Origin of the sequence: Polaromonas sp. A23, assembly GCF_002001015.1 — a bacterium.
GTDB lineage: Bacteria > Pseudomonadota > Gammaproteobacteria > Burkholderiales > Burkholderiaceae_C > Polaromonas.
This window is the reverse complement of record NZ_MUNO01000041.1, coordinates 1-57,671: the sequence shown is the minus strand read 5'-3', so window position 1 is coordinate 57,671 and position 57,671 is coordinate 1. Positions and strand designations below refer to the sequence as shown.

Genomic DNA, 57,671 nt, shown 5'->3' with positions numbered 1-57,671 from the left:
GAGTGCGCCTGTGCTGAGGTTGCTGCCGGTCAGTGCAATGCTGCCGACTGCACCGCCGGCTCCTGTGCCGGTCGCCCCACCCGTCGATGCAGTGATGGTGCTCGTGCCCAGTGTGCCCGCGCCGGTGATGGACACCACCCCTGCCGCGCCGCCCGCCTGGTTGGTGCCGTTGGCCGCGCTGCCGCTGGCGGTGATGGCGCCGGTGATGCTTCGGTTCACACCGGTGATCGTGATGTTGCCCGCGTTGCTGCCCGCGCGTGTGCCTGCCGCCAGTACGGTGCCGCTGGTGTTTAGTGTGCCCGTCACCGTGACGCCCGCTTGAGACGCCAGTGTCACAGCGCCGCCATTGCCGCCCGCGCCGCCTGCTGTTGACAGCGCCGTTGTGGTGACGTTTCCTGTGGCCGCCGTGTTGCTCACGCTGATGGAGCCGGCCGTGCCGCCCGCACCTGTGCCGACCGCGTTGCCGGTGCTCGCCGTCAGTGTTGTGGTCTGTATGTTGCCTGCGCCGCTGTTGTTCACGCTGATCGTGCCGGCGTTGCCGCCGTTGGTGTTACCCGTGCCGCCGTTGCTCCCGCTGGCCGTGATGGCCGCCGTGGTGACGCCGCCTGCACCCGTGACGCTCACCGCTCCGCCGTTGCGCCCGGTAAGACCCGCCCCGGCCGTACCGCCGTTGGCCGTGATCGCGCCCCCAAGATTGACCACCCCCGTGCCCGTGATGCTCACCGCCCCTGCATTGCCGTTAGCTGCGCCTGTCGTGGTGAGGGTACCCGCCGCCGTGCTGGTCACACTGGCACCGGAGAGGGTGATGCCACCCGCCTGCGAACTGAGCGCCGCAGCCAGTGACAGAGTACCTGCGCCGCTGCTGTCGGCATCGGCCTTGAGATTGATGGCGCCCGTCCCAGTGACACCGATGGTTGCAAGGGCGCCGACGGTGATATTGTTGTTGGCTTCCAGCCGCACGCTGCCATTGGCGGCCATGGTCAGGGGGTTGTTGATGGCAATATCGCGCGTTGCCTGCAAAAACAGCTCGTTGAACCCGGTGACCGTCGATATCTGGACCGTGTAAGTGCCGGGATCAGGCGCAGTCGCAAAAGCCAGATCCGGCGTGTTGACCGCCTGGTTGGTCACCACCGACGGGCTTGATGCGGCTGTGCTGAGAATAATGTCCTGCGGATCAAACAGAACGTTGCCGCCCACACCCTGAGGCGCGGTAACGTCGATGTTGCCCCGCGTATCCAGGTATTGCTTACCGGAGACTTCTACGAAGCCGCCGTTGCCGCTGTTGCTGCCGCCGCGCGCGCTGATGCTGCCGGCGCTGCGCGTGTCGCCGTCAGCCCAAACGACCACCTTGCCGCCGTTGCCCTTGTCAAGCGCATCGGCACGGATTGTGGTGCCCGCGGCCACGTATGTGCGTGCGGCGTTTTGAACCGCGCTGTTTCCGCCCTGGTAGTCGCCGCCTACCAGCACGGTGCCGCCGCCCGCCTGACCAGACACGTCAATATGCGCACCCGTGCCGACCAACACCTTGTCGCCCAGCACCTGCACTGTGCCGCCGCTCTGACCCGCTGCGGTGCCGCTGGCGTCCAGCGTACCTGCAACATGCACCACGCCACTGCGACCACCGCTGAGCACAATCATGCCGTTGCGCTCCGTTGCGGAAGTCGCGCGTATCACGCCGGACTGGTTGATGACCGTGGCCATGGCGTCGCCCAATGCGCTGGCCAGCACGGCCACTTGACCACCCTGCGCCGTGATCACCCCGCTGTTGGCCGCAACAGCGTTGGCCGCTGCCGCATCCACGGAAAAGCGAACCAGCCCGGCACCGCTGGAATCAATCGAAACGCGCGAGCCCGCCACCAGCCCAACCGAACCCGCGTCGGCGTTAATCGCACCGGTATTGCTCACCAAAGGCGCAGCCAACAGGACGTAGCCGCCGCGCGCGGCGTTGATGGTCCCGCCATTGGTCACGCTGCCCGTGTTGCCATTGCCGCTGAAGGTATACCGGCCCGCAACAAAATCCTCGTTGCTGATGCCCAGCGTTGTGGCAACCAGGCTACCCACATTGACTTGGGCGCCCGGCGCGAACATCACCCCGGCAGGGTTGATCAGGAATACCTGGCCGTTGGCACTGAGTGAGCCGTAGATGGACGACGGATTGGCGCCAATCACCCGGTTGAGTGCGACGGAGGCCGCACTGGGCTGCACAAACTGCATGGACTGGCCGGCGCCGATATTGAAGCTTTGCCAGTTCAGTATGGCCTTCTCGCTCCCCTGCGTGACCACCATGGAATTTGCGCCGGGCGTGCTGACGGTTGCCTGCCCCGCGACCACATTGGCACCCTCGGGCAGTGCAGTTGCCAGCGTCGAGAAACCCGCCAGCATGGTGGCCAGCAAGCGCGACAACAGCCGCCCGACGCGCAGGCGGTAGGTGGCAGTCAACTTGCGTGACAGGCGAACCACCACCGTGCGCACAGCCCAGGCCCGGTAGCTTCCCTTCCGGCTGGTAGAGCTTTTCAGTGAGCTTGGCTGTGTCATGCTGCTAGAACCATTTCTGGGCAGAAACCCACGCGCGGGGCGAACGGTCGGGTTCGCCGGTGGAGGGGGCGGACTTGGTGGTCCGCCAGGCCAGGTAGGTGGTGATCAGGAAATTGTTGACCCGGCCCGCCAGCGCGCCTATGCCCACGGCGCCCAGGGAGACCCGGTTGGTGGCACCGGGCACCGCCGTATCGTCGTGGTTCACCCGGACGGTTCCGTAGTCGTAAAAGGCAGCCAGGCTGACCGGCTCGCCCGCCAAAGCAACGGGCGCCGGAAGCTGATATCGGTATTCAAGATTGAGGAGCAGTCCCGCATCGCCTATGCCCTCACCAACGGGGTAACTCCGAACACCGGTGGGCCCACCAAGCGCCATTTTTTCCGCAGACGCCAGGTTTTTGGACGCCATTTGCGCCTGAAGGTTTATATGAACGCTGGAAGGATTGTTGAAGAACTGCGCACGCTGGAATTCCAGGTTGAGTTTGCTGAAGCCTCCAGCCGTGCGAAGCCCGCCAGGACCCTGGTCAAAACCCAGGCTCAGGGCATCCATCCGGGCACGGCCCAGTGTTCCTGTCAGCGCATAGCTGCTTGCTGCCCCGGTACCGACGAGTTCATCCGTGAAATTGCCGAGCACGCCGGCGCGCGCGGTGAGGATGCGGCGCTCGCTTTCATTGACCGGCGTGGTGAGCTGGTCGCTGAATTTCTTGTGTTCCAGGCCGAGCAGGCCGTACAGATTGGTCTCGCGCGAGCGGGTCAGCGGCCGCGTCAACGCCAGGCCCAGGACGTCGGCCTTGCCGGTGGCGCCAAGCGCGGTGAAGGGCTCGCCGAGGGCATAGTCGGTCCGCGCGGCGCTCAAGGTCAAGCGGGTTCCGCCTGCATCCACAGGCAGGGCGTAGGCAAGGCGGTAAAGGTGGCTGCGTGATGCTTCGCTGAGTTGTGCGCGCGCGCTGAACACGTCACCTCGCCCCAGCAGGTTGCTCACGTTGACATTGCCCGACAGATGCCAAGCACCCGCTGCCCGCGCACCGAAGTTGTCCATGCCGACCGAGCCGTCCACCATCAAGCCCCGGGATTGCACTGAAACCATCACGTCAGCCTGTCCGGACTGCTGGCCAGGTTGGACCGTGGCGCTGGCCTCGATGCCTGCAAGGTCGCGCAAAAGCAGCACTGGTTTGTCGAGCAGGTATTCGCTGATCAGCGCGCCCGGCTGGAGATTGGCCGCCACAACGCGGCGCACGTAGGAAGCCGACCCGTTCTGGCCGTCCACCTGCACCTGGACCTTGCCGATGCGGGCTTCGACGACCGCGATGGTGATCGTTCCTCCCGCGGCCTGAAACACCTGCTCGGGCACATACGCTTCGGTGAGGAGATAACCTTGGGCACGGTAATACCGGCTGATGCGGCCCGCCGTTTCAATCAGGCCTGAAAGATCGGTCGGCTGGTTGAGGCGGTCCGCGACCAGGGCCGCCAGGACGCCATCCGAGAAAATGCTGTTGCCTTCGAATCGGAAGGCCGCCGGGGTCATGCGCACCGTCGCAGTTGCCGGCGGGCCCTGCCTGGCAAGTGGCAAGTTGATTTGCGGCGCCCCGGTTTGGGGCAACAAGGGAATCTGCCGCTGCGGCTCCTGCAGCGTTCCCGCGTCTGGCCGCCGAACGGGTTGGGCGGCCGCGGGAGCACCCGCCAAGCCAAGAAGCCCCGCGCAACAAGTCAGGATGGAAAGAGAACAGACGACACGTTTCACCAAGTATCCGATATTCAAAAATTTCTAAATCGCAACAAATTGTATTAATCATTATTGAGTCTTTAGTCAACAGCCTCAAGCCCGATGCTGGTCCAAATACTTATATTGCGTCGTAACAAACAGACAAGGTGTGTGTTTTCTCACAAGAATTTTGTGATTCATCACTCTGAAAATGAGGTGTGGCGAATGCCCCCAGTAGCTGGATAGAGGCCGCAAACGCATAAGGCGGTAGACCCTTTCCGGGAATTTGCCAGGAAAAACCGCCCGCCCTAACCATGCGCCGCATGCAAACACCAGATGCTATGTTATTTATAGCTGCCAGCGCCTGTTAAATAAGGGCTGGCGGCACTTTTCGCTACTTTCCGATGTATTGCAGCCTCCGCAACGCGGTCAAGCGACCTGTCTTTCCGGAAAAAACATGGAATTCACGGCCAGCGAATTCAGCAGTTAGTCCCCCTGATTCACTCGATCTCTCTGGACAACGACCGGATTGCCGGACAAGGGCGAAGGGAACCGGACGAATCAGGTCAGCAAGCTTTCGATGCCACACTCGCCACCGCGGCTCCAATCGTTGTTAACAACCGGCTATTTGCGCAAATTTTGTGCAAAACCCTTATACGCGACATCAAGCTTCTGCATCTGTGCAAAAAAGTCAAAGCCGCCGCACTGTTTTGCGTAGATTCCCTTACTAGGGTTTTCCCCTTGGACGGCCTACAATCGCTGACCTTACAAGAACTTGACGGCCCTGCCGGGCCGCCGCTCAGGAGACAACTTAATGCCAGTGCCAGCCGCCCCCGACAGCCAGGAAAAACGTGAAGAATTGCGCCGCGCTGCGCTGGAGTACCACGAGTTTCCAACCCCCGGAAAGATCGCGATTGCGGCCACCAAGCAACTGATCAACCAGCGTGACCTGGCGCTGGCCTATTCGCCCGGCGTGGCGGCGCCTTGCGAAGAAATTGTCAAGGACCCGAACGCTGCCTTCAAATACACCAGCCGCGGCAACCTCGTCGCGGTGATCACCAACGGCACTGCCGTACTGGGCTTGGGTGACATTGGCCCGCTGGCCTCCAAACCGGTCATGGAAGGCAAGGGCGTCCTGTTCAAGAAGTTTGCCGGCATTGATGTCTTTGACATTGAGATTGACGAGAAGGATCCGGTCAAGCTTGTGGACATCATTGCCTCGCTGGAGCCGACCTTCGGCGCGATCAATCTGGAAGACATCAAGGCACCCGATTGCTTCTATATAGAACGCGAATTGCGCAAACGCATGAAGGTTCCGGTATTTCACGATGACCAGCATGGCACTGCCATCACCGTGGGCGCCGCGATGCTGAACGCACTCAAGGTCGTCGGCAAGCATCCGACACAAGTCAAACTGGTGACCTCGGGTGCGGGCGCGGCAGCGCTGGCCTGCCTGGGCCTGCTTCTCAAGCTCGGCATTCCCCGTGAAAACATTTACGTGACCGATTTGGCCGGCGTGGTCTATGAGGGGCGCACCGAGCTGATGGATGAGGACAAAATCCAGTTTGCGCAAAAGACTTCAGCCCGTACGCTGAGCGACATCATCGAAGGCGCGGACATCTTTCTGGGACTGTCGGCCGGCGGGGTGCTCAAAAAAGACATGGTCAAAAGGATGGCAGCCAAGCCCATCATTTTTGCACTCGCCAACCCGAACCCCGAGATCACGCCGGAAGACGTGAAGACCGTGCGGGATGACGCCATCATGGCCACGGGCCGAACCGACTACCCGAACCAGGTCAACAACGTCCTGTGTTTTCCCTATATCTTCCGCGGCGCTCTTGACGCGGGCGCCTCCACCATCACCATGGAAATGGAAATTGCTGCCGTGCACGCCATTGCCGAGCTGGCGCAGGCCGAGCAAAGCGAAGTAGTCGCAGCCGCGTACACCGGCGAAAAGCTTGCATTCGGTCCGGAATACCTGATCCCCAAGCCTTTTGATCCGCGCTTGATGATAAAAATCGCGCCCGCCGTGGCGAAAGCAGCGGCAGACAGCGGAGTGGCCCTCAGGCCGATCACCGACATGGACGCGTACCGCGAAAAGCTGCAAAGCTTTGTCTACGCTTCCGGCACCACCATGAAGCCGATTTTTGCGGCTGCAAAAAAAGCCACCAAAAAGCGCGTCGCCTATGCCGAGGGTGAGGAAGAACGCGTATTGCGCGCCTGCCAGATCGTTGTTGATGAAGGTCTGGCACGCCCCACACTGATTGGCCGACCGGCCATCATCGCCCAGCGCATCGAAAAATTCGGCCTGCGCCTGAAAGAGGAGTTGGATTACGACATCGTCAACGTTGAACAGGACCACCGCTATCGCGACTTCTGGCAGACCTATCATCGGCTCACGGAACGTCAGGGCGTAACCGCGCAAATGGCCAAAATCGAGATGCGGCGCCGCCTGACATTGATTGCAGGCATGCTGCTGCACAAAGGCGACGTTGACGGCTTGATCTGCGGCACATGGGGTACCACCGCTCACCACCTGAATTACCTGGATCAGGTCATCGGCAAGCGCCCCGGTGTTTGTACCTACGCCTGCATGAACGGCCTGGTGTTGCCGGACCGGCAGGTTTTCCTGGTGGACACCCATGTGAACTACGATCCCACCGCCGAGCAACTGGCAGAGATCACCACCCTGGCGGCAGAGGAGATGATGCGGTTTGGCATCAAGCCCAAAGCTGCACTGCTGTCGCATTCGAACTTTGGGTCTTCCAATCTGCCGAGCGCCCTCAAGATGCGGCATACGCTGCAGCTGCTGCGTGACGAGGCACCGTGGCTGGAAGTGGATGGTGAGATGCACGGTGATGTAGCACTTGACGCCGCGGCCCGGGCAACAGTCATGCCCAACAGCACCCTCGCCGGCGAGGCCAACCTGCTGGTCCTGCCCAACATTGACGCGGCGAATATCACCTACAACCTGCTCAAGACCGCAGCGGGCGGAAACATCGCCATTGGCCCGGTGTTGCTCGGTGCCGCCAAGCCCATGCACATTCTCACGGCAAGCACAACCGTGCGCCGGATCGTCAATATGACTGCACTAACCGTGGCGGATGTCAACGCCTCCAGATAACCCTTTATTAGACAGTTAGTACTAACTTATAATTTTCTTTTTCGGGCCAAAGATTGCCTGAATTTTAAGCAGGCACTTGCGTTTTTCTGCAGGATGCGTCAAACTCTGTCTCTTGAAATTTAAGGGTTAACCCGGCAACTGCTAGAGAATTGGCGGCTGACCCCGGTTCAAGAAAGACAGTTTTTTCCATGTTGCGAAAAGGTCGGGCTGGGTGGCAGCTAGCTGCAGCAGTCGTTCTGGCTGCTTTGAGCACGGGGTTCAGCCCCATCAGCGTGCATGCCAAAGGGCCGGTTCCCGAGGCCGAAGTCGGCACGATTTCCGTTGCTACCCTGCCGGAGCAGGGACGCCACATGGTCAGGTTGATTTACCAGGGGGGGCCGTTCAAGTACGACAAGGACGGCTCGGTGTTTGGCAACAGGGAAAGGATACTTCCCGCCAAAAATCGCGGTTATTACCGCGAGTACACCGTCAAAACTCCAGGTGAACGCAGCCGGGGTGCCCGGCGCATCGTTTGTGGTGGTTTTGTACCCACCACGCCCGATGCTTGTTATTACACCGATGATCACTACGCGAGTTTTCGCAGAATTGCCCAATAGGATTCACCAGTGACCATCAAATTTGAGTTATTGACTTAAGAAAGAGACGCGGAGATGGACATGCCACTTCGTACTGTTAGACCCAACATCGTGCAATCCATACGCGCGTTCCGCGTGCAGGATCTGCAGGATGCCGCCACACAACTTGGCCATCATTTCCTGTATGCAAACCTGGGCAATGCCCAGAGCAAACAGGATGTGCTGGACATGATTGCGGCCCAGTACACATTCCCTGCGCACTTTGGTAAAAACTTTGATGCGCTTTACGACTGCATGACGGACCTGGTTCACAAATCCGGCCCGCAGCCAGGTTTTATCGTCTTGCTTGAGCAGATTCCTGCCAACGCCAAATTCGACAAAGAGGCGCGCGAACAGCTGCTGGACATCTTCAGGGATGCCGCAGATTACTGGGCGGATCGAAAGATTCCGTTCAGATGTTTCTATTCTTTTCTGTAGCCCGCTCCCCAGACATCGGCCAAGGGGATCGGGCGAATGAGGCCCAGCAAGCAAACAGCGCAGACGGTGAAGAGCCGATGCCTACCGACAAACTGCTAGACGTGTCGCCTTTGGCGCTGCGCATGAGCAGCCCGTTTAACGCGGGGTACTGGTTGGCCGCTGCCTGATCATTGACAAACTTGCTAAATAAAAAAGCCCGCTAATAGCGGGCTTTTTTATTCGCCAGGTCGGCGCGCTGGGCCGCTACACACGACTCATCAGCGCCTGGGTCAGCGTCACATACTCCGCCACAGGCACTTCTTCGGCCCGGCGCTGCAAATCAAATGATGGATGACTCTCCCGCTGCTCGAGCCATTTTCCAAGCGAATGACGCAACAACTTTCGCCGCTGGCTGAACGCCACCCGCACAACCTCGCTCAAAAGCCCCACATCCAGCTTTTCCGGTGTCTCTCGCGGCACCATGCGTACCACTGCACTGTCTACCCGGGGCGGAGGTTCAAAACTTTGCGGCGGCACGGCCAGGACGTTCTCCATCGCATAACGCCACTGCAGCATCACGCTGAGCCGGCCATAGTCACCGGTCGCAGGGTTGGCCACCATGCGGTCAATGACTTCTTTCTGAAGCATGAAGTGCTGGTCCTCAATGACATCCACCGCGTCCAGCAAATGAAACAGGATGGGCGTAGAGATGTTGTAGGGCAGATTGCCGACCACCCTGAGCTTGCCGGTTTTCCCTGAGGCCGCGTCTGGGGGACCTGCATGAACCTGTGAAGCCAGCTGCCGGAAATCCACTCGCAATACATCGGACTCGACCACCGTGAGTTGTGGGTGAGCTCGAAGCTGCTGCGCCAGATCGCGGTCCAGCTCAATCACCGTCAAATGCCCCAGCCGTTCGGCCAGCGGCTGGGTCAGGGCTGCAAGACCAGGCCCAATTTCCACCATGGCTTGCCCCGGCCGAGGCGCGATGGCCTGCACGATGTCTTCGATAATGGTTTGGTCAGTGAGGAAATGCTGTCCAAACCGCTTGCGCGGGATATGTTTCACGCTAGTCTGGAGGCGTAAATTGGACGGTCCCGAACTTCTCGTTCAAGCAGGGGCCGCGGGTCCGGCTCCGCCGGCCCGCAGGCGCAGCGGCCCCCTCGGGGGGGCAGGGCGCTACACGCAGTGAGCAACCGTGGGGGCCACATCACTGCGGCGGTTCCCGGTATTCCACATAGGCCCGGCCGCGTATTTCCTGCGCCCAGACGACATAAGCTTCTTCAAGCTTTTTCTCGCGCAACATGGCACGCACGGCCTCACGCTGCTCCTTTGGAGACAGGACGGTGGTGCGCCGCTCGAGCACCTGGATCAGATGGACACCAAACCTCGACACCACAGGATCGCCCACCTGGCCAGTTGCAAGGAGGTTCATGCGCTCTTCAAATTCGGGGACAAACTGCCCTTGCGCCGCCCAGCCGAGCTCGCCTCCGTCCTTTCCTGAGCCGTCCTGGCTATGCTGGCGAGCCAACGCTGCAAAATCGGCCTGCCCGGAAACAATTCGTCTCTTGAAGTCCTGCAATTGCGCCACGGCCGCAGCCTCGGTGAGTTGCCCTGAAGGCCGCAGCAGGATGTGACGTGCGCGGGTCTGCGTAACCGTGCTACCGGGCATGCCCGCACGTTTCTTCTCAATGACCTTCAGGATGTGAAAGCCTGCGCCGCTTCGAATAGGGCCAGCGATACCGCCAACATTCACGTTTTGCGTAGCATCAACGAAAAGTTGGGGATAACGCTCAGCCGGCCGCAAGCCCATCTGGCCATCGGCAGCCCCTCCCGGTGCGCTGGAGAACTCCTTCACCAGGGCAGCAAAGTCCGTCCCGCTGCGGGCACGATCAGCTGCCGTCTGCGCCCTTGCTTGCAGAGCGACAACCTGCTCCGGGGTTGCATTTTCGGGAACAGCCACGAGAATCTGGGCCAGGTTGAGCTCCTGTGCAGCGGCGCTGGTGCCTCGTGTTTGCTCGCGCAGGTAGTCGTCAATTTCCAGTTCACTAACCTTTGACTTGGATTCCAGTTCGCGGTCTCGCATGCGATTTAGGACCAGCTCATTGCGCAGGTCGGTACGGAACTGATCAAACATCAGCCCCTCGGCAGTCATCCGCCGGCGCAGCTCTTCGACCGACAACTGGTTTTGCTTGGCCACATTAAGCACCGCGTCATCCACTGCGCTGTCACTGACCACGACTCCTTGCTCCTTCGCCGTTTGCAGCTGCGCGCGTTCGACAATCATGCGTTCCAGCAGAAGCCGGGCCATTTCGTTTTTGGGAGGCAAAGGCGCTCCCTGCTGCGCCATCTGCTGTTCAGTGCGGACCATTCGCGCACGCACCTCATTGTTGGTGATGGGTTCGGAGTTGACCACAGCGACGATGTAGTCCGCCTGCCGCTGCACACTTGCAACGGGTGGCGCAAATGCACCCAGACCGGGGCCGCGCTGCTGGCCGGGCAGCCTGAGGGTCTGAGCCTGCGCAACAGGCATGATCAGCGCCATCACAAGTGACGCGGCAGCGGTGAGACGAAAGCAACGGTGTGGAGTAAGGCTGGTTTTAGTCATAGTTGGTAAAGCGGCTGGGCGTCACACTCTGCTCACGCAGGTACTGATAACGCGGAATATTGGCCTTCAAGGTTTTCAGGGGGTTGGAACCAATGCGCGAGAAACCGACAAACTCCAGCTGGAACAGCAGGCGTGTGCTGTTGGCTACCGTGCTTTGCTGGCTGCGTTCCAATACCACGCGTCCGATCCAGCAACAACCGTCGTATTCGAGGCCCAGCACCATGTCAACAAATTTTTTGTCCGGCACACTGTAGTTCAGGCGCCCCACGCTGTACCATCGGCCCGCACCCTGGCCGCGCCCGGCGCCCAAATCTTTGCCCTTGTCACCCCACAAGTCGTTGATCGGCCACTGCCAGCCGATATCGTACTGCTCGCTGACATTGCGCTGGCGACGATAGGCAGCACTGATCACGCGGTAATTGCTGGGGTTGTAACGCCCGCCTATGGTTGAACGTTCGGAGATGTTCGTTTTGGGGTTGTACTGAACGGTAGTGTCCAGAGCCCAAGCCTTTGTCAAATTCACCGTTGCGCCGAAAAGCATGTCGCTGAAGCGGTCATTTACCGGCGCCACGCCAGGCAAGGTCACCCGCTGTTCCTTGAAACGCAGGCGTTGGGCAACACCCACCCGGAGAGCTTCAGCGCCGGTCTCGGGGTCCAGCAGCCGGGAGGTGGCACCCAGGGTCAACAGATTGGAATCGGAAATGCGGTCGTTGCCAACAAAGGCATTTTCAGTAAACACCGTCGCGAAATTGAAATCGTTCGACCCTGAGTCGTAATTGGGCAAATAGCTCTGGTCGCGGTAAGGCGTGTGCACGTAAAAAGCGCGAGGCTCCAGGGTCTGCGTATAAGCCCGGCCGAAAAAATTGGCATCGCGTTCAAAGGTCAGACCACTGTCCAGGCTGAACGTTGGCACGGTGCGAGAAGCCGAGCGTAAACCATTGGCGATGGGAGCATCAAACTGGTAAGTGGTGGTATTGACCATCAGTTTGGGGGTGATGTAGCCCGCAGGACGGATCCAGGGCCGGCTGATCTGCGCCAACGCGAAAGCCCGGTTGGCGTTGGGCTGCCGGGTCAATGTGCGGTCGGACTCAAAACGGGTTGCGTCGGTGGTGACCGAATAGTCAAACCCCCCGAGGCCGCCCAGGGGCACGTTGCTGCGGACATAACTGGCAGTCAGTTGCGGCGCTCGATCATAAGGCGGCACGATAGGCGCACTCACGTCCTGCAAGGTCTGGTAGGTCAGGCTGCGCAAGGTGACCGAGAAGGGACCCCGACCCCAGTTCAGGCTCGCGTCGCTGGGTAGCAACCGTTGCGTCAGCACGCCCGAACGTGAAAAATCGCGCCAGTAGTTGTCGTCACTGACCCGGTTCAGGTTCAGATTAAGCCCCACGCTGCCAACAGCCTGCAGGCCTGTGCTGTACTGCCCGCTGTGCAGATAGTTGTAGGACCAGCGATCCCTGTTGCGCAAGCGATCACCGGGCATCAGGTTGGCACGCAACTCGCCTTTGTAGTTGCGTTCCAGGTAGCGGTACTCACCGCCCAGATCCACCCCGCGCTTGCTCATGAACGTCGGAGTGAGAGTGGCATCACGATTGGGTGCGATGTCAAAGTAGTAAGGAACAGTGAGGGCCATGCCGCTGACACTGTCTATGCCGATAGTGGGCGGCAACATGCCGGACTTGCGCTTGTCACTGAGCGGGAAGCTGAAGGTCGGCCCCGTCAGGATGGGCACGCCCATGAAACGCAATACGCCGCCTGAGGCCTCGCCAATATCGTCTTCCTTGTCAAACTTGATGGTGCTTGCCTTGACGATCCAGGCGGGCATCCAGCTTGGCCCTTCGCCACGCTCGCAGGTCGTGAAAGTTGCGTTGTGCGCGACCAAGCGCTTGTCATCAATGAAGTCCACCCGATCGGCCGCGCCATGGCCGCTGTTCTGCAGAAATTTATAGTCAGGGAGAAGGAAAAATCCCTCAAAGGTATCTAGCTTGAGGTCGAGCGTTGGCCCGTTGAACAGATTACCCGAGCTGTTGATCCGCACGTTCCCGCGCGCCTTGACAACGTCGGTCGGCTGATCGTACTCAAGCCTGTCAGCGCGTATCGCCGATCCACCACGACGCAGCTCGGCGTTGCCGTCGATGATGGTTTCCAGGTCGGGACGTCCTGACAGGCGATCGCCAAAAATAAACGTTGGCAGCTTGATGTCGGGCCCGCCAGGCGGCTCCTCGGCCAGCATGGAAGAGCCCCTGAGTACCGGCGAGCCGTCACTTGTCTGCAAACCCTGCACCACTTCCTGCTCCTGCGGTTTGCCCGGCGACGGCAGCTTGCTCTGCGCGTGGGCCGAGCCGGCATGCCCCAAGCCCAGCACGGTGCAGGACACAAGGCTGAGGACGGCATACGCGACCGGAGAGGGAATAAAAAGAGAGCGGGATGCGCGATGCATCGGAAGTATGAGATAAACCCGTTTATGACAGCAGGCCCGATTATCCTATGCCGACCTGCCCGTTTTTCCACCTTTTGATGTATCCATTCAGGGCAGGCCGAGAGAGCGCATGACCGATTCCCCTATTGATTCCCCTATTGTCTGGCAGGACGCCGCCCGCGCCCAAGCCTTTGCCGCCTGGCTGCAGGCTTGCATCCCCTCCCATGGCCTGCTGCCGCAAACCTTGCACCCAGCCTCGGCTGACGCGAGTTTCCGCCGTTATTTCAGGGTCCGTACAGAAGCGGGGGCCAGCTGCATCATCATGGATGCGCCGCCCGCGCAGGAAGACTGCCAACCTTTTGTAAAGGTCGCGGAGCTCATGGCCAACGCCGGGCTGAACGCACCCCGCGTACTCGCCTGGGACCAGGCGCAGGGCTTTATGTTGCTGAGCGACCTGGGCGCCAGAACCATGCTGGAGTTGATTGACGCACAGCCGGATGCCGAGCGGGAACAATGCGCCTACCCACTTTATCGGGAAGCCGTCGAAACGCTGATTCGCTGGCAACTCGCCTCGCGGGCCGATGTTCTCCCGCCCTACGACGAAGCCCTGCTGTCGCGGGAACTGGCCCTGTTTCCCGACTGGTACATGCAAAAACACCGCGGCATCGTGATCGACAGCACCCTGCAGGACAAGCTTGATGGCCTGTTCGCGCAGATCAAGGCCAGCAACCTGCAGTCGCTGGGCGGAGCGCGCGTCTATGTGCACCGCGACTTCATGCCCAGGAACTTGATGGTGGCAAACCAATTTTCCGACGGGCTGCCCCTAGGAAAATTAGCCCCCATGCAAGATGAAAGGGGCAGCGCAACGCCGAAGGCTCACGCAGTGACAAGCGTGGGGGCTCCATCTTTAGGGGTACTGGATTTCCAGGACGCCGTTTACGGCCCCATCACCTATGACATTGCCAGCCTGATGCGCGATGCCTTCGTCAGCTGGCCCGAAGACTTTGTACTTGAAATCACCGTGCGTTACTGGGAACAGGCGCGCAAGGCCGGCCTGCCCGTGGGCGATGATTTTGGCGAGTTTTATCGCGCAGTGGAATGGATGGGGCTGCAGCGCCACCTGAAAATCCTCGGCATCTTCGCGCGCCTGACGCTGCGCGACGGCAAGCCGAAATACCTCGCCGACACGCCGCGATTTATCAGCTACGCACGAAACACCTGCGCCCGTTACCGCCAACTCGGCCCGTTGATGGTGCTGCTCGACGAAATCGAGGGCAACGAAACCCGCGTGGGTTACACGTTTTGATGCTGTTTTTATGCATTAAATTGGCCGTTTGCCCTTTGTTTACGGGCGTCAATAGCTATATTTTTAATAGCGGCCTCTGCTTCGCGAAAGATCTACAGCCATGACCGCCCGCTTCTACACCGACCTGCCGCTGCGCAGCGGGGAAACGCTGGCCCTGCCGGACCGTGCCGCACGCCATGTTCAGGTGTTGCGGCTGCAACCGGGCGACATGATCACGCTTTTTAATGGCCAGGGCGGAGAGTTTGAAGCGGCGATTGAGCGCATGGGTCGCAGCGAGGTCGAAGTCACCATCGGTGCGCACCGCGCCATGGAGTGCGAAACAGACCGCGCCGTTCACCTTGTTCTGGGCATGCCAGCCAACGAGCGCATGGACTGGCTGGTCGAAAAAGCCAGCGAGCTCGGCGCCGCCAGCATCACCCCGCTGATGGCCGAGCGTTCGGTGCTCCGCCTCAAAGGCGAACGCGCCGAAAAAAAACTCGCCCACTGGCAGGGTGTGGCGATTGCCGCCTGCGAGCAGTGCGGCCGTAACCGTTTGCCGCTACTGCATGAAGTCGCTAGTTTCGGCGACTGGCTCCGCGCGTTGCCCGCGGCCACGGCAGAGGCACCCCGGCTGTTGTTGTCACTGCGGGCGGGTACGCAGCCGCTGGCGCAAGCCATGGCGTCATGGAGCGACACAACCCCCATGACGCTGCTTAGCGGCCCGGAAGGCGGACTGAGCGCAGCCGAAGAAGACGCTGCGATGGCCCAAGGCTTTGTTCCTGTCAACTTGGGGCCGCGCGTCCTGCGCGCCGAAACAGCGCCGCTCGCCTGCCTGGCCCTGCTCACACTGAGTCAACCATGAACCGCAATCTCTGGCTGCTGGCCATCTGCCAAGGCCTGTTTCTCACCAACAACGTCACCTTCATCGCCATCAACGGACTGGTGGGGCTGAATCTGGCGCCGCTGGGATGGATGGCCACCCTGCCCGTGATGGGCTATGTCGTCGGTGGCGCGCTCTCCACGGGCATCGTGGCGCGAACCCAGAAGCGCTTCGGCCGCAAGACGTCGTTCCAGCTCGGCTTGGCAGTCGCCGTCGCCTCGGCGCTGCTGTGCTGCTATGCGGCCTACAGCCGCAACTTCTGGCTGCTGGTCACAGCCACCGTGGTGGCCGGTTACTACAACGCCAATGCTCAGCTTTACCGCTTTGCCGCCGCCGAACTGGCCTTGCCGGCCTTTCGCGAGAAAGCTATTTCGCTGGTGATGGCCGGAGGTTTGATCGGTGCGATTGCCGGCCCCAATCTTGCAGCGGGCACACGCACGCTGACAACCGTACCGTTTGCCGGCGCCTACCTGGCCCTGGCTGCTGTGGCGCTGCTGGCCATGGGGTTGCTGTTTTTTATTCAGTTCCCACCTTTGCCGGCCAAGGAGTCCGTCAGCGGTGGTCGACCACTGAGCGAGATCATGCGCCAGCCGGTGTTCATTGTTGCAGCGGCGGCCAGTGCCCTGGGTTTTGGTGTGATGAACCTGCTGATGGCGGCCACGCCGATTGCCATGCAAGTCTGCGGCCTGCCATTTTCCGACGCTGCCCTGGTTCTCGAATGGCATGTCATCGGCATGTTCGCGCCAGGTTTTTTCACCGGTCACCTGATCAAGCGTTTCGGCACACTGCCCATCATGGCGGTGGGCCTGATGCTCAACGTAGCGTGTGTACTGGTGGCCCTGACCGGCGTCGAACTTCACCAGTTCCTGATCGCCCTGTTTCTGCTGGGGCTGGGCTGGAATTTCCTGTTCACCGGTGCGACCACCCTGGCCCTGACGGCCTACCGGCCCGAAGAAAAAGACAAGGCCCAGGGCGCATTGAATTTCTGCGTGTTCGCGGTGCTGGCCCTGTCTTCGCTGGCCTCCGGTGTGCTGGTCACCACACAGGGCTGGACACTGCTGAACCTGGGCAGCCTGCTGCCGCTGGGGCTCACAGGCGTGGCGCTGGCCTGGCTGGGGCTGCGACAGCGCCGGCCTCAGGCCACCTGATTTGCTACAAATTTAATAGCTGCTAGCATCCGCCAAATAAGGGGGTGTGGCGTATTTTTCTTAAAATCTGGCATCCAACCAGGATTTCAGGCTGGCAAACACCGGTGCCGCATCCGTTTCGTTGAAGATCTCGTGGTACAGATCGTCAAAGCAGCGCACCGTCACAACCTGGGCGGCGCCGTTGCCCGCCGCTGCTTCGGCAAAGGCGCGGCTGCCGGCCGGGTTGACCAGCTTGTCCGCGCCGGCATACATCAGCAGGGTGGGCGTGGTCCAGCTTGATGCGGCAGCCACGGTCGCCGGCCCCGCCGTCGCAATGAATTTGGCCAGCCGCGCAGAAATCTTGGCATGCACCAGCGGATCAGCCCGGTACTTGCGCACCACTAAAGGGTCATGTGAAATGAACTCGGGGTTGAGACCGTTGTGGACCCGAAGGTTGGGTGCAATCGCCGGCAGGGTGGCCAACAGGAATTTTTGAATCGCATTGAGACCAGGGTCCAGCGCCGGAGAAGACATCACCAGACCATCAACCGGACGAATTTCGAGCGAGACAAAACGACCCACCAACAGGCCGCCCAGGCTATGGCCCAGCAAAACCAGCGGTAGCGGGCTGGCCGCTTCTTCACCGGCACCCTCGGCGCGCGGCAGGCGCACCGATCGCAGACGCGTGTCGTCCACCACTTCGGCCAGGTCTTCCAGCAGCAGGGAATCGCTGGTCAACCCTCCACGGACGCCACCCGACTCGCCATGACCACGCTGGTCATAGGCGCGCACCGCAAAACCCCAGTGCAGAAGCTGACGCGCCACATGGTCATAACGGCTCGCGTGTTCACCCAGGCCGTGAACAATCAGCACCACTGCGCGCGGCGGCAGGGCGTCGTCTGCCTGCCAGGCCTCCATGGGCCACTCATACAGCGCGAGGTTCTCACCATCGCGGGCCGTGAACGGCGCCAGGATCGGTTTGCTGTCCATGCGCCAGCTCAGGGCATGCGGGAAATGACCTGCGCAACAGCCGCAGTGATCTTTTTGGCGTAGGGCACATGCAGGAACTCGTTCGGTCCATGCGCGTTGCTGCGCGGGCCAAGCACACCGCAGACCATCATCTGGGCTTTTGGAAAACCCTGGCTCAGCATGTTCATCAAGGGAATCGTGCCGCCTTGCCCAATGGTGCCGCAGGGTGCGCCATAAAACGCCTGTGACGCATCGTTGAGCGCCTTTTCAAACCAGGGCGAGGTGGTCGGTGCGTTCCATCCGGTGGCGCCGCCGGCACTTTCAAACGTTACCCTTGCCTGGTAGGGCGCGTTGTCTTCCAGCAGCGTTTTGAGTTCCTGCACCGCGCTGCCAGCATCAACCAGCGGAGGCAGGCGCAAGGACAGCTTGAAGGCGGTGTAAGGTCGCAGCACGTTTCCGGCATTGCCCATCTCGGGAAATCCGTCGGCGCCGGTCACGCTCAAGGTCGGTTTCCAGGTGCGGTTGAGCAGGGCCTCGACCGGGTCGGTCGTGGTCGGCAAGGCAAAGGTGGTCGCCCCGCCGCAGTCGTAATGCGCCCAGGGAAAGCGCTTGTAAATTTCCTCGCCCAGGATTTGTGCCGTGGCTTTGGCCTGCACCAGCCGTTCAGCGGGAATTTCGCAGTGAAAACTTTGCGGCAGCAAGCGTCCGGTCTTGCTGTCCTCGAGCCGGTCCAACACCTGGCGCATGATGCGAAAGCTCGACGGCACCAGCCCACTGGCATCGCCCGAATGCACGCCTTCGGTGAGAATTTCAACCTTCAACACGCCACTGGCCATGCCGCGCAGGGAGGTGGTGAGCCAGAGCTGATCGTAGTTGCCGGCACCTGAATCCAGGCAGATCACCAGGCCCACATCGCCCAACCGTGAGCGCAGCGCGTCAACATAAGGGAGCAGGTCGTAGGAGCCGCTCTCCTCGCAGGTCTCCACCAGGCCGACGATACGCGGATGCGGCACGCCCTGCGCTTTCAGGGCCTGGATGGCCGCGATGCTGGCATACACCGCATAACCATCGTCGGCGCCGCCACGGCCGAACAATTTGCCGTCTTCGTATTTGGGCGTCCACGGGCCGAGGTCATTGCGCCAGCCGGTGAACTCGGGCTGCTTGTCGAGATGGCCGTACATCAAGACGGTTTCTGTGGCGCCGGTTTTGGTCGCCGGCACTTCAAAAAACAACACGGGCGTGCGCCCTTCAAGCCGGACGATCTCCAGCGTGAGCCCTTCGACTTTTTGTGCCTCGACCCAGGTGGCGGCGTTGCGCATCACGGTGTCGATATGCCCGTGCCCGGCCCAGTCCGCATCGAACGACGGCGACTTGGCGGGAATGGTGATGTAGTCGCTGATCTGTTTGACGATGTCGCCGTCCCACTGGGCGCTGACCTGAGACAAGGCCTGTGCAGTGTCGAGCAGGCCGGGGGGAATTTCGCGATGCAGAGGGGCGTTCATGACAACTCCGGAGGGAATGAGGCGAAAAGAGCTACTGTACCCGTGACCGTGCCGTCCTGCCAGCCGGTTTAAGTGCGGCTAGCTGCAAGATGGGCTATTTTCTGCAACGATGGCGACAGTCCACTTGTTTATGGTCAAAAAACCTGTGATAAAAACACCCTCCCAAACCCCAGCAATTCGTGCCGGCATCGGTGGATGGACTTATGAGCCTTGGCGAAAGAGTTTCTATCCCCCGGGCTTGCCGCACAGTAGGGAGCTGGGCTATGCCAGCCGGCAGTTGAACGCCATCGAGGTCAACGGCACCTACTACAGCACTTTCAAGCCGCCGACTTTTGCCAAGTGGCGCGACGAAACACCTGGCGGTTTTGTGTTCTCGCTCAAGGCCAGCCGCTTCACGACCAACCGCCGTGTGCTCGCCGAAGCGGGCGAATCGATTGAGCGTTTTGTCGGCAGCGGCATCAGCGAACTAGGCGGAAAGCTCGGGCCCATCGTCTGGCAGTTCATGCCAACCAAGGTATTCGATGCGGAAGATTTCGAAGCTTTCCTGGCGCTGCTGCCCCGCAAGGTGGACGGCCTTGCCCTGCGCCATGTGCTGGACGTGCGCCATACCAGCTTCATGTCGGCGGACTACCTGAAGCTGGCGCGCAAGTACCGGTGTGCCACCGTGTTCTGCGACTCGGACGACTACCCTTCGTTTGCCGACCTGACCGCAGACTTTGTCTACGCCCGCCTGATGCGCAGCCAAACCAAGGTTAGCAGCGGTTATGCGCCCAAAGCGCTGGACACCTGGGCGCAGGCAGCCCGGACCTGGGCCGAAGGCGGCGAGTTCGCCGATTTGCCGCGCGTGGAAACAAAAGCCAAGGCAGGCCCGCCACGCGATGTTTTCATGTTTTTCATCAACGGCGCCAAGGAACGGGCACCTGCCGCCGCGATGGGTTTGCTGCAGCGGCTGGGTTTCAAACCGCCGGTTGATTAGGGCCTGGCACCGTCTTGCATTCCTCAAAAATGCGCGCGGTGCACTGCTGGCAGATGGCCGGATCCAGCCGCGTGAAAATCGTGGCGATCGCGCTGCGCTTGTCGGGGAATTGATGTTCGGGACCGAGTAAACGGGTGAAGCCCGTGGTCTGCCACATCTGGATCACTTCCGGGCGCGGGCGGTGAAAGTACAGATCGCCCCCCATTGCACGGCGCGCGTTGAGCTCGGCCTCCCAGAGCTGCGCGCCCGCCAGGTCGATGAAATTCATGCTTTTGCCCATCACCAGCAGGTGTTTCTGCGGTTGCAGGCTGTGGCGCAGCGCGTGCAGCGTGTCGGCCACGTGCTGGGTCGCGCCAAAGTACACCTCGCCTTCCATCCGCAGCAGCTTAAGTTGTGGACATTCCTGGAGCGGTGTTTTGCTGTCCGCCAGCACCACGAATTGCCGGTCCGGCGCCCAGCTGTCAAAACCCATGGTGCGCATCGCCGGCTTGGAGGTGCGGTGGAGAAAAGACATCAGCGACAGCAGTGTGCCCAGCAAGATGGCAATTTCCAGCCGGATGCTGACGGTTGCCACCAAGGTGGCGAACGCCACACCAAACTCGGTGCGACTCAGGGTGTACAGCTGTTTCCAGCGCTTGAGGTCCAGCAACGAAACCGCCACCAGCACCAGCAGGGCGGCCAGCGCGGCCATCGGAATCTGCGCCAGCAAGCCCGCGCTGACCGCCACCAGGACCAGCAGCAACATGGCAGAAAACACCGCCGCCAGCGGCGTGCGGGCACCGGCTTCCAGGTTCGGCATGGACCGGTTCAGCGAGCCGCAGGACACGTAGGACGAAAAGAAACCGCCGACGATGTTGGACAGGCCCTGGCCGCGGAATTCGCGGTTCGCATCAATACGCTGGCCGGATCGCGCGGCCATCGCCTTGGCAATCGAGATCGATTGCCCCAGCGCCACGATGGTCAGTGCAAATGCCAGGCCCAGCAGCTCGGATACCGCAGACCAGCTGACACTGGGAATGCCAAACTTTGGCCAGGGTGTGGCGATCTGGCCAATGATGCGCAGCGGCAAGGGCCCGGCGCCGGAATAACGCACCCAGGCCCACGCCAGCGCAGTGGCCACGGCCAGGCCGGCCAGCATGTAGGGCAAGCCTGGCCGCAGGCGCCGCACCAGCAGAGCTGTGGCAAGGGTCGCGCCCGCCACAGCCAGCGCTTCGGGCTGCACCGCGCGCCACATGGCGGCCACATGCAGCAGTACGGCAGCGGCGCCGTGTTCAGCTGCCGCCGGTAACCCCAACAGATCGGGCAGGGCATAGACGCCGATCAGCACGGCTGCGCCGGAAGTGAAGCCGAACAAGGCCGCCGGTGAAATGAAATTGGCCAGCGTGCCCAGACGGAGGGCGCCGATCAGCCATTGCATGATGCCCACCATCACCGTGACAGCCAGCGCCATCTGGATATAGACCGGGCTGAAGGCCAGTGCCAGCGGCGAGAGCATGGCGAAGAGCGCCAGCGAGTTGGCATTGGTCGGCCCGGACATCACATGCCAGCTCGAACCAAACAAGGCCGCAATGATGCATGGCACGATGGCGGTGTACAGCCCGTATTCGGGCGGCAGCCCGGCCAGCATGGCAAAGGCAATGCCCTGCGGCAACACCAGTACCGCACCAAGTACCGCGGCCGTCGCGTCTGCACGCAGCGTGGCCGCAGAGACCTGATGCACCCAGTTGCCAAACAGGCGCTCCAGCAGTTTCAGCGCAGGGTTGGCGGGTGTTGTTTCCAGAGAACCTTGCATGGCTGGAGCATAACGCGGCGCCGCGCGGCCCTCAGGCCAGGCCGGACAAGCGCAGCAACAAGCCGGCCAGCGCGCAGGCGCCAATCACCGGAATCACACCCACCTTGAAACGCAGCAGTGCAACCCCGGCCGCAACCATGATGAGCAGCGCCGGCCATTCCATTCTTGAAGAAAAACCGGTTGAAATCCCCGTCGGAAAAAGAACATGCGCTATGAAAAACAGAGCGAGACTGGCAATCACACCAACCACCGCGGCCGTGATGGCCGCCAGTGGTGCAGTGAAGTGGAGCTTGCCGTGCGTGGACTCCACCAGCGGTCCGCCGGCCAGGATGAAGATGAAGGACGGCAAAAAGGTGAACCAGGTCACCAGCAATGCCGCCAGCGCTGCACCCTGGAACAGGGCATCCGGCCCCAGCACTTCTTTCGTCCAGCCGCCGACAAACGCCACAAAGGCCACGACCATGATCAAGGGCCCCGGCGTGGTTTCGCCGAGCGCCAGGCCGTCAATCATCTGCGGCCCGGTGAGCCAGCCAAACTGCTCGACGGCGCCCTGGTACACATAAGGCAGCACGGCATAGGCGCCGCCAAAAGTCAGGAGCGCCGCCTTGGTGAAAAACCAGCTCATCTGCGTCAGCGCCCCATTCCAGCCCTGCCAGGCCATCAGCGCGCCCATCGGCAGGAACCAGAGCACCGCAGCGGCGACCAGCACCTTGGCCAGCCGCGCGGGGCTGAAGCGCGCGTGCTCGGGCGTGGGTGTGTCGTCATCAATCAGTGCAGGCGCATGCGGCCCCGCCGTGCTCCCGTGCGCACCGCCGGCGGCAAATTGTCCAGGCGAAAACCGGGCGCTCAGCCACCCAGTCAGTGCCGCACCCAGCACCACCCAGGGAAAGGGCACGTGCAGGACTGCAATCGCTATGAAACTGATAGCCGCTACCGCCCAGGGAATGGGGGCTTTGACCGGATTCTTCAATGATTTGCTGCCGATGCGGTGCACCGCCTGCAACACGATGGCGGCCACCGCGGGCTTGATGCCGTAGAACAGCCCGGCCACCAGCGGCACATCACCAAAGGCAACATAGATCCAGCTCAAGGCGACCAGGATGAACAGCGAAGGCAAGACGAAAAGCGCGCCGGCCACCACGCCGCCCCAGGTGCGGTGCATCAGCCAGCCGATGTAGGTGGCCAGCTGCTGGGCCTCCGGCCCGGGCAGCATCATGCAGTAGTTCAGCGCGTGCAGAAACCGCTTCTCGGAGATCCAGCGTTTCTGCTCGACCAGCTCCCGGTGCATGATGGCAATCTGCCCGGCCGGCCCGCCGAAGCTGATGAAGCCGAGCTTGAGCCAGAACCGGAAGGCTTCGCGAAAACTGACCGCTTTCGGCCTATCGGTGGTCTGCGTCATGCGCCAGCACCTTTCATGGTTTCCGGCTTCCAGTTGTGTGTCTCGGGCAGTTGTCCTTGCCACACGGCTCTGGCTTCGCTGGCGCACCAGGCGTAAAGGGCGTCGTACAGCGGCATGGCGGCTTCCAGCATCCTGTGGTCGTCGGCGTGCAGACAGGACAAACCCAGCGAGAAGGCCAGCAAGCCGGCGCACTGCGGCTCCAGCGCCAGGTGGTCCGTGTCGGCCCCGCGCACGATGCGGGCCAGGCGGTCTACGGCCGGGTCTTCAATTTCAAACGCGCGAAGCAAGCCATCAAAACTGCACCACTCGCCTTCGTGCGACACCGGTGCGCCCGGAATGTCATAGGCCACAGCGTGCAGCCGCGCCGCTTCACTGAAAACCTGCGCGGTGGGCACGTAGAAAAATTCGGCGCGCGGATCGATAAAACGTCGAATCAGCCAGGGGCAGGCGACGCGGTCTATCTTCGGCCGTTCACGGGTGATCCAGCGCGACGCCTGCTGCCCGGTCACGCCCCAGGCGGGGCGCTTGCGCATGGTGGGCAGCGGCGTCGCGCGCCATTGGGCGATGTTGGAGACGGTGTCGACCCCGTCTTCACCCCCTTCGATGCCGCCGGCCAACGCGTAGGCATCCCAGCCGGCGGCACGCAGCGCGGTGACGGCATCGGCGCTGACGTTGTGGCCGTACACGCAATAGGCCACCACTTCGCGTGCCGGTTCGGACGCGGCCAAGGCAGCGACATCTTCCGGTGCGCAGCGGCGGGCGCCCGCGAGCATGCGCGGGCTTTCAAGAAACTTGCCTTCGCGCCGAACATCGAGCAACAAAGGCATGTCAGCGCGGCCCATGCGGGACGCGAGTTCTTGCGGGGAAACAGAAGGAACGGAAAGGATAGAGGTGTCCACGGAATACTCCAATGAGTTGCCAGCGCTTGGACGGGACACCGTCTATCTGTGAAGATTCGGGAGGCTGAAATCCCGATGGGCAAATATTAACATCGGTTTCGCGCTGCCGCCAGCCCGCCCTAACCGTGCTGGAACTTGAACACCGCCCGGCTGGCGCGCGCATTGGGCCAAAAGCGGATTTCCCGGCCGTCCTGCAGACCAAAACTGTCCAGTATGTTCAGGCGGTTTTTCTGCGCCAGCGCGGCGAAATCCTGCAGGGTACCGACCCGGATGTTCGGCGTGTCGTACCACTGGTAGGGCAGCACCTTGGTAACGGGCATGCGCCCGCGCAGAACGGCCAGCCGGTTTGGCCAGTGGCCGAAATTGGGGAAGGCAACGATACCAGTACGGCCAACGCGCGCTGTCTCGCGCAACATGACTTCTGCATTGCGCAGGTGCTGCAGGGTATCGATCTGCAACACCACGTCAAAACTCGCGTCGCCGAACATGGCGAGGCCTTCATCGAGGTTGAGCTGGATCACGTTGACACCGCGCGCCACGCAGGCCTGGATGTTGGCATCGGCAATCTCCACGCCATAGCCGGTGCAGCCACGTTCGCGGATCAGGTAGTCGAGCATGGCGCCGTCGCCGCAGCCAAGGTCGAGCACGCGTGAACCTTGCGGCACAAGGCGGGCAATCAACAATTGGTCTGCCGAAAGCACGGGGGCAGTTTTCGTCATGGCGCCACCTTGCTCTCAAAATAAGAGCGTACAACGCCCATATACCTTGGATCATCAAGCAAAAAGGCATCATGCCCGTGCGGCGCGTCGATCTCGGCGTAGCTGACATCGCGCTGGTTGTCCAGCAGCGCCTTGACAATTTCGCGGCTGCGCGCGGGCGAGAAGCGCCAGTCGGTGGTGAAGCTGACGAGCAAAAATTTGGCACTCGCCTGCGCCAGCGCGCGCGTGAGGTTGCCGCCATGGGCGGCGGCCGGGTCGAAATAATCGAGTGCTCGCGTGATCAGCAAGTAGGTGTTTGCGTCGAAGTACTCGCTGAACTTGTCGCCCTGGTAACGCAGATAACTTTCGATCTGGAACTCGACATCCTGCGTGGAGAATCGGTAGCCGCTGGCGTGGCCCACGACCGCTTCGCGGAGCTGCCTTCCAAATTTTTCGTTCATCACGTCATCACTGAGGTAGGTGATGTGACCGATCATGCGGGCGATGCGCAGGCCGCGCTGCGGCAGCACGCCATAGCGGCCGTAGTGGCCTCCGTGGAAGTCGGGGTCAGTCACGATGGCACGGCGCGCCACCTCGTTGAAGGCAATGTTCTCGGCCGTCAGGTTGGGCGCGCTGGCCACCACCACCGCGTGGCGTACACGGTCCGGGTACTGCAGCGTCCAGCTCATTGCCTGCATGCCGCCCAGGCTGCCACCCATGACTGCTGCCAGCGTCTGGATGCCCAGCGCGTCGAGCAACCTGGCCTGCGCATCGACCCAGTCCTGCACGGTCACGACCGGGAAGTCAGCGCCATAGATTTCGCCGCTGTCCGGATGGCGCTGCATCGGCCCGGTGGAGCCGAAACACGAACCCAGGTTGTTCACACCAATGACAAAAAATACGTTGGTGTCCACCGGCTTGCCGGGGCCAATCATGGTGTCCCACCAGCCTTCCGACTTCGGCAGCTCGACACCCCGCTCATCCACGTAAACGCCGGCCACATGGTGCGAGGCGTTCAGCGCATGGCAAATCAGCACGGCGTTGGACTTGTCGGCATTGAGCGTGCCGTAGGTTTCATAGGTGAGGTCATAGGCGCGGATGGACGCGCCGCTTTGCAGCGGCAGCGCGTCGGCGAAATGCATGGACTGTGGTTTGGCAACTAGCAAAATGAAAAGCCTGGACAAAACAGCGAACAAAAGAAAACCCGGCATCGCTAAAAGCGAGTCCGGGTTCATGGATGTTCGTCTTTAGCGGTACTTTTTAAGCGCCCGCAAGCTGAGCAAATCGGCGCTGTGGCAAGTATATCAAGCAGGTATCAGCAGCGCCAGCAGCCCCAGGCCGGCAAAAATGAGGGCCGAAACAATATGCACCACCCGCAACGGCACCAGGCGCGTGATGCGCGCACCCAGCCACACCACGGGGGCGTTGGCCAGCATCATGCCCAGCGTGGTGCCGGCCACCACCCAAGCCCAGGCGTCGTAGCGAGCGGCCAGCATCACCGTGGCAATCTGGGTTTTGTCGCCCATTTCAGCGAGAAAAAAGAGCAGCGCAGTGGTGCCAAAAACGCCGAAGCGCGGCAACCTGCCATCGACCGCGTCTTCATCGAGCTTGTCGGGAATCAGCATCCAGACCGCCATCGCCATAAAAGAGGCGGCCAGGATCCAGCGCAAGGTTTGAGGGCTGATCACGGTGGTGATCCAGGCACCCAGCGCGCCTGCCATGGCGTGGTTGGCCAGTGTGGCCACAAGAATGCCAAGCACGATGGGCCAGGGTTTGCGAAAACGCGCGGCCAGCACCAGCGCGAGAAGCTGGGTTTTGTCGCCCATTTCGGCGAGGGCAACAATGCCGGTAGAAACGAGGAAAGCTTGCATGAGGAACTCCGGCCGGACAACCATGACTGCACGGCATCCCCGGCCTGAAGCGGAGGCTGTGCAGTCAAAGGTCTCGCTGAGTTCCGTTACCTGGAACCGCTTGCGCCATGTCCAGCCGTTCGGCCGGACAAGTCTGTTGACGCAAGCCCCTTGCAAAAGTGCAGGGTGGCTACTCCCCAATGACAAGATGCCATTGTAGTTTGCCCACCCGCCGAACTCGCTCCAAAGCCTCTTCCAACGCCCAGATTGGTGCGCACCCATCTGGCGCAATTTTTGCTTGATTTTGGTGCTGTTGCGAAAAGCCACCTAAGTTCGCACTAAAAACGATCAAATTAGCCGGGGGGAGCTTATGGACGCACTAAAACAGGGCTCGGATGCTTTGTTCATCCTGTTGGGCGGCATCATGGTCTTGGCCATGCATGCCGGTTTCGCATTTCTGGAGCTTGGCACCGTCCGCAAGAAAAATCAGGTCAATGCGCTGGTGAAGATCCTGGTGGACTTTTCGGTGTCCACCGTGGTTTATTTTGTGGTCGGTTACGGTGTGGCTTACGGCACCAGTTTTTTTGTCGGCGCTGAAGAGCTCGCTGCCAAAAACGGCTACGAACTCGTCAAGTTCTTCTTTTTGCTGACCTTTGCCGCGGCCATCCCGGCCATCATCTCCGGTGGCATCGCCGAGCGGGCTCGCTTCTATCCTCAATTGCTGGCCACCGCCGTGATTGTCGGTTTTGTCTATCCGTTTTTTGAGGGCATCGTCTGGAACCAGCACTTCGGCGTGCAGGCCTGGATCAAGGCACTGACCGGCGCCGAGTTTCATGATTTTGCCGGCTCCATCGTGGTTCACGCCATCGGCGGCTGGCTGGCCTTGCCGGCGGTAATTCTTCTTGGCGCGCGCAGCAACCGCTACCGCAAGGACGGCGCGATTTCAGCGCACCCGCCGTCCAACATTCCCTTCCTCGCGCTGGGCGCATGGATCCTGACCGTGGGCTGGTTCGGTTTCAACGTCATGAGCGCGCAGACCATCGACAAGATCTCCGGCCTCGTCGCCGTCAACTCATTGATGGCCATGGTGGGCGGTACGCTGGTTGCGCTGGCCCTCGGTAAAAATGACCCCGGCTTTGTGCACAACGGCCCGCTGGCCGGCCTGGTGGCCGTGTGTGCGGGCTCGGACCTTATGCATCCGCTGGGCGCGCTGGTCACCGGCGGTGTCGCGGGTGCGGTGTTTGTGTTGATGTTCACACTGACGCAAAACCGCTGGAAGATCGACGACGTGCTGGGCGTCTGGCCCTTGCACGGCCTGTGCGGTGCCTGGGGTGGCCTTGCCGCCGGCATTTTCGGCAGCAAGGCGCTGGGTGGGCTGGGCGGCGTGAGCCTAGGTGCCCAACTGATAGGCACCGCGATGGGTATCGGCTGGGCGTTGCTGGCTGGTTTTGCGGTCTACGGCTTGATCAAGGCGACCATGGGCCTGCGCATGAGCCAGGAAGAAGAGTACGAAGGCGCCGACCTGTCGATCCACCGCATCGGCTCTACGCCCGACCGCGAGGTCAACTGGTAAGACTAATAAAGTCTTTCGGACGAGAGTACGGCCCGTCGGATGATTGCGGCTTTTTCAATCGCGTCGCGCTGTCTGTCCTCGACGGCCAAGCTGCCAAAAGCCTTCTTTCTCCAGCTTTCATTAAGCGACTGCGGCTCTTTGGTAAGTTAGTAGGCCGCCGCAGCTTTGAGAGCATTTCAGCCTCTCCTTTTCGACCCGCTCGGCCCTGATGAGCAGGAAACTTTTTTGCTCCTTTCCGTCCAGGAAGCCTTTCGGCGTATGGCGCCCTGGGTCGCTCGGCTAGTTCAGCCTCGAGCCAGCGCATCTCATTTGCATCTGCTAGTCCGATAGGGCGCTGTATACGCCGGCCCCGTTGGCGCTGCTGCGCGTTGGAAAGGCGACTCGCAATCCTCAAGTCCACCAGTCTGCAGACTGAACCATCGGTATTGCGTGGAACTACTTACATCCGATTCCTGCAAATTAGTTTGACATAGACAAATTTGAGTTTAATAATTGCGAACTTATTTGTTTTAGACAAACCCAGAACAGGAGTCCCCGTGACAACGCCCAAGAAATTCGCCTCCCAAGCCGACCTCGAAGAAAAAAAGGTCACCTTCACCAGGCTTTCGGACCACGCCTATGCGTACACCGCAGAGGGCGACCCGAACACCGGCATCATCATTGGTGACGACGCCGTGCTGGTAGCCGATACGCAAGCTACGCCCGCGATGGCTCAGGACGTGATCAGACGTATTCGCGAGGTCACCGACAAGCCGATCAAGTACGTCGTACTGACCCACTATCACGCGGTTCGCGTCCTGGGGGCCTCGGCCTATCAGCCCGAGCAGATCCTGGCCAGCCAGGACACCTATGACTTGATCGTGGAGCGTGGCGAGCAGGACAAGGCCAGCGAGATTGGCCGCTTCCCGCGCCTGTTCAGCAACGTCGAATCGGTGCCGCCGGGAATGACGTGGCCGACCATGACGTTCACCGGCAAGATGACCCTGTGGCTGGGCAAGCTCGAAGTGCAATTGCTCCAGCTCGGTCGCGGCCACACCAAAGGCGACACGGTCGTCTGGCTGCCGAAGGATCGCGTGCTGCTCAGCGGCGACCTGGTCGAGTTCGATGCCACGCCGTATGCAGGCGACGCCTACTTCAAAGATTGGCCGAAGACGCTGGAAAAAGTCGCCGCCTTGAAGCCGGCCGCGCTGGTTCCTGGCCGTGGTCCCGCTTTGGTCGGCGAAAAGCAGGTCGCGGCTGGTCTCGAGGCCACTGGGGGGTTTATCGCCGACGTGCGCTCCAGTGTTGAAGCCGGCGTGGCTGCTGGCAAGGACCTGAACGCGGTCTACAAGGAAACATTTGCCAAGCTCAAACCGAAATACGGTCACTGGGTCATCTTCGACCACTGCATGCCCTTCGACGTGACGCGCTGCTACGACGAAGCCACGCAGTACCCCGATCCCCGCATCTGGACAGCTGATCGCGATCGCCAGATGTGGGAAACGCTCGAAGGCTAAGCGGCGCGACCAGGAGACAAAGTTATGCAACTCAAGGAACTTGCCACGCGCAAGACGGATGACATTAATTACCAGAAGCTGGTTTTCGACTACACCCGCCACCCGGATCAGGAGACTCCCCAGCCTGCGCGGCGGCCAGTCGTCGTGGTCGGCGCGGGGCCAGTTGGTCTGGCACTGGCCATTGATCTCGCTCAACGCCAGATCCCGGTGGTTTTGCTTGACAACGACAACACGCTGTCCACCGGTTCGCGGGCCATCTGCTTTGCCAAGCGCACACTGGAGATATTCGACCGACTCGGCTGCGGCGGGCGCATGGTCGACAAAGGCGTCTCGTGGAATGTCGGCAAGGTGTTCTTCAAGCAGGAGCAGATCTACAGCTTCGATCTGCTGCCCGAGACCGGCCACGCGCGCCCGGCCTTCATCAACCTTCAGCAATACTACGTCGAGGGCTACCTGGCCGAACGCGCCGCACAGTTGCCGCTGATCGATCTGCGCTGGCAAAACAAGGTCACGGGCGTCGAGCAAAACGACGATCATGTAACTCTGACCGTTGAGACGCCGGACGGCCCTTACCGGATCGAAGCAGATTATGTGGCCGCCTGCGACGGCGGCCGATCGGCGATGCGGCAGTTGATTGGCCAGGAAAGCAAGGGCCGCATCTTTCGCGACCGCTTCCTGATTGCCGACGTCAAGATGAACATCGAGGCGCCGGCGGAGCGTTGGTTCTGGTTCGATCCATCCTTCCATCCAAATCAGAGTGTGCTGCTGCACCGCCAACCCGATGGCGTCTGGCGCATTGACTTCCAGCTCGGCTGGGACGCAAATCCTGATGAAGAGAAGAAACCCGAAAACATCATCCCCCGCGTGAAGGCACTGCTCGCGCACTCACCAACGATGAAGGACGCGCAGTTCGAGCTCGAATGGGCCAGCGTCTACACGTTCGCCTGCCTGCGGATGGACCGTTTCCGCCATGGACGCGTGATCTTCGCCGGCGATTCGGCGCACGGGGTTTCACCGTTCGGCGCCCGCGGTGCAAATTCCGGCGTGCAGGATGCGGAGAACCTGGCATGGAAACTCGCCGCGATAATCAAAGGCCAGGCACCCGACGCATTGCTGACCACGTACGCCGACGAGCGTGAATATGCAGCCGACGAGAACATCCGCAATTCGACGCGCGCTACCGACTTCATCACGCCCAAGAGTGAAGTCAGCCGCCTGTTTCGCGACGCGGTGCTGGCGTTGTCGAAGACGCAGCCGTTTGCGCGCACGCTGGTCAACAGCGGCCGATTGTCGGTTCCGGCGACCTTGCATGGCTCGGCCTTGAACACGCCCGACGCCGAAGCCTTCGCTGGTCGCATGGTGCCGGGAGCCGCAGCTGCAGACGCCCCCGTCAAGCGCCCAGATGGCAGCAACAGCTGGTTGTTACACGAGCTAGGCCCCGACTTCACGGCGCTGATCGCTGCGGGCGAAGAAGGCGATGCCTTGGTTCGTTCAATCCAGGATCTGAACGCAGGCGGCACCACCTTGAAGGTGCTGCGCGCGGCAACCGGAGCCGATCCGTTCGGCCGGTCCCTGATCGACGAGGACGGCGCGCTCACGCAGCGGTACGACCTGCGGCCCGGCACTGTCTACCTGTTCCGTCCAGATCAACACGTCTGCGCCCGCTGGCGCAAACCTACCGCCGCGCAGATCAAAGACGCGATCAACCGCGCTCTGGCCATCAGCTAAGGAGACCCCATGGAACTGATAACCACACCGCATCTCGACGCGCCGGACGATTTCTATGAAGCGCTCATCGAAGCGCACCGCGACCTCGACAGTGCAACCAGTCACGCACTGAACGCACGCCTTGTGCTGCTGCTTGCCAACCACATCGGCTCGCTGGGCGTGTTGCAGAGAGCCCTCGTCGTCGCCCGGGCGGGCGCCGAGCAAACCTGAACCCACTCATTTAACGGAGACCATCATGTTCACATCTAAATTCATGCGTCGTGCTGCCATCGGCATCTTTTCGATTCTGTCCTCCACCATTTCCTTCACTGCCTCGGCCCAGGACGGAAAACCCTTCGAATGGGTCGTGGGTTACGCCGCGGGCGGTGGATCCGACGCGGTCGCACGCTCGGTCGCAGAGGCGATGAGCAAGACCCTTGGACAACCCATCCTGGTCAACAACAAGCCGGGCGCGGCGACCAATATTGCTGCGGACTACGTCGCAAGGTCCAAGGACCCCAGCCATATGCTGTTCACAGCCGACTTCGCGACATTGGCTGCAAATCCGTCGCTGTTCGCAAAGCTGCCATACAACTCGGAGAAGGATTTCGCGCCGGTTGGCATGTTGGCGCGTTTCCCGATGATCCTCGTCGTTGCCCCCAACGTGCCTGTCAAGAACTTCAAGGAGTTCCTCGAATGGGTCAAGGCGGCCCCGGACGGCGTCACCTATGCGTCCGCGGGCGCGGGCAGCCCTCACCACCTCGCCACCGAAATGCTGCGCGAACGCACGGGCCTGAAACTGACGCACGTGCCGTACCGCGGTGCGGCACCTGCCGTCCAGGATCTGATGGGTGGGCAGGTTCCCTTCGGCCTTATGGACAGCGCGAGCGTCCAGCAATACATCGCCGCTGGCAAACTACGCGCGATAGGCGTTGCCAGCCCCAAGCGCCTGACAACGCTCGGCGACATACCGACGCTTGCCGAGCAAGGATTGACGGGATTCGAAGCCTACGCGTGGCAGGGCCTCGTTGTGCCTGCCAGCGCAACGAAGGAAACCGTGGCGCGGCTGAACAAGGCACTTGTCGATGCGCTGAACTCGACGGCAGTCAAAGCTCGTTTCCAGACCTTGGCGCTAGAGGCGCTCCCTGGCACGCCGACACAGATGGCCCTGTACACCCGCACCGAACGCGAGCGCTGGGGCAAGCTGATCCGCGCCAACAACATCAACCTGGACTGAGGACGTGGCCATCGAACGATTGACCTACCAGAGCGGCTTCGGAAACTCCTTTGAGACCGAGGCGCTCGCGGACGCGTTGCCGGTCGGGCGCAACTCGCCGCAACGCGCTCCTTACGGTCTCTACGCGGAGCAGTTCAGCGGTACTGCATTCACCGCTCCGCGCGCCGACAACCGCAGATCATGGCTGTATCGTATCCGACCAGCAGCGATGCACAGGCCGTTCGAGCCTATGCATGCAGGGCGCATCGTCAGCGACTTCTCGGGGCTGGCTTCGACGCCGAACCAGATGCGCTGGAACCCACTGCCGATGCCTCAAGCGCCGACCGACCTGGTCGAGGGCATCGTGACAATGGCAGGCAACGGCCACCCGAGTGCCCAGACCGGCGGCGCGGCGCATCTGTATGCCGCGAACCGCTCTATGAAGGACCGTAGTTTCTACAACGCCGACGGCGAGATGCTGTTCGTACCTCAGGTCGGTCGCCATCGGTTTATCACCGAATTGGGAATCCTTGACGCCGAGCCGCAGGAGATCGTCGTCATTCCCCGCGGCATGCGCTTTCGGCTCGAGTTGCCCGATGGCAGCGCCCGCGGATACATCTGCGAGAACTACGGTGCCAACTTCAAGCTCCCCGATCTCGGGCCGATCGGCTCCAATGGACTGGCCAATCCGCGCGACTTTTTGACGCCGGTTGCGGCCTACGAAGACATCGACGGCCCTCACGAGCTCGTCGGCAAGTTCATGGGCAAGCTGTGGTCGGCGCAGATGGACCATTCGCCGATCGACGTCGTCGCATGGCACGGCAATTGCGCGCCATACAAATACGATCTGCGGCGCTTCAACGCGATCGGTTCCATTTCCTATGACCATCCCGACCCGTCCATCTTCCTGGTGCTGCACAGTGCATCCGACACCCCGGGTGTGAGCAACATCGATTTCGTGATCTTTCCGCCACGCACGCTGGCCATGCAGGACACCTTCCGTCCGCCCTGGTTCCACCGCAATGTCGCGAGCGAATTCATGGGTCTGGTGCATGGCGCCTACGACGCGAAGGCCGAGGGCTTCCTGCCCGGCGGCGCGAGCCTGCATAACAGCATGAGTGGTCATGGACCGGATGCCGAGACCTTCGAGAAGGCGAGCCGCGCCGATCTCTCCAAGCCCGACGTCATCAAGAACACGATGGCCTTCATGTTCGAGACGCGCCTGGTGTGGCGCCCGACCGCGCACGCCGTCGGATCAGCGGAGCTGCAGCACGAGTACTACCGGTGCTGGCAGGGCCTCGTCAAACACTTCAATCCGAATCAACCATGAACCCACTCGACGATACGCACGACCCGGCATTAAAGACTTGGGTCGAGTCCGGCAACGACCCCGTTACGGAATTCCCTATCCAGAACCTTCCTTTCGGTCGGTTTCGCACGAAAGATGCGCCCGGATCGATCCGTATTGGGGTGGCCATCGGCAATCAGATTCTCGATCTTGCCGCCGCGGGGCTGATAGATACCGATGACATGAATACGCTGATGGCAGCGAGTCCAGACGAGCGCCGAAGGCTTCGGCTGTCTATCTCGACCTTCCTGCGCGGCAACGGCGCGAATGTGAAAGCGCATGCCTGCCTCGTTGCCCAGTCGGACGTCGAAATGACGCTGCCGTGCCGTATCGGGGACTACACCGACTTCTACACAAGCATCCATCATGCGACCACCGTGGGCAAACAGTTCCGCCCCGAAAACCCACTGCTGCCTAATTACAAGTGGGTGCCGATCGGTTACCACGGTCGCGCCTCATCGATCGGTGTGAGCGGCGAATCGTTTCCGCGCCCTAACGGACAGATCAAGCCAGCGGACACCGACACGCCCAAAGTGGGGCCAACCCGCCGACTCGACTACGAACTCGAGCTTGGCGTGTTCATCGGCACACCAAATGAGCGGGGTGAGGCGGTGTCGATGGAGAACGCCCAGGCGCACATTTTCGGCATGGCCCTGTTCAACGACTGGACCGCGCGTGACATCCAACCCTGGGAGTACCAGCCACTCGGGCCCTTTCTTTCGAAGAACTTCGCCAGCACCTTGTCGCCCTGGATAGTTACCACCGAAGCGCTCGCGCCGTTCCGCACCGCCTTTGTTCGGCCAGCGGGCGACCCGCCACCTCTGCCGTATCTTGATTCGGCCGCGAACCGAGAGGCTGGCGCATTCGACATCCAGCTTGAAGTGTGGCTGCAAACACCGAAGATGCGCGAAACCGGCCATTCCGGCGAACGTCTTGTCAGTTCCAACTTCAACGGCGCGTACTGGACCGCCGCGCAGATGGTTGCGCACCACACCGTCAATGGTTGCAACCTGCAGTCAGGCGACCTGCTCGGTACCGGCACCCTGTCGGGACCCGAAGCCCATCAGGCTGGATCGCTACTCGAACTTTCCGAGGGCGGGAGAAAACCGATCCGTCTGGCTAACGGCGAGACGCGCACATTCCTGGAGGACGGCGACTGCATCATCCTTCGTGGCTACTGCGAGCGCGAAGGTCTACGCCGCATCGGCTTTGGCGAATGCCGCGGCACCGTCCTGCCGGCGCGCACGCATTGCTGACCTGGATGGCTACCTCAACCATGCCGTGTACGACTTCACCCGCTGGGGGCGTAACTGGCTAGGGTTTACGTGTACATGACCAAGGCTTAATAATTCGCCATAGTCAAATCGATTTGTTAAAATTGGAGTGATGGATACACAAGAAGATGGTGGAGACAAGACCCAGCGGGCAGTTCAGTCGGTGGAAGTGGGCGGGCGTCTGCTGCTGGCGTTGGCCCACCGGTTGGAGCCGATGTCCCTGAAGGACCTGGCTGCAAGCGCGGCGTTACCTCCCTCGCGCGCGCACCCCTATCTCGTGAGTTATGGGCGCTTGGGCCTGGTGAGCCAGGACAACGCCACCGGCCGGTATGCGCTTGGACCGGCGGCCCTACAGCTAGGGCTCACCGCCCTTCACCAATACGACCCGGTGCGGGCCGCCGGCCCGGTGGCCGAGGCCCTCGCTACCGACACAGGGCAAGCCGTCGCGCTGGCGGTCTGGGGCAACTTCGGGCCCACGGTGATACGGATGATTGACGCACGACAGCCGCTTCACGTGACCATGCGTGCCGGAACCGTGATGTCGCTCTTCGACACAGCTACCGGCCGCGCGTTCGCGGGCGTTTTGCGTACAGAACGTATCGCCGATGCATTGGCCGGTGATTCGCTCGGCGGGAGCGGCTCTGCTGCCCGTTTGAGCGCAACCAGTCTCCGGACAAAATTGCAGCCGGCGCGCGACGAATTAGCCAGTCATGGTTGTGCGCGTGCCGTCGGTCGCCCGATTCCCGGCGTCAACGCATTCAGCGCGCCGGCTTTCGGCCACGACGGTGAACCCGCACTGGTCATCACCCTGCTCGGTCATCAGGACCACGTGCCCTCCGCCTGGTCCTCGCCAATGGCGGCCGCCGTCAAGCGTGCCGCAGCGGAGATTTCCGCGCAATTGGGTTATCGCCCACTGACTTAGTAAACCTGTCCTCGAACTCAGGAGGTCACCATGCTCAATCACCACTTGTCCACAAATCGCGTGTTCGTCGGCGAACGTGCCGCTGCATGGAGCAGCATCAACACACGATATTTTGGCCGACTGAGAGTGTCGAGTCTGTGCGATGAACCGCTCGACGCATCCCTCGACGTCTACGACGTCGGCTCTCTGCGCATGTTCAGAATCACCGCGCCTGCGCATCATGTTGCGCGCGATACCTCTTGCGGCGACCTCCCGACCGATGATTTCTACAAATTGGTTCTGCAGGTCTCAGGGCACGGTATCGTGGAGCAACAGCACCGGCGCGTGGAGCTTTCGCCGGGTCAATGGATTCTTTACGATCCTCGCGACCCCTACGCAATCACCAACTCCGAGCGTTGCGCCTTACTTGTGACTCAAGTGCCGCGCGCGCTCCTCTCGGGACTCAGACTTTCCGGCCCACTTGCCGGGCAAACCGGGCACAGCAACGTCGCCGGCCTGCACAGTGTCTTCGGCACCTACCTGCGCGCGCTCAGTGAGCAATTGCCCGGTCTGCCGGACGGTGCGGGCCAGGCGATCAGCGAATCAGTCATGGGCCTGCTGACCTCAGCGCTGGCGGAGAGTTTCAGGCGCAGTGGCGAGCCCGTTCCTCTTCCGTCTGTCCTGAAACTGCGCGTGCACCAATACATGCAGGCGCACCTTTGCGAGCCAGATCTGAGCATCCAGGGCATTGCCGATGCTCTGCGATGTTCCAAGCGCTACCTGCACAAGGTATTTGAAGATGACACCATCGGCCTCGAGCGGCAGATCTGGAAGGTGAGACTTGAGCGCTGTCATGCCGCACTCATTCAGGAGGCCAATGGGGCCCGATCCGCTGCGCAGATCGCCTATGCGTGGGGGTTCAAAAGCAGTGCCCACTTCTGCCGCCTCTTCAAGCAGCAATACGGCATAACACCAGGCGAGTGCCAACGCACCGCCGCTGCTTCCCGCCGCACTACGATCCTTCAGTAGGCGAGCCTCACACGCCTCGTCTCGTCAAATACGCCCGCTCTCATTCGTGAGCGGACGTCTTGCGTATTTGGACAGACGGATCAGGAGTCCGCCGTAAAGCCGACAGTTTTGATCAATCGGCGCCACTCCTCAGTGTCCGCCTTGATGAGATCAGCCAACTCCTGCGGGGTGCTCGATTTCGCGGTCATACCAACGTCGCCCAACGCACTGACTACGTCTGCTTGCGCCAGGACTGGCTGAAGGTAGGCAGCTGCGCGACGCACGATATTTTGCGGGGTCCTTCCCGGAAGGAACAGGCCAAACGATTCCGTTGCGTTGATCGGATAGCCCTGCTCGCGGAACGTAGGCACATCAGGGACAAATGTGTTTCGACTCTTTCCTGAGACTGCGATGAGGCGAAGCCTGCCGCTTTTGAGATGCGGCAGGAAGCTTCCCACCGTAGATGAATAGGCGGACACCTGTCCACCCATCAGGTCCTGCAGCCCGGGCGCATCTCCGCGATACCCCACATGCGTCAACTCCGTACCAGAAAGCTTGGACAACAAGATGCCCAGCAGATGGGGCGTGGAGCCAGCGGCAGGAGAGCCAAAGTTGGCTTTGCCCGGATTTGCTTTGCACCAAGCGATGTAGTCCTTGATCCCCCGCACGCTGGCAGGCACGGCCGGACCCACCGCGAACCCGAATGCGAACGAACAGACCGATGAGACTGGCGCCACATCCTCCATGGCGTAGGGGAGCTTGCGGTAGGTAAAGGGATAGATCGAGAACGGCGCGGTGGGTGACAACAGCAAGGTGTTCCCATCCGGCGCACTGTCCTTGAGCGTCGATATGGATATCTGCATTGCTGCACCTGGCTTGTTCTCCACCACGACAGTATTCGCATAGCCGCCCCGCATCTTCTCGGCCAGTCGCCGGGCAACCGTGTCCGTGGCTCCGCCAGGCGGAAATCCGACCAGTATCCTGGCAAGTTGAATGCTGCTCTGCGAATACGCGTAGCGCAACGGAAGAGCGGTCAAGGCTGCGACCCCGGCGAGCTGGCTTGTGAATTGGCGTCGTGTAGGCATCTCTATCTCCTGGTGGTTGGTTGGCTCTTGTTTGCGATTCCTGGCGTCGGACCCCGTCTTCAGCAGGCGGTCTGGATGGGCCGCGTCAAGGCGCGACCACCCAGACGGGGCTGGCGATGCGCCAAGTGCCGTGATCCAGCTTCATCGGCAAGGTGGCCCGGTTCGGGTTGTGCCTCGTGCCGGGCCCGATGCTGAAGCGCGTGCCCACCATGGCCAGATCGACGTTAGCGACAGCGCGCAATGCGCCGCTGACGGCTTGGCGAGAAAGCTCGCCGTCGATCCCGCGCAGTGCTCGCACCAGCACCTGGGCAGCAACATAACCGCCCTGTGCGAAAGACGAAGGGGGCACCTTCGCACGCTGCATCATGCCGCGCCAGTCTGTCAGCGTGAGAGAGCGGCTCGACCAAGGCTCGAACTCCGCCATGCAGTAGATCGGTAGCGCGGTTTCGCGCAGTTCCGCGGCCACGCGTTCTGTGTAGGCCGGCGTGAGGAAGATTGTCGGCACCCCGGTCAGCACGCCGAGCTGCTGTACCGAGCGTATCCATTCGAGAACCATGGGCTCTACCCCGGTATGCACGACTGCATCGCAACGTTTGGCCGCGGCTTGCTTGACCAGGGCTTCAATGTCCGCTCCCGGTCCGAACCGCGCCACATGCGCCATTGCGACGCCGCCCTCGCGAGTCCAAACTCCTATAACATCATCGAAGGCCGCACGAGTCCCAGGCAAGTCAAGAATGATGGCGCAGGGCCGCGTGGCCTTCAGTGTCTCGCGCGAGAACTGCAGGGCATTGCGCACCGACAGATACGGCCCCGCGTTGACCGGAACGACATGGCCCGCGGCAAAGCACTCGGGCTCAATGCCCGTGCCCTGGATCGACATCAGGTTCGATCGCTGATAGTAAGCTGCATTGCTGGCGCAGTCGACGATGCTCGCGCTGCCGACCATAGCCAGCACGCGTTGATCATCGACCAAGCGCCGGGCCGCGTTCCGTGCTTCCGCTGCGTCACCTTTGTCGTCCTCGACGATCAATTCCAGCCGTCGCCCCCGGATACCTCCGCCGGCATTCACGGAGTCGAAGTATGCCCGGACCGCGGCACTCGACTCAGGGAATCGCGCCGGGCCGGTCAGGCTGCTCACCGAGCCGATACGAATCGGCGCGTTGCGCTCCGGATCGACCGCCGCTGCGCAGGGTAGTGCGGTGAGCGCCGATACCACGGCACACCCCATCACGCTCCACACCAAGCCTCGCCCAACAGACAGATGAAATCGAATCATTTGAACATCGCCTTCAAGCCAAATAGCTTTTTTGCAGGATATCGGGCTCGTCACGCAGCGTCTGCGCCGGGCCGCACCAGGCGGTCCGTCCACGTTGTAGGACGACAGCGCGTTGGGCGAGGCTCAACGCCAGTGTGGTGAACTGCTCGATCAGCAAAACGCCGACACCGTCCGCTCCGACGCTCTGGAGCACGTCGGCCAGTCGCTTCACAATCAGCGGAGCCAGCCCGAGCGATAGTTCGTCGACAACCAGGATGCGGGGCCGCGCCAGCAGCGCCTGCGCCATACAGACCATCTGTTTTTGCCCCCCGGAAAGGGAACGCCCGAGGTGTTCGAGCCTGGAATCCAGTTCGGGAAAAGTTCTCAGCACGCGTTTGATCGCAGGCTCGACCTCATGGGCGGGCAGCACCATGGCCGCGGCGCGCAGGTTGTCGTGGACCGAGAGGCTGCCGAGCACATGGTGGCCTTCGGGCACGATCGCGAGCCCCGCCCGGCGCACCGCATCGGGCGCAAGGCCATCCAGTGTCACACCGCCCATGCGGACTTGACCTTGCGACCGCGGGATGGCGCCCGCCAGTGCGAGCACGATGCTCGACTTCCCTGCGCCGTTGGGACCGAGCATGGCGACGATCTCGCCGGGCGCGACGTCGAAATCGACACCGTGGACAACGGGTTTGCCGCCGCGGGAAATATGGAGTTGCCGGACTTCGAGCATGGGGTCAGCTTCCGAGATAGGCTTGCCGCACGACGGGATCGTCGAGCACGGCGCGGGTCGGCCCCAGCGCAAGCTTCTTGCCGAAGTCGAGCACCAGCGTCTGCGTGCACAGGTTCGCGATCAGATCCACGTCGTGATCGATCAGCAGGACCTGAGCGCCGAACTGTTCGGGGATGGCGGCGATCGCGTCGCGAAGCACGCGCGACTCACGCTCGTCCAGTCCCGCACCTGGCTCGTCGAACAGGATAAGCCGGGGCTTGCCGACAAGCGCTTTCGCCACTTCAACCATGCGGCGTCGGAACAAGTTCAGCTCACCGCCGCGCGTGGCCGCGCAGTCCAACAGTCCCGTGTGCTCCAAAGCGCTATGAACCTGCCGTTGGGCATCCCCCAGCGCGTGCGGTACGTGATCAAGCATGGCCTGCACGTTGTCCCAGGTGCTCAGGTCTTCGACAACCTGTTCGGTCTGGAACGATCGGCGTAGGCCCAACCGGACTCGGCGCGCGGTGTTCATACCCAAAAGAGGTGTGCCGTTGATGCGCACCTCCCCCGCCTTCGCACGGACAAAGCCGCTGAGAACATTGACCAGCGTTGTTTTGCCTGCGCCGTTGGGACCGATCAATCCGCACACCGGCGCGTTCAACACGGCGTCCAGCCCGTCGATAACGGTGACAGCGCCGAACGCGACCGTCAGGCCGCGAATGTCGATCATGATGCCGTCCTTTTCGCACGTATGCGGGAAATTGCTGCCATCCATTGACCGACAAGTCCGCGCGGCGCCGTGATGAGGGCGTGCAAGAGAGCGGCGCCAAAGAAGATCATGGCCAGGTAGCCGTTCACGCCCAGGTCGACGAGCAACGACGGCACCGCCCGCAGGAGCAGCCCGGCCACAAGCGCACCGGCCCAGTGATAAGCGCCCCCGATCAGTGTGAGTGCAAAGAGCATCACCGACTCGCTGGCCGCGAACGCGCGGCCGTCCAGCTGGCCCACCGCGCCCGCAAGTAACGCGCCCGCCACACCGGCGCACACACCCGCAAGACCAAAGGCCCAGGTCTGGTAAAGCAGTACATTGACTCCCGCACCCTCGGCCACCGCCTCACCCCGCCGGATCAACGCCCATGATCGACCGGCGCGCGTGCGGCGGTGCAGTTCAATGACAGCGAGCATGGCCGCCAGCCAGGCAGCGACGTAGGCCAGGTAAGCGCCCTCGTCCTGCGCGATTGCGGGCCGGGGCATCACCAGTCGTTCGCTACCGGTGATGCGCCCGAGCCAACCAGGCCCACCATCGGGGAATCCCGTCGCGCTGACCACCACTTGAAAGCCCCCGGCAAGCATGAGCGTCACCAAGGCCAAGTAGAGGCCTTTCAAGCGCAGCGCCGGCAATCCGGCGAGCATTCCCAGCACTCCGGCGGACAGTCCGCCCGCGATCACGCAGGCCTCGAATGGCCATTGCAACCCGTGGCCGACACGCAGGGCGACCCAACCCCCTGCACCCAGTAGGGCGTATTGGCACAGGCTCACCAGTCCCAGCTGCCCGTAGAGCAGGGACACGCCCGCAGCCGCGATGGCCAGCGCCAAGGATGAAGTCAGCGTCTTGATCCAGTAGGCGTTCGCGATCCACGGGAGCATCGCACCGAGGACCAGGACAAGCAGCACCATGCGTGCAAGGGCAAGGTGGGCGGCACGCCGCTCATGTCGGACAGAATCAGGAGTCATGCTTTGCGGGATGCGTCACGCCAGAGCACGATGGCGGCGAGCGCAATGAGAAAGGGAGTGGCGGCCCTGAATGGCGAGAACCCGGGCACCAGCACGGCGACTGCCTCCAGGATTCCGATGGCCAGGCCCGCAGCGGCCGTGGCGGGTAGGGAAGAAAGGCGGCCGATGATGGCGGCGGCGAAGGCAGGGATGACAAGAAAGGTCAGCACCGTGGCCTGTAGCCGGACGATGTTGGCCAGCAGCAGACCACAGACGCCGGCGAAGGCGCCAGAGATCACCCAGGCGGCGGTATCAACCTGAAGCACCCGAATTCCGAGGATGGCGCTCAGCTCGCGCTGATCCGCCAACGCACGCATTGCCAGCCCGATGCGGGTCCGCGCGAGCAGCAGGCCGACGGCGGCCATCATCGAAACGGCCAGTGCCAGGCCGACCACGCGCGTGTAGGTGAGACGCACTTCGGCCAGCTCGATTGCCTCGCTGTCGGTCGGGAGTACCAGCCTGCGTGGCTGCTCACCCCAAAACCATTCGGTGAAACCGAGCAGCACGAGCGCGAGGCCCAGTGTGCCGATCGAGCGCACCGTCGGGTCGCTGGCAGCAAGCCGGGGAGCCAGCAGTCGCCCGTATGCAAAAGAGATCACAACGGCGGTAGAAACCGCGGCGAATGCGGCAAGCAGCAGGGGCCACTCGCGGTCCAGCGCCGACCAGGCCACATAGGCAGCGATTGCGCCGAGCGCGCCAAACGCAAAGTTCAGCACGCCCGACGACCGGTACAGGACGACCAGGCCCACGCCTGACATGGCGTATACCGCGCCCACACCGAGGCCGGAGACCAGGAATGGCAGTATTTCAGACATGGCAGAGGTGGCGGCTTCGGATTGAAATCAAAGGCCCAGCTGCTTTTCCTGCGCGCGCAGGTCGGCCAGTTCGGGGTCCGCAGCCATCACGCAGCCGCTGCTTACTTGCTTGAAGCCGTTGCCGCTCACCTGCGCGATGGGGCCGCTGCTGTTGGCGTTGTGGCGTGCGCCGGCACCTACGTAGAACGGTCGGCACAGAATGTCGCTCTGAAAGCCCTTCACATTGCGCAGCGCGGTACTGACAGTGGCGCGGTCAATCTTTTTAGGATCGAGCTTGAGCAGAGCTTCGGTTGCGATGCGAGCGGCCAGATAGCCCGCCTGCGCGAAGGAGTCGCGCGGGTCACTTTTGCCAGCGAAGGCCTCCATGGTTGCCTTCCAGTTCATGTTGTCCTTGCCAGCGGACTCAACGGGCATGAACTCCAGGTGGATGTCGAAGTTGCCGTTCCACGCCGAGCCAATCGTCTTGGGTACATCGAAGTTGTAGGCGGGTGTGCTGCTGACGAAACGGATCTTCTTGGCAAGACCCTGCTGCTCAGCGGCTGCAAGCATCGGCACCATGATGCCCTTAGGCAGATTCAGGATGATGACGTCCGGCTTCTTCGCCGCGGCCTGCAGCATCGTGGAAGTGGCATCCGGAGATCCAGGATCAACGGTGATCACGTCGACTTCAACACCATTGACCTTCCCCCAATCCTTCGCACCATCGCAGGCCCAGTTTCCCAGACTCGGAATGTTCGGGATGACACAGACCATCCGCTTGGCTTTGTACTGCTGGGCCGCATACATCGCGACGACTGTGGCGGACACGCGTGGTCCGGTATTCACCGGCACGTAGTTTTTCGCAAAAAAACATTCGCGCGGCACGCCGACGCCGGCAATCACCATGACATCTTCCTGGGCATACATCTTGCCGTTGACGCCGCATTCGACGAAGCTGGAACTGCCCACCATCGCGACGACCTTGCGGTCCTTCACGAGCTTGGCGGCCACCTGGGCGGCAACCTCGGGGTTCCATTGGTCATCTGCGATCATGAAATCAACTGGCCGGCCATTGATACCGCCATTGGCATTGACACACTTGAAGTACGCTTGGGCCGCCAGTGCCGAGGCGCTGAAGTCGTCAGGCCCGGTCTTGCCGACAACTGCACCCAGCGCGATGGGCTCGCCCGTCGCCGCCTTGCCGTTGTTCAGCCCGCAAACGGGCTTGCCTTGCGCCAGCGCGCTGCCACCTGCCAGCAGGGCCGCGGCAATGAGAACTGTTTTGAAAGTTTGTTTCATGGTGATCTTCCGGTTTAGAAAGGAATGATGGTCTTGATCCACAGCGCACTGCCTTCAGGGCGGTTGCGCACAGACATCTCACGCTGCCATTTGGCTGTGATGAACCAGCCCTTGCCGTTGTCGTACTTCACAGACGGCCCGATGGCGAAGGCTTCGCCCTTGGTACCCGGCAGGGAAACGCCAGCCCTTTTGTCATTGGTCAGCTGTTGCATCGCGTAGCCACCCACTCCGAGCACCCAGCCGTTGCCCAGTCCCCAGCCGGCCGAATAGTCCAGATAGGCCTCGGCGCCGGAGCGATAGTTCGTGTCGGTGTTACGGCGGTTCAGGTTAAAGGTGAGCTTGAAGTCGCCATTGAAACCCTTCGCATCGATGTAGCTCATCGTATAGAGCGGCTGGAGCGACCAATAATTGCGACCAATGTTGGCGAGATCACCCCTGTTATAGCTCCCGGTCGGTGCGACGAAGTCGACCGCAGCGACGCTGTGCAAATTGGGGGAATGGTGAAATGCCAACCCCGGGCCGAAGGTGATGTCGCCCAACCCCGTCTTTTTCTGCGATGCGCCCGGGACCTTTACTTCCAGGTCAACCAGCGGCACGATCGCATGCAACACCAAGTTGCCACCGGCGAAGGTGGTAGGTGTCGACCATACGAATCGGGTGGCGGCGGCTGTGGCCCCGACCTTGAAGGTCGGCAGGGGCACGTCGTTGCCCGCGTTGTCTTTAAGCTTGTTCGCACGGTAAACGTTGCCGTACTCCAGTACATAAAAGCCTGGCGGCGGCGCGGCACCTACCAGAAAGTTTTCGACTCCGCCGTTGTAGCTGGAGCCGCCGCCTTCGCCGGCCTCGGCCGCAGTCGCGATACAAGCTAGCGCCAACACCGCGACCGCGGTAGGCGTTCCCATTTTTCTCATACTGTCTCCTCAGTTGTGGTTGTGTCGGTGCGTCAAACCGACATGCAGACGCTCTTCTGTTCTGTATAAGACTCGACCGCAGCACGACCGAGATCCCGGCCAAAACCGCTTTGCTTGTAGCCTCCGAATGGCAGGTTGGCGTCAAGCAGGTTGTGGGTATTGACCCAGACCGTTCCGGCTTTGATGCGGGGGATGATCCGATGCACGGCCGACAGGTTGTTCGACCAGACGCTGGCTGTCAGTCCGAAGGGCGAGTCGTTAGCCTGGCGAATGGCGTCCTCCACGTCGTCAAAGGGCATGGCGACGAGCACCGGGCCGAAAACCTCTTCGCGCACGACCTGCATGCCGGGATTGACGTCCACGAAAACTGTAGGCTTGATGAAACAACCAGCATCGCGTGCGCGCTCCCCACCGGTCAGGGCCGTGGCTCCTTCGCGGCGGGCGCCGTCGATGAACCCCATAACCCGTTCGAAATGCCGACGCGACACAACGGGCCCCAGTTGCGCGGTGGCATCGAACCCAGATCCAATACGCATTCCCTCAGCCTGGCGGGCCACCTCGTTCACGACCTGGTCGAACAGGGTCCGATGAACATACAGGCGCGAACTCGCGGCGCAGACCTGGCCTTGGTTAAAAAAGATACCCATGGCCGCGCCCGCGGCCGCGGCGACAGGGTCGGCATCCGGCAACACAATCATGGGGGACTTGCCGCCCAACTCCAGTGTGAAACGAGCCATGCGGTCGACCGCGGTGTGGCCAATGGCACGCCCGGTCTGCGTACTGCCGGTAAAGCTGATCTTGTCGACACCTGGGTGCGCGCACAGCGCAGCGCCAGCTGTCCCGCCACCGCATACCACGTTGAGCACACCGGCGGGGATGCCCGCCTCCAGAGCGAGCACGGCCAGGCGCAACGCTGTCAACGGCGTTTCGGGTGAGGGCTTGAGCACCACCGTGCAACCGGCTGCGAGGGCCGGGGCGATCTTCCAGAGCGCGATAGCCAGCGGGAAGTTCCACGGCACCACCGCGCCGACCACGCCCACGGGTTCGCGTTGTGTGTAGGTGTGGTAACGGGCACCCGGTGGAAACGGAATCGAAGGCTGCAGCGTGCTGCCTTCAAGCTTGGTGGCCCAGCCAGCCATGTAGCGCACGAACTCGGCCGAAAAGCCCACGTCGATCATGCGCGCGACACCCTGCAGCTTGCCGCTCTGCAGTGTCTCCATCGCGCTCAGTTCGTCCCCATGCTCTTCGATCAACTGGGAAAGGCGGAACAGTGCACGCTCGCGGTCGGCCGGCCGCATGCGGGACCAGACCGAGTCCTCCAGTGCCCTGCGCGCCGCAGCAACAGCGGCATCCACATCGCCCTGGTCACTGTCGGGCGTATCGGCCACGGTCATTTCCGAAGCAGGATCAACCACATTGACGCGCTTGCCGCTGCGGGATTCGCGGAATTCACCGTCTATGAAATTGCCGAAACTGTGCTGCGAGAGGAAGCCGATACGTGCCAGCTCCTGTTGGGAAAGGTCTTTTGGGTTCATGGTGCAGGATGGTTTGGGGAAGAAAAATCGCCTGGCTCAGCGGCCGAGCATGAACTCGGCGCCGCGCTCGGCGATCATGATGGTGGGTGCATTGGTGTTACCGCTGCAGATCGTGGGCATCACCGACGCATCGCACACACGCAGGCGACCGACGCCGTGCACGCGCAATTGGGAATCGACGACAGCCAGCGGATCGTTCCCCATGCGGCAGGTACCCACGGGGTGATAAACAGTCTTGGCGTACTGACGCACGAACTGCTCGAGCTCGCTGTCAGGCATGTGCTCTTGAGGCCCGGGGTAAAGCTCTTCGGCGACGACCTTGCGTAGCGAGGGCATGCGCATGATGCGTCGGGCCAGCTTGAGGCCGCGCACGAGCGTATCCACGTCTTCCTGAACCGACAGGAAACCGCCATCGAACTGCGCCTTGTCCATCGCATTCGCACTGACGGCTTGCACACGCCCCCGTGACTTCGGGCGCAGGAAGCAGGGGTCGATCGAGATACCGTGCACCTCTGGCATCGGACGATCCACGTCGCCCACCAGCACCGGCAGTACGTGGAACTGCACATCGGGACGGCCCGTCCCGGCAGTATCAACGAAACCACCGCTCTCCACCACGTTGGAGGTGAGAAGGCCTGTCTTGAACAGCTCCCATTGCACGCCGTGCTTCAACGCAGTCAGGCCCTTGTCCTGGCCGAGCAGGCTGATCGGCTCCTTGCAGCGACCATGCGCAATGATCTCGAGATGGTCCTGGAAGTTTTCACCCACCCCAGGGAGGTTGCGATGCACCGGAACGCCAAGTTTGCTGAGCAGTTCGCCGGGACCTATGCCCGACACCTGCAGCAGCTTCGGCGACGCGAGCGCGCCCGCGCTCAGCACAACCTCGCGATTGGCAAGCGCCTTCACGCTGCTGCCATCGTTACGGCGGTACTCGACGCCGGTCGCATTACCGCCCTCAAGCGTAACGCGCAGCACATGGGCCCCATTCACCACGGTGAGCTTCGGGTCGCCAAGAACCGCAGCAAGGTAGGTGGCGGCGGTGCTGCCACGCGAGCCGTTGATCGTCGTGGTCTGGTAGAAACCTACGCCTTCCTGGGTGCCGCTGTTGAAGTCGTCGTTATACGGAAGGCCTGCCTCCTGAGCGGCCTTCAGGAACGCCAGACTCAATGGATGCCGATACTTGGTGTCACTGACATGCAACGGTCCGTCGGTGCCATGCATCTCGCCGGAGAAGCGCATGTTGCTCTCGGCACGCTTGAACGCGGGCAGCACATCGTTCCAGCCCCAGCCGTCGCAGCCCGCGTCAGCCCATGCGTCATAGTCGGCGGCCGTGCCGCGGATGTAGACCATCGCGTTGAGAGAGCTCCCACCGCCGGTCATGCGCCCCTGCGGCACGTACATCTTGCGGCCGTTGGCGTGCGGCTGGGCGACTGTTTCGTAAATCCACGAACGCTCGGTTCCGATGACACGAACGAATGTCGCCGGCATCTTTACAAACTTGCTTGCATCAGTCGGGCCGGCCTCGAGCAGCAGCACCGAGTGCCCTGCCTTGACAAGACGGTACGCGATCACACATCCGGCCGAGCCGGCTCCGACCACGATGTAGTCGACGACTTGAGTTTCCACCGTTTGTCTCCTGTATTGTTTTACTCAGACTGGATGGTCGGCGAGCAAACGGCCTGTTTCAAGACAAACCGCGCCAAGTGCGCTGTAGATCAATTCGTAGTGCCCGTTGAGGCAGTCAAGCAACTGGCTATGAGAGGCCGCGAACCGTTGGGTTAGGGCTATTCCGACATTCACTGGGTCGTGCGAGTTCGTCCGTCTTGGAGACCGAGGTGCTGGTTGTGTGCAAATAGCGTCATCTTGTGTCGCTGGTTTTAAGCGGACGCGGATGGCCCAGATTCAGACTGTCAGATAACCGTTCCGCCCAAAACGCGCACACGACGCCCAGCGTAAAGTGTTAATACAAAAGTCATTTCACATCCTCCAGATTGGGCGCGACAAGAACCTTTACTTGATCCTTGTCGGCCAGCAGAGCGTCAAATCCCTGCGGTACAGCCAGCGCGAGCGATACCTCGCGAGTAACGATGGCCGACGGGTCAATCAGGCCTCTGGAAGTCCATGCAATCAGCGTAGGGAAGACATCTCTGTATCCGACACTTGCCGTCAACCGCAATTCACGGTTGACGATGTCGAAGATGTCCACCTGGGCCTTCCCCATCAGCCCGACGAGCACTGCCTCGCCACCTTTGCGGACACAGGCGAGCGCCCCGTCTAGCGTGGCTTGCAAGCCCGCCACTTCGAATGCGATAGCGGCACCGCGACCCGAGGTCGCCGCAAAAACTGCGCTTGCGCTGTCCTCGCGAGCCGCATCCACGACCCTGCTGGCGCCCATCACGCCAGCAAGCGCCAGGCGACGGGCATGAACATCCACGGCGATGATCTCTCCGGCGCCGCACTGGCGCAGCATGGCCACAATGAGGAGACCGACCGGGCCCATGCCAAATACCGCGCAAGCATCGCCCGCCCGCAGCCCGCTCGTGCGCACGGCGTGCAAGGCTACAGCTGCAGGCTCAAGTGCCGCAGCCTGGTCGAAACGCACTTCATCAGGAAGCGGGTGTACCGTGTAGGACGGCACCACCACCGTTTCCGCGAGCGCTCCATCGCCCATGAGGCCTATAAAACCCATCGCAACGCAGCGGTTGTACTGACCTTGTCGGCAGTAATCGCACTTGCCGCAACGGTATTCGGGCTCGACCGCGACACGCGCACCGATCGCGACCTCCCGGTCAGCGGACTCGACCACCGTGCCACAGAACTCGTGACCCAGCGTCAACGGCGCGCGCTGACCCGAAATTGGATGTGGGCAATTGACGGGAATAGCATGAGGCCCATCAACGTATTCGTGCAAATCGCTGCCGCAAATACCGCAATAGGCAACTCGAATTCGCACCTCGCCTGACTGCAATGCGGGCTCCGGGAGGTCCACAAGCCGCAAGTCCCGTGGCCCATGCCAACGCAGAGCCTTCATTGCGCTTAACGGAACAGCGTGTCGACGTAGCCTGCGCCGATGCCGACCTTCTCGTAGTGCTCGCGGCAGAGCTTGATGTAGTCATGCACGTCGAAGTGGCCGACGGATCCACCTTTTTCGTCGAGCCAGATCAGCGGCCCTTTGACGATGAAGAATACGCGCATCGGATCGGGGTGTTCGTACGACACCAGCGTGTGCCCCTCACCGGGTGTTTCGTACACGAAATCGCCCGCCGTCGCGATCCAGTCGTGTTCGAGATAGCCCCACTTGCCGGAAATCGTGTACGCGAAGACCTCGTGCGGGTGGTAGTGGCGGTTCACGAGGCCCGGCTGGTCGGCGCGGAGTACATCGGCCCATCTGTTCTCGCTGGGAGAGATCCACAGCGGTCGCGAGGACACTGTTTCGCTGAAGGGCACGTAGTAGCGCAGATCGTCGGTCGCCGCATTGGCGATGTGAACCTCCGGCTTGGCGTCTGGCTTGAAAACATCTGCAAGCGGCGCGATGCCCCGCCAGAACTCGGCTTTGGTTGTCATCTTTGCCTCCTTCTCAAACTTCAAGCCGTGGCCGGAACTGGGCGGCTGGAACGGCACAGCCAAACTCGCGGCACCAAAGCTCGTACTCGGCTGCGTCGCCATGACCTGCGAACAAGGGATTCCATACGAAGAGGCGAGCGTAGATGCGGCAGCGAAGGGTGGCGGGCTCGGCCGCTGAATCAATTCTCAACGCCTGCTTGACCGCCGCCATGTCCGTGCTGAGTCGTGCCATGCGGATGCCGCCATCACGCGCAGTGTCGAAAAGCAGACAATCGAAACGGCCCTTCTCGATCCTGCGGCGCGACCACTCGCGGCTTGGCACGGTTGGTACGCCATTGCGTGCGAAACTGGTCCAGGCATCGCCCATCGCCTGGGCGAGAACGATCCTGCCCGAACGATTGAACGGCGTGTTGACGCCAAAGATGTCGAGTTCACCGGCCGTGTCGCGGAAGACGAAGGCCATCTCCATGGCGTGTGCTGCGCCGAGAAGCAGGTCCGGGCGCACCAAGGGCACGGCGGGTGCCTCGTCCCAATCGAAACGATAGGTCCAAACGTCGGTGTGCCCCCCCGCCAGCATCGCATCGGCCGGCGTATCGACATGCAGCGCCTTCCAGGCCCACGACTGGTACTTCATTTCGACCTGATAGGCGCGGCGGTCGCGCAACATTGGCAACTTCCCCAGCAGCAGGCGAGAATGCTCGGGCTTGTCGGCACAAAACGTCTTGAACTCGTCGCGATTGCTCCCGAGGATCACCGGCACGCGGTTCCATTGGCCGCGGGCGAAAACTTCAGCCAGCGGCTCGCGCGGCAACACCACGCCGTCGCGCACAGGACGAGGCGCGCGATAGATACCGACGCTGCCCGGCGTGAATGCGCCCAGCAACCGGGCCGGGCTGAGCGAGCGCAAAAACGCCGCAACGTCCACCGCAGGCAATATCGCGAGTTGCTTCTTCGCTTCCGCGCGGTCGGGGGACCGACCTTCGGCGACCCACAGCCGTGCCGTGACCTCGAACGCACTGTCGCGATGGCCCTGCTGCACGTCGTCGCTCCAGTTGACCGCCTGCTCGACGCTGAAGGTCTCGGTCACCGGCGACTGCGCGATCGCACGGTGGAACAAGCCTTGAGCCAACGGGCTCGCCAGCAGCGTCAACACATTCTGCGCGCCGGCAGATTCGCCGAAAATCGTCACGCAATCGGGATCGCCTCCAAAGACCGCGATGTTCTCCTGCACCCATCGAAGCGCAGCAACCAGGTCGAGGGTACCGAAATTGCCGGAGCGTTCCTCGGGGGTGGCATCATCGGCCTCGTGCAATGCGGGGTGCGTGAACCAGCCCAGCACACCCAGGCGGTAATTGACGGTGACAACCACCAGGCCGTCGTGAATTGCATAGTTGCGCGCCGCATCATAGGTCGCCGAAGTTCCTACCGAGTTTCCGCCGCCGTGGATCCACACCATGACCGGCCGGCGTTTGCCGGCGCCGGGTACGGCATCGGGCTTGAACGCTGGCGCGAAGACGTTGAGCGTCAGGCAGCCTTCGTCACCTGCGATCTGACCGCGCTGTTGTGCCGGCACACCGGCCAGCGGGTCTGCGTATTGGGGTGCCATCGAGCCGTGCGTGCGTGCCTCAAGAACACCGTCCCACGGTGCGGCGGGTCGTGGCGCACGCCAGCGCAAGGAGCCCGACGGGGAACTAGCGTACGGGATACCGCGCCAAGCGTGGATGTCACCACGTTCGCACGTGCCGATGAGTTCGCCGGCAGTCACGCGACGGCGCGACTCAGGGTCGAGCTTCTGGCGAGAGGTTTTCATTGTGGTCTTCCGGTTGAGAATGGAAGGAAGATCTAGACCCCCCACGCGGCATCTTCATGACGCTGAGGCGCGGCCGTCCCCATTCTTGTTTTAATCGGAAGTGATGGTCGTGCGACTACCGCGCTCCGCCCACGCAAACCGTGCAAAGTGCGCTCTGGATCAATTCGCAGTTCCCGTTCGGACAGTCAGCAGAACGCCGTCAATACCTTGAATGGGAGGCTGATCCGGTCGCCCGTCTTCTTTGGGAAGACCTTGTGATCAAGCCAATCGTGGGCACAGGCAGCGGACTTTCAGACGCCCATGGCAAGCCCGGTATGAATTGCGCAGCTTCGACAGACTACATTTCAAGGCATCCGATCCCGCCAGCTGGCACTGGCAGGCCCGACAGCTTTTGCTACGGTTTCGCCAATTTCTTATGCCAGTAAAAACAACGGGTTAGGTTGCAGCCGCCGACAGACCCTATTGTTTTCTATCAGCTGACGCAACAGTTATCGACTTACTCCTGAATTGATAGCTACTCATGCCCGTCAATCAAGGACAAATGCCCGATTTGGCATATGAATTTTCAATTCCGGCCGAATCGGGGTGCCAGCCAGCGGTCCAGCGACCACGGGCCCAGGCCATAAATCGCCAGCCCTGCAAGCAGCGAACCCCAGAAGACGTGCTGTTGCAGCGCTGCCGGGGCAATTTCGCTCAGCGAGATCACCGCCACAGCGTTAACAACAAACAGCCCCAGCGCTGAGAAACGCCCGCCCAGACCGAGCACCAGCAAAACCGGAAGCACCAGTTCGCCCGCTGTTCCCATGAACGCCGCGGCCGCAGGCGGCAGCAACGGCACCTTGTATTCATCGGTGAACAGCGCCACCGTGGTGTCCCAGTCACGCAGCTTGGTCAACCCCGACAGAAAAAACACCTGCGCAATGTACAGGCGCGCCAGGAGCGCGGCCAGCGGCTGCAATGCATCCAGCGACCGGGTCAACAGACACCAGGCGTTGAGCCCGCGAATGACCCATGCCGGTTGGCTGCTTGTGGTTGTGCTCGTGCCAGTGGTTGTCATCATTTCTCTCCTCTTGGTTATTGGCACGGATGCGCACCGCAGACCAGGCCGGTCTGTACGGCGTTTGCCAGCCAGATGTTGAAATCAAACACTGAGGCTGCATCGCCCAGACTGTCCACGGCATCCAGTGCATCTGCAAGCGCATGTCCAGCCAGAAGTTCTTCGATCAGCTTGTGTTCTGCTGGACTGCTCAGTCGCACACACGGGTTGAAGCCCTGGCGCCAGACCAGCACATGCTCGGCGCAGCCATCGGCAAGCCGTTGCCCGGCTTGCTGCAGGGAGGGGTCACCCAACAGGTGCGCGTTGACAATGCTGGCCACTGGATAAGAACTTGCTAGCGTCGCCACGCCGGCTCCCAGGCTGAGAGTGACCGGCTCCGCGTCACCTGATGCCAGCAAGGCAAACGAGGCCGGGTCGGCCTCTACATCTGCTGCACTGCTGGCCTCGTGCATCAACCACTCGAGCCGTGCAACATCGCCCAAGTAGGGTTCGGCAGCCAGCTGAGGTGCGGCGTCGATGAAGCCTGCCAGATCCTCGCCCCAACAAGCCATGTCACCGCGTAAAGGCGGATGCACGGACCAGAAATGGCGCGCAAGCATTGCAAAATTTTCTTCTCCCATGAGCTGAAACAGCACCGGGTAGGCCGCCGCGAGGGCGCGTTCCGCCAGCGCCTGACCATTGGCGCGATAGGCCAGCAGGCCGCGTTCGCTCAATCGTCGGGCCGACTGGCCTTGTGGCAGCCACCGCAACAGTGCACTCACATCGCCCGCACCAAGCACGGCCTGCAGCAAAGCCTGTTGCTCCGGGAAATCGTCGCACTTCACGCGGGCACCTCTTGGGCATGCGTCTGAAAAACGCGTGCGCGTGCGGCTTCATCCAGCAACACCTGCAGCGGCGGGATGTCTGTATCCCACTCCACCAGGCTCGCCAGACCCTCCGGCGAGCCGCCAAAGCGGGCCAGTGCGTGGCGGTAGATCTCCCACACCGGGTCGCACACCAGGCTGCCGTGGTCGTCGATCACGATGTCGCCGCAGTCTTTGTGGCCGGCGACATGCACTTCGGCCACGGCGCGGGACGGCAGTTGGTCCAGCCAGTCCATGCAGGCGCGCACCGGATCAGCGGTGCTGCCTGCAAGACGCGCATTGAGCGCATTGACGTAAATATTGTTTACATCGACCAGCAGGCCACAACCGGTGCGACTGGCCAGCTCGCCCAGAAAGGTAGCTTCGTCCATGTCGGAGCTGTTGAAGCTGACGTAGGCAGAGAGGTTTTCAACCAGCAAAACGCGCTTGAGCCGGTCTTGGACCTGCTGCACATTGGCACACAGGACATCCAATGAGCGCCGGTGAAAGGCGATGGGCAGCAAGTCCGCTGCGTGAAGGTTCAAACCGTTCACTTGTCCGCGCGCAAACGATGCATGGTCTGAGACCCGGACCGGATCGATTCGCTCTACCAGTTGCGACAGCTGGTCCAGATGCCACGGGTCCACACCGGCAACAGACCCCAGTGCCAGACCCACACCATGCAAGCTGATCGGGTAGGTCTGCCGCGCCTGCTGCAACACGGCGAGGGCGGCGCCGCCCTGACCAAAAAAATTCTCGGAGTGGACTTCAAGAAAGTCTAGCGCAGGCTTGCTTTCGAGCACCTGCGCGTAATGCGGATGCCGCCAGCCTATGCCGGTGGACATTCCTGCAGGATGCGCCATCTGGGCAAAGCGCTCGGGTGCCAAGAGTTTGCCGCTCCGCTCAGATGACGTCAGTTGAGGCAAAAAGCGATCAGCTCTTTTTGTCCATCATTGGCTTGGCCTTCATCTTGGCCTGGTCGGCCGTCATGCCCTTCATGCCGGTGCAAGTGCCTTTGGCCACATATTTCCACTCGTTCGCATCGTCGCTGACCTTGGACTGGCCTGCGCAGGAGTGGGAGCCGCTGAGGTTGGCGCAATCGTTCTGGCCGGCCTTGGCGATGCCGTAGCATTTTTCTTTGTCCTGGGCAGCAGCAGGCGTTGCAACCAGCATGGTGGACAGCAGGGAAGCTGCTGCTGCAGCGATAAGGGCGCGTTGGTTCATTTGAAATCTCCAGTGAGTTTGCACAAATTAAAGTTAGAAATTAACCAGTGCAGTGAAATTCCTGACTGGTTAAAGCTTAGTCCGGCACGCTGGCGTTTTCTTACAGGGAATTTTCGATCCGCCAAAAAAAAATTGCGCCCGGCTGTTATTCAAAGCAGATCTGCAATGCGGTCCCAAGCCTCTGCAGGGATGCGGCCCACGTAACGTTCAACCACTTTGCCAGACTTGTCAATCAAGTAGCCCGCGGGTAGCTGGGCATGCTGACCCAGGTTGTCGCGGTAACTGTCGTCACCCGTCCAGAGTTGCACAAAGCGTTGCTTCATGGGCACGGTGCGAGCGATGATGCGTTCGTATTCCACCACTTCCTGCATGCGCTTGTCGGTGCTGACGGCCACCAGCTCGAACGGCTTGCCTGCCCAGCCTTCGTAGTTGGTCCGCAGTTCCGGCATCTTGTCGCGGCACACCGCGCAGTTGGTGGACCAGTACAGCACCAGCACCACCTTGCCCTTGAGGGAGGACAGCTTGAACGGAAGGCCCGCAATCGTCTTGCCTTCGATATGCGGTGCGGCGGTGGTAGCCGGCGCGGCAGCAACATTTTCGGCCTTGGGGGAGGACGGCGGTGTTTGTGCCAGCGTGGGTGCGGCCATCCCCAGCGCGGCTAGGGCGGGCACTGCCAGGCAAAGTAACGCCCGGACAGAACGGTAAACGCGATGCGAGGCAGCGGAGACTGATAGTTGGTGGGTGAAGCCCATGATGGTGTCCTTTGATAGCCTGCAGCGACAGTGCAAACGGATTAGTCGCCGTGGAGCCGGGATCCTTACGCTGCTATCCGTTTTTTTCCATGCCGCGCTGCGGTGCGGCTAGACTTGCCATCCATGGCCACCTTCGAAGAGCAACTGGTTGAGCACCGCGTCTACCTCATGCGTTTTGCGAGGTTGCAGCTGCGCAGCGACGCGTGGGCGGAAGACGCTGTGTCGGAAACCATGCTGGCCGCTTTGTCGAAACCCCAGTCCTTCGGAAACCGGTCTCAGCTCAAGACCTGGCTGGTCGGCATCCTCAAACACAAGGTCATTGACCAGATCCGCAGTAATGCGCGCGAAATGGCCGCCCCGGATCACGGTGCCGATGAAGAAGCCGATGAGTTGGACAAGCTGGCCTTCAAAGCCGACGGCCACTTTGCCAATCCACCCGGGAATTGGGGTGACCCGCAACAGACCTTGCAGCAAAGCCAGTTCTTTCAGGTGCTCGATGCATGTGTCGAGCGGTTGCCGCCCGCGTTGGGGCGATTGTTCCTGATGCGTGAATGGCTGGAGTTGTCTTGTGAAGAAGTCTGTAAGGAACTCTCGCTCACGCCGACCAATCTTTATGTCCAGCTGCACCGAGCCCGCTTGCGTTTGCGTGAATGCCTCAGCATTCACTGGTTTGGCCAGCACCCCGGCTGAATGAAGCGCACGAAATGATGAAAGACCTTCCCCTCCATCGAACCTGCAAAGAGGCAGCTGCATTGCTGGTTGCACGCGAAGACCGGGCGCTCAGTCTGGCCGATACTGTCGCGCTGCGTCTGCATTTGCTGATGTGCAAGGCCTGTCCGCAGTTTGAAAATCAGCTACGCACCATGCGGCTGGCCATGGACCGGTGGCGCAATTACACCGGCGACGAGGAAGATGCGCCCGGCGCACCGGCCAAGCAGCTGGAATGAGGGCTGGAATGGGCCTTGCCCAACGACGACGGGCCCGTCCAGGTTGCATCTGCGGCGTAACTTTTGGCAAAAACAACGCGGCCGGATCAACAAAAACGTAAAAAACTGTTCGCGATTCCCGTCATTCTTCAAATCAACCAGTGCTCTTGCGTCATTAATTTGTAAGTGTGTACAAACTTATTGATTTGCCTTTTGTGCTCAAGAAGTTGGTGGTTTCCGCCGAGAATTCATATCTTGCCCAAAAAGCCGCTTTTAGCGCCAGGCAACGCGCTCAAGGGCAAAACAGGTCAAATCTTCAGTGTTGACGCGGGTTTGCGCAAGCCGGGCAGGGCGGCAACCGCTTGTCTTCTATATAACTGACGCATAATATGCGGGGTGTGGGTACAAAATCCACACAGGTTAGGTGATCGGTCAGTTTCGCGCGCTACAGCGGTACGTTTAGATTTGTTGTGCTTTCGGGACCCCATCGCTTTTGTTATTGTGTTTTAGAGGAGTCCCTTCATGGGCAACAAACTATACGTCGGCAATCTGCCTTACTCAGTGCGCGACGAAGACTTGCAACAATCTTTCGGCCAATTTGGCGCTGTCACCAGCGCTAAAGTCATGATGGAACGCGACACCGGTCGCTCCAAAGGCTTTGGCTTTGTGGAAATGGGTAGCGATGCCGAAGCTCAAGCAGCTATCGCCGGCATGAACGGCCAGCCTCTGGGCGGCCGTAGCGTTGTCGTGAACGAAGCCCGTCCGATGGAGGCACGTCCTCCACGCACTGGCGGCGGCTTCGGCGGCGGTGGTGGC

At 61.5% G+C, this 57,671-nt stretch carries 50 protein-coding genes and 1 riboswitch (1 of these 51 running past the window's edge); of the genes, 19 read left to right on the top strand and 31 right to left on the bottom strand.

Annotated elements, in window-relative coordinates; genetic code table 11:
* Positions 1 to 2,535 carry the 5' end (the start) of a filamentous hemagglutinin N-terminal domain-containing protein gene (locus tag B0B52_RS18600; RefSeq protein ID WP_077595164.1) on the bottom strand. 6,072 nt of this gene lie to the left of the window's left edge, so only the first 2,535 of its 8,607 coding nucleotides appear in the window; its start codon is at positions 2,533 to 2,535; its stop codon lies beyond the left edge, outside the window.
* 4 nt (positions 2,536 to 2,539) lie between these two features.
* Positions 2,540 to 4,273 carry a ShlB/FhaC/HecB family hemolysin secretion/activation protein gene (locus tag B0B52_RS18595; protein WP_139352008.1) on the bottom strand — a complete coding sequence of 578 codons (1,734 nt, stop codon included), beginning with the start codon at positions 4,271 to 4,273 and terminating at the stop codon, positions 2,540 to 2,542.
* Positions 4,274 to 5,048: 775 nt separating this feature from the next.
* Between B0B52_RS18595 and B0B52_RS18590 the strand changes: the two genes are divergently transcribed.
* The 3 genes from B0B52_RS18590 to B0B52_RS18580 all read left to right on the top strand — a co-directional run bounded on the left by B0B52_RS18590 (position 5,049) and on the right by B0B52_RS18580 (position 8,410).
* Positions 5,049 to 7,358, top strand: a complete 2,310-nt coding sequence (locus tag B0B52_RS18590; RefSeq protein ID WP_077595162.1) for an NADP-dependent malic enzyme — start codon at positions 5,049 to 5,051, stop codon at positions 7,356 to 7,358.
* A gap of 188 nt (positions 7,359 to 7,546) precedes the next feature.
* Complete coding sequence (locus B0B52_RS18585) at positions 7,547 to 7,954, top strand: ribonuclease domain-containing protein (protein WP_077595161.1); 408 nt, start codon at positions 7,547 to 7,549, stop codon at positions 7,952 to 7,954.
* Positions 7,955 to 8,008: 54 nt separating this feature from the next.
* Positions 8,009 to 8,410: a barstar family protein gene (locus tag B0B52_RS18580; RefSeq protein WP_077595160.1), complete on the top strand. Its 402-nt coding sequence runs from the start codon at positions 8,009 to 8,011 to the stop codon at positions 8,408 to 8,410.
* 243 nt (positions 8,411 to 8,653) lie between these two features.
* Here the strand turns inward: B0B52_RS18580 and rsmA are convergent, their stop codons facing one another.
* From rsmA to B0B52_RS18565, 3 genes are all read right to left on the bottom strand, one after another.
* The gene (rsmA, locus tag B0B52_RS18575) at positions 8,654 to 9,454 is read right to left on the bottom strand and encodes a 16S rRNA (adenine(1518)-N(6)/adenine(1519)-N(6))-dimethyltransferase RsmA (RefSeq protein ID WP_077595159.1); all 801 of its coding nucleotides are present in this window, start codon (positions 9,452 to 9,454) and stop codon (positions 8,654 to 8,656) included.
* 142 nt (positions 9,455 to 9,596) lie between these two features.
* Positions 9,597 to 10,919 (bottom strand): peptidylprolyl isomerase, encoded by a 1,323-nt coding sequence (locus B0B52_RS18570; protein ID WP_254425769.1) that lies wholly within the window; start codon positions 10,917 to 10,919, stop codon positions 9,597 to 9,599.
* A gap of 67 nt (positions 10,920 to 10,986) precedes the next feature.
* Positions 10,987 to 13,434, bottom strand: coding sequence for an LPS-assembly protein LptD (locus B0B52_RS18565; protein ID WP_077595157.1), 2,448 nt, complete (start codon positions 13,432 to 13,434; stop codon positions 10,987 to 10,989).
* Between the two features lie 109 nt (positions 13,435 to 13,543).
* Between B0B52_RS18565 and B0B52_RS18560 the strand changes: the two genes are divergently transcribed.
* The 3 genes from B0B52_RS18560 to B0B52_RS18550 all read left to right on the top strand — a co-directional run bounded on the left by B0B52_RS18560 (position 13,544) and on the right by B0B52_RS18550 (position 16,726).
* Entirely contained in the window at positions 13,544 to 14,719 is a 1,176-nt protein-coding gene (locus tag B0B52_RS18560; RefSeq protein ID WP_077595156.1) for an aminoglycoside phosphotransferase family protein, read from the top strand.
* Positions 14,720 to 14,819: 100 nt separating this feature from the next.
* Positions 14,820 to 15,560, top strand: a complete 741-nt coding sequence (locus B0B52_RS18555) for a 16S rRNA (uracil(1498)-N(3))-methyltransferase (RefSeq protein ID WP_077595155.1) — start codon at positions 14,820 to 14,822, stop codon at positions 15,558 to 15,560.
* Entirely contained in the window at positions 15,557 to 16,726 is a 1,170-nt protein-coding gene (locus B0B52_RS18550; RefSeq protein WP_077595154.1) for an MFS transporter, read from the top strand. The genes B0B52_RS18555 and B0B52_RS18550 overlap by 4 nt, the downstream gene beginning before the upstream one ends.
* Positions 16,727 to 16,786: 60 nt before the next feature.
* Here B0B52_RS18550 and B0B52_RS18545 read toward each other — a convergent pair whose 3' ends face one another.
* Positions 16,787 to 17,695 (bottom strand): alpha/beta hydrolase, encoded by a 909-nt coding sequence (locus tag B0B52_RS18545; protein ID WP_077595153.1) that lies wholly within the window; start codon positions 17,693 to 17,695, stop codon positions 16,787 to 16,789.
* 8 nt (positions 17,696 to 17,703) lie between these two features.
* The gene (locus B0B52_RS18540) at positions 17,704 to 19,176 is read right to left on the bottom strand and encodes a M20 family metallopeptidase (RefSeq protein ID WP_077595152.1); all 1,473 of its coding nucleotides are present in this window, start codon (positions 19,174 to 19,176) and stop codon (positions 17,704 to 17,706) included.
* 130 nt (positions 19,177 to 19,306) lie between these two features.
* Here B0B52_RS18540 and B0B52_RS18535 point away from each other — a divergent pair, with 130 nt between their 5' ends.
* Entirely contained in the window at positions 19,307 to 20,152 is an 846-nt protein-coding gene (locus B0B52_RS18535; protein ID WP_254425768.1) for a DUF72 domain-containing protein, read from the top strand.
* Here B0B52_RS18535 and B0B52_RS18530 read toward each other — a convergent pair.
* The 6 genes from B0B52_RS18530 to B0B52_RS18505 form a co-directional block, all read right to left on the bottom strand.
* Positions 20,133 to 21,944: a SulP family inorganic anion transporter gene (locus tag B0B52_RS18530; RefSeq protein ID WP_077595150.1), complete on the bottom strand. Its 1,812-nt coding sequence runs from the start codon at positions 21,942 to 21,944 to the stop codon at positions 20,133 to 20,135. The two genes, B0B52_RS18535 and B0B52_RS18530, sit on opposite strands and share 20 nt — an antisense overlap.
* A 31-nt stretch (positions 21,945 to 21,975) precedes the next feature.
* Positions 21,976 to 23,343, bottom strand: coding sequence for a chromate efflux transporter (gene chrA, locus B0B52_RS18525; RefSeq protein ID WP_077595149.1), 1,368 nt, complete (start codon positions 23,341 to 23,343; stop codon positions 21,976 to 21,978).
* On the bottom strand, positions 23,340 to 24,242 hold the full coding sequence (locus tag B0B52_RS18520) for a chromate resistance protein ChrB domain-containing protein (protein ID WP_077595236.1): 903 nt from the start codon (positions 24,240 to 24,242) through the stop codon (positions 23,340 to 23,342). Before B0B52_RS18520 ends, chrA begins: the two co-directional genes overlap by 4 nt.
* A gap of 119 nt (positions 24,243 to 24,361) precedes the next feature.
* Positions 24,362 to 24,961, bottom strand: coding sequence for a methionine biosynthesis protein MetW (gene metW, locus B0B52_RS18515; protein ID WP_077595148.1), 600 nt, complete (start codon positions 24,959 to 24,961; stop codon positions 24,362 to 24,364).
* Positions 24,958 to 26,151, bottom strand: coding sequence for a homoserine O-acetyltransferase (locus tag B0B52_RS18510; protein WP_077595147.1), 1,194 nt, complete (start codon positions 26,149 to 26,151; stop codon positions 24,958 to 24,960). Before B0B52_RS18510 ends, metW begins: the two co-directional genes overlap by 4 nt.
* A 93-nt stretch (positions 26,152 to 26,244) precedes the next feature.
* On the bottom strand, positions 26,245 to 26,811 hold the full coding sequence (locus B0B52_RS18505) for a TMEM165/GDT1 family protein (protein ID WP_077595146.1): 567 nt from the start codon (positions 26,809 to 26,811) through the stop codon (positions 26,245 to 26,247).
* A 4-nt stretch (positions 26,812 to 26,815) separates the two neighbouring features.
* A riboswitch (yybP-ykoY riboswitch) is annotated at positions 26,816 to 27,001 on the bottom strand.
* Between the two features lie 159 nt (positions 27,002 to 27,160).
* Here B0B52_RS18505 and B0B52_RS18500 point away from each other — a divergent pair.
* The 9 genes from B0B52_RS18500 (at position 27,161) to B0B52_RS18460 (ending at position 37,334) form a co-directional block, all read left to right on the top strand.
* Positions 27,161 to 28,363: an ammonium transporter gene (locus B0B52_RS18500; RefSeq protein ID WP_077595145.1), complete on the top strand. Its 1,203-nt coding sequence runs from the start codon at positions 27,161 to 27,163 to the stop codon at positions 28,361 to 28,363.
* Between the two features lie 536 nt (positions 28,364 to 28,899).
* Positions 28,900 to 29,859: an MBL fold metallo-hydrolase gene (locus tag B0B52_RS18495; RefSeq protein ID WP_077595144.1), complete on the top strand. Its 960-nt coding sequence runs from the start codon at positions 28,900 to 28,902 to the stop codon at positions 29,857 to 29,859.
* 24 nt (positions 29,860 to 29,883) lie between these two features.
* The gene (locus B0B52_RS18490; RefSeq protein ID WP_077595143.1) at positions 29,884 to 31,587 is read left to right on the top strand and encodes an FAD-dependent oxidoreductase; all 1,704 of its coding nucleotides are present in this window, start codon (positions 29,884 to 29,886) and stop codon (positions 31,585 to 31,587) included.
* 9 nt (positions 31,588 to 31,596) lie between these two features.
* A complete protein-coding gene (locus B0B52_RS18485) occupies positions 31,597 to 31,797 on the top strand; it encodes a DUF2783 domain-containing protein (protein WP_077595142.1) in 201 nt (66 codons plus the stop codon).
* A 25-nt stretch (positions 31,798 to 31,822) separates the two neighbouring features.
* Positions 31,823 to 32,803 (top strand): Bug family tripartite tricarboxylate transporter substrate binding protein, encoded by a 981-nt coding sequence (locus B0B52_RS18480; RefSeq protein WP_371327412.1) that lies wholly within the window; start codon positions 31,823 to 31,825, stop codon positions 32,801 to 32,803.
* A 4-nt stretch (positions 32,804 to 32,807) separates the two neighbouring features.
* The gene (hmgA, locus tag B0B52_RS18475) at positions 32,808 to 34,112 is read left to right on the top strand and encodes a homogentisate 1,2-dioxygenase (protein WP_077595141.1); all 1,305 of its coding nucleotides are present in this window, start codon (positions 32,808 to 32,810) and stop codon (positions 34,110 to 34,112) included.
* Positions 34,109 to 35,386 carry a fumarylacetoacetase gene (gene fahA / locus B0B52_RS18470; RefSeq protein WP_077595140.1) on the top strand — a complete coding sequence of 426 codons (1,278 nt, stop codon included), beginning with the start codon at positions 34,109 to 34,111 and terminating at the stop codon, positions 35,384 to 35,386. The genes hmgA and fahA overlap by 4 nt, the downstream gene beginning before the upstream one ends.
* A 130-nt stretch (positions 35,387 to 35,516) precedes the next feature.
* Positions 35,517 to 36,326 carry an IclR family transcriptional regulator gene (locus tag B0B52_RS18465; protein ID WP_077595139.1) on the top strand — a complete coding sequence of 270 codons (810 nt, stop codon included), beginning with the start codon at positions 35,517 to 35,519 and terminating at the stop codon, positions 36,324 to 36,326.
* Between the two features lie 30 nt (positions 36,327 to 36,356).
* Positions 36,357 to 37,334: a helix-turn-helix domain-containing protein gene (locus tag B0B52_RS18460; RefSeq protein ID WP_077595138.1), complete on the top strand. Its 978-nt coding sequence runs from the start codon at positions 36,357 to 36,359 to the stop codon at positions 37,332 to 37,334.
* 80 nt (positions 37,335 to 37,414) lie between these two features.
* Here the strand turns inward: B0B52_RS18460 and B0B52_RS18455 are convergent, their stop codons facing one another.
* From B0B52_RS18455 to B0B52_RS18370, 18 genes are all read right to left on the bottom strand, one after another.
* Entirely contained in the window at positions 37,415 to 38,398 is a 984-nt protein-coding gene (locus B0B52_RS18455) for a Bug family tripartite tricarboxylate transporter substrate binding protein (RefSeq protein WP_077595137.1), read from the bottom strand.
* Positions 38,399 to 38,483: 85 nt separating this feature from the next.
* A complete protein-coding gene (locus tag B0B52_RS18450; RefSeq protein ID WP_077595136.1) occupies positions 38,484 to 39,674 on the bottom strand; it encodes an ABC transporter substrate-binding protein in 1,191 nt (396 codons plus the stop codon).
* 13 nt (positions 39,675 to 39,687) lie between these two features.
* On the bottom strand, positions 39,688 to 40,389 hold the full coding sequence (locus B0B52_RS18445) for an ABC transporter ATP-binding protein (protein WP_077595135.1): 702 nt from the start codon (positions 40,387 to 40,389) through the stop codon (positions 39,688 to 39,690).
* 4 nt (positions 40,390 to 40,393) lie between these two features.
* Positions 40,394 to 41,098 (bottom strand): ABC transporter ATP-binding protein, encoded by a 705-nt coding sequence (locus B0B52_RS18440; protein WP_077595134.1) that lies wholly within the window; start codon positions 41,096 to 41,098, stop codon positions 40,394 to 40,396.
* The gene (locus B0B52_RS18435) at positions 41,095 to 42,102 is read right to left on the bottom strand and encodes a branched-chain amino acid ABC transporter permease (protein WP_077595133.1); all 1,008 of its coding nucleotides are present in this window, start codon (positions 42,100 to 42,102) and stop codon (positions 41,095 to 41,097) included. Before B0B52_RS18435 ends, B0B52_RS18440 begins: the two co-directional genes overlap by 4 nt.
* Positions 42,099 to 42,956, bottom strand: a complete 858-nt coding sequence (locus B0B52_RS18430) for a branched-chain amino acid ABC transporter permease (RefSeq protein WP_077595132.1) — start codon at positions 42,954 to 42,956, stop codon at positions 42,099 to 42,101. The genes B0B52_RS18435 and B0B52_RS18430 overlap by 4 nt, the downstream gene beginning before the upstream one ends.
* Positions 42,957 to 42,983: 27 nt before the next feature.
* Positions 42,984 to 44,234, bottom strand: a complete 1,251-nt coding sequence (locus B0B52_RS18425) for an ABC transporter substrate-binding protein (RefSeq protein ID WP_077595131.1) — start codon at positions 44,232 to 44,234, stop codon at positions 42,984 to 42,986.
* Positions 44,235 to 44,248: 14 nt separating this feature from the next.
* A complete protein-coding gene (locus B0B52_RS18420; RefSeq protein WP_217349815.1) occupies positions 44,249 to 45,145 on the bottom strand; it encodes a transporter in 897 nt (298 codons plus the stop codon).
* A gap of 32 nt (positions 45,146 to 45,177) precedes the next feature.
* Positions 45,178 to 46,680: an aldehyde dehydrogenase gene (locus B0B52_RS18415; RefSeq protein WP_077595129.1), complete on the bottom strand. Its 1,503-nt coding sequence runs from the start codon at positions 46,678 to 46,680 to the stop codon at positions 45,178 to 45,180.
* A gap of 36 nt (positions 46,681 to 46,716) precedes the next feature.
* Positions 46,717 to 48,306 (bottom strand): GMC family oxidoreductase, encoded by a 1,590-nt coding sequence (locus B0B52_RS18410; protein ID WP_077595128.1) that lies wholly within the window; start codon positions 48,304 to 48,306, stop codon positions 46,717 to 46,719.
* Positions 48,307 to 48,652: 346 nt separating this feature from the next.
* Entirely contained in the window at positions 48,653 to 49,633 is a 981-nt protein-coding gene (locus B0B52_RS18405; RefSeq protein WP_254425767.1) for an alcohol dehydrogenase catalytic domain-containing protein, read from the bottom strand.
* 83 nt (positions 49,634 to 49,716) lie between these two features.
* On the bottom strand, positions 49,717 to 50,244 hold the full coding sequence (locus B0B52_RS18400) for a 2,4'-dihydroxyacetophenone dioxygenase family protein (protein ID WP_077595126.1): 528 nt from the start codon (positions 50,242 to 50,244) through the stop codon (positions 49,717 to 49,719).
* A 13-nt stretch (positions 50,245 to 50,257) separates the two neighbouring features.
* Positions 50,258 to 52,054, bottom strand: a complete 1,797-nt coding sequence (locus tag B0B52_RS18395; RefSeq protein ID WP_077595125.1) for a carboxylesterase/lipase family protein — start codon at positions 52,052 to 52,054, stop codon at positions 50,258 to 50,260.
* 565 nt (positions 52,055 to 52,619) lie between these two features.
* Positions 52,620 to 53,111 carry a DoxX family protein gene (locus B0B52_RS18390; protein WP_077595234.1) on the bottom strand — a complete coding sequence of 164 codons (492 nt, stop codon included), beginning with the start codon at positions 53,109 to 53,111 and terminating at the stop codon, positions 52,620 to 52,622.
* A 17-nt stretch (positions 53,112 to 53,128) separates the two neighbouring features.
* Positions 53,129 to 53,935 carry a putative DNA-binding domain-containing protein gene (locus B0B52_RS18385; protein WP_077595124.1) on the bottom strand — a complete coding sequence of 269 codons (807 nt, stop codon included), beginning with the start codon at positions 53,933 to 53,935 and terminating at the stop codon, positions 53,129 to 53,131.
* A complete protein-coding gene (locus B0B52_RS18380) occupies positions 53,932 to 54,840 on the bottom strand; it encodes a DUF692 domain-containing protein (protein ID WP_371327411.1) in 909 nt (302 codons plus the stop codon). The genes B0B52_RS18385 and B0B52_RS18380 overlap by 4 nt, the downstream gene beginning before the upstream one ends.
* Positions 54,841 to 54,886: 46 nt before the next feature.
* A complete protein-coding gene (locus tag B0B52_RS18375; RefSeq protein WP_077595123.1) occupies positions 54,887 to 55,177 on the bottom strand; it encodes a DUF2282 domain-containing protein in 291 nt (96 codons plus the stop codon).
* 149 nt (positions 55,178 to 55,326) lie between these two features.
* Complete coding sequence (locus B0B52_RS18370) at positions 55,327 to 55,929, bottom strand: peroxiredoxin (RefSeq protein ID WP_254425766.1); 603 nt, start codon at positions 55,927 to 55,929, stop codon at positions 55,327 to 55,329.
* Positions 55,930 to 56,052: 123 nt separating this feature from the next.
* On the opposite strand from B0B52_RS18370, the gene B0B52_RS18365 reads away from it, so the two are divergent.
* The 3 genes from B0B52_RS18365 to B0B52_RS18355 form a co-directional block, all read left to right on the top strand.
* Positions 56,053 to 56,619 carry a sigma-70 family RNA polymerase sigma factor gene (locus B0B52_RS18365; RefSeq protein WP_077595121.1) on the top strand — a complete coding sequence of 189 codons (567 nt, stop codon included), beginning with the start codon at positions 56,053 to 56,055 and terminating at the stop codon, positions 56,617 to 56,619.
* Between the two features lie 14 nt (positions 56,620 to 56,633).
* Complete coding sequence (locus B0B52_RS18360) at positions 56,634 to 56,876, top strand: zf-HC2 domain-containing protein (RefSeq protein ID WP_077595120.1); 243 nt, start codon at positions 56,634 to 56,636, stop codon at positions 56,874 to 56,876.
* Positions 56,877 to 57,377: 501 nt separating this feature from the next.
* Positions 57,378 to 57,671: RNA-binding protein (locus B0B52_RS18355; RefSeq protein WP_077595119.1), on the top strand; the 294-nt coding region annotated here is incomplete at its 3' end.

Bases quoted from the DNA above. Each gene is read 5' to 3' on its own strand.
- B0B52_RS18465 (WP_077595139.1), top strand. From the start codon at position 35,517: ATGGATACACAAGAAGATGGTGGAGACAAGACCCAGCGGGCAGTTCAG.
- B0B52_RS18590 (WP_077595162.1), top strand. From the start codon at position 5,049: ATGCCAGTGCCAGCCGCCCCCGACAGCCAGGAAAAACGTGAAGAATTG.
- B0B52_RS18565 (WP_077595157.1), bottom strand. From the start codon at position 13,434: ATGCATCGCGCATCCCGCTCTCTTTTTATTCCCTCTCCGGTCGCGTAT.
- B0B52_RS18480 (WP_371327412.1), top strand. From the start codon at position 31,823: ATGTTCACATCTAAATTCATGCGTCGTGCTGCCATCGGCATCTTTTCG.
- B0B52_RS18530 (WP_077595150.1), bottom strand. From the start codon at position 21,944: ATGCAAGGTTCTCTGGAAACAACACCCGCCAACCCTGCGCTGAAACTG.
- metW (WP_077595148.1), bottom strand. From the start codon at position 24,961: ATGACGAAAACTGCCCCCGTGCTTTCGGCAGACCAATTGTTGATTGCC.
- B0B52_RS18490 (WP_077595143.1), top strand. From the start codon at position 29,884: ATGCAACTCAAGGAACTTGCCACGCGCAAGACGGATGACATTAATTAC.
- B0B52_RS18435 (WP_077595133.1), bottom strand. From the start codon at position 42,102: ATGACTCCTGATTCTGTCCGACATGAGCGGCGTGCCGCCCACCTTGCC.
- B0B52_RS18445 (WP_077595135.1), bottom strand. From the start codon at position 40,389: ATGCTCGAAGTCCGGCAACTCCATATTTCCCGCGGCGGCAAACCCGTT.
- B0B52_RS18555 (WP_077595155.1), top strand. From the start codon at position 14,820: ATGACCGCCCGCTTCTACACCGACCTGCCGCTGCGCAGCGGGGAAACG.
- B0B52_RS18545 (WP_077595153.1), bottom strand. From the start codon at position 17,695: ATGGACAGCAAACCGATCCTGGCGCCGTTCACGGCCCGCGATGGTGAG.
- B0B52_RS18500 (WP_077595145.1), top strand. From the start codon at position 27,161: ATGGACGCACTAAAACAGGGCTCGGATGCTTTGTTCATCCTGTTGGGC.
- B0B52_RS18400 (WP_077595126.1), bottom strand. From the start codon at position 50,244: ATGACAACCAAAGCCGAGTTCTGGCGGGGCATCGCGCCGCTTGCAGAT.
- B0B52_RS18365 (WP_077595121.1), top strand. From the start codon at position 56,053: ATGGCCACCTTCGAAGAGCAACTGGTTGAGCACCGCGTCTACCTCATG.
- B0B52_RS18510 (WP_077595147.1), bottom strand. From the start codon at position 26,151: ATGCCGGGTTTTCTTTTGTTCGCTGTTTTGTCCAGGCTTTTCATTTTG.
- B0B52_RS18450 (WP_077595136.1), bottom strand. From the start codon at position 39,674: ATGATTCGATTTCATCTGTCTGTTGGGCGAGGCTTGGTGTGGAGCGTG.
- B0B52_RS18440 (WP_077595134.1), bottom strand. From the start codon at position 41,098: ATGATCGACATTCGCGGCCTGACGGTCGCGTTCGGCGCTGTCACCGTT.
- B0B52_RS18540 (WP_077595152.1), bottom strand. From the start codon at position 19,176: ATGAACGCCCCTCTGCATCGCGAAATTCCCCCCGGCCTGCTCGACACT.
- B0B52_RS18370 (WP_254425766.1), bottom strand. From the start codon at position 55,929: ATGGGCTTCACCCACCAACTATCAGTCTCCGCTGCCTCGCATCGCGTT.
- B0B52_RS18360 (WP_077595120.1), top strand. From the start codon at position 56,634: ATGATGAAAGACCTTCCCCTCCATCGAACCTGCAAAGAGGCAGCTGCA.
- B0B52_RS18415 (WP_077595129.1), bottom strand. From the start codon at position 46,680: ATGAACCCAAAAGACCTTTCCCAACAGGAGCTGGCACGTATCGGCTTC.
- B0B52_RS18560 (WP_077595156.1), top strand. From the start codon at position 13,544: ATGACCGATTCCCCTATTGATTCCCCTATTGTCTGGCAGGACGCCGCC.
- B0B52_RS18535 (WP_254425768.1), top strand. From the start codon at position 19,307: ATGGTCAAAAAACCTGTGATAAAAACACCCTCCCAAACCCCAGCAATT.
- B0B52_RS18580 (WP_077595160.1), top strand. From the start codon at position 8,009: ATGGACATGCCACTTCGTACTGTTAGACCCAACATCGTGCAATCCATA.
- B0B52_RS18585 (WP_077595161.1), top strand. From the start codon at position 7,547: ATGTTGCGAAAAGGTCGGGCTGGGTGGCAGCTAGCTGCAGCAGTCGTT.
- B0B52_RS18570 (WP_254425769.1), bottom strand. From the start codon at position 10,919: ATGCCTGTTGCGCAGGCTCAGACCCTCAGGCTGCCCGGCCAGCAGCGC.
- B0B52_RS18430 (WP_077595132.1), bottom strand. From the start codon at position 42,956: ATGTCTGAAATACTGCCATTCCTGGTCTCCGGCCTCGGTGTGGGCGCG.
- B0B52_RS18505 (WP_077595146.1), bottom strand. From the start codon at position 26,811: ATGCAAGCTTTCCTCGTTTCTACCGGCATTGTTGCCCTCGCCGAAATG.
- fahA (WP_077595140.1), top strand. From the start codon at position 34,109: ATGAACCCACTCGACGATACGCACGACCCGGCATTAAAGACTTGGGTC.
- chrA (WP_077595149.1), bottom strand. From the start codon at position 23,343: ATGACGCAGACCACCGATAGGCCGAAAGCGGTCAGTTTTCGCGAAGCC.
- B0B52_RS18425 (WP_077595131.1), bottom strand. From the start codon at position 44,234: ATGAAACAAACTTTCAAAACAGTTCTCATTGCCGCGGCCCTGCTGGCA.
- B0B52_RS18395 (WP_077595125.1), bottom strand. From the start codon at position 52,054: ATGAAAACCTCTCGCCAGAAGCTCGACCCTGAGTCGCGCCGTCGCGTG.
- B0B52_RS18375 (WP_077595123.1), bottom strand. From the start codon at position 55,177: ATGAACCAACGCGCCCTTATCGCTGCAGCAGCAGCTTCCCTGCTGTCC.
- B0B52_RS18390 (WP_077595234.1), bottom strand. From the start codon at position 53,111: ATGACAACCACTGGCACGAGCACAACCACAAGCAGCCAACCGGCATGG.
- B0B52_RS18420 (WP_217349815.1), bottom strand. From the start codon at position 45,145: ATGAGAAAAATGGGAACGCCTACCGCGGTCGCGGTGTTGGCGCTAGCT.
- B0B52_RS18485 (WP_077595142.1), top strand. From the start codon at position 31,597: ATGGAACTGATAACCACACCGCATCTCGACGCGCCGGACGATTTCTAT.
- B0B52_RS18455 (WP_077595137.1), bottom strand. From the start codon at position 38,398: ATGCCTACACGACGCCAATTCACAAGCCAGCTCGCCGGGGTCGCAGCC.
- B0B52_RS18460 (WP_077595138.1), top strand. From the start codon at position 36,357: ATGCTCAATCACCACTTGTCCACAAATCGCGTGTTCGTCGGCGAACGT.
- B0B52_RS18550 (WP_077595154.1), top strand. From the start codon at position 15,557: ATGAACCGCAATCTCTGGCTGCTGGCCATCTGCCAAGGCCTGTTTCTC.